The sequence below is a fragment of the Azospirillum sp. TSO5 genome (assembly GCF_003116065.1).
GTDB lineage: Bacteria > Pseudomonadota > Alphaproteobacteria > Azospirillales > Azospirillaceae > Azospirillum.
The window spans coordinates 1-53,638 of sequence record NZ_LGQY01000001.1 but is presented as its reverse complement, the minus strand read 5'-3'; the positions used below and the strand labels follow the sequence as shown (position 1 = coordinate 53,638).

General features: G+C 68.9%; 49 protein-coding genes and 1 tRNA gene. 13 read left to right on the top strand and 37 right to left on the bottom strand.

The features are described from left to right. Positions 1-62 precede the first annotated feature (62 nt). The 6 genes from TSO5_RS00245 to TSO5_RS00220 all read right to left on the bottom strand — a co-directional run bounded on the left by TSO5_RS00245 (position 63) and on the right by TSO5_RS00220 (position 7,005). Positions 63-2,348: a xanthine dehydrogenase family protein molybdopterin-binding subunit gene (locus TSO5_RS00245; RefSeq protein WP_109149734.1), complete on the bottom strand. Its 2,286-nt coding sequence runs from the start codon at positions 2,346-2,348 to the stop codon at positions 63-65. Then, positions 2,345-3,334 (bottom strand): xanthine dehydrogenase family protein subunit M, encoded by a 990-nt coding sequence (locus TSO5_RS00240; RefSeq protein ID WP_109149733.1) that lies wholly within the window; start codon positions 3,332-3,334, stop codon positions 2,345-2,347. Before TSO5_RS00240 ends, TSO5_RS00245 begins: the two co-directional genes overlap by 4 nt. Continuing rightward, on the bottom strand, positions 3,331-3,861 hold the full coding sequence (locus tag TSO5_RS00235) for a 2Fe-2S iron-sulfur cluster-binding protein (protein ID WP_109149732.1): 531 nt from the start codon (positions 3,859-3,861) through the stop codon (positions 3,331-3,333). Before TSO5_RS00235 ends, TSO5_RS00240 begins: the two co-directional genes overlap by 4 nt. A 166-nt stretch (positions 3,862-4,027) precedes the next feature. Next, positions 4,028-5,137, bottom strand: a complete 1,110-nt coding sequence (gene ugpC, locus TSO5_RS00230; protein ID WP_109149731.1) for a sn-glycerol-3-phosphate ABC transporter ATP-binding protein UgpC — start codon at positions 5,135-5,137, stop codon at positions 4,028-4,030. A gap of 7 nt (positions 5,138-5,144) precedes the next feature. Further along, positions 5,145-6,026, bottom strand: a complete 882-nt coding sequence (locus tag TSO5_RS00225) for a carbohydrate ABC transporter permease (RefSeq protein WP_247870506.1) — start codon at positions 6,024-6,026, stop codon at positions 5,145-5,147. Position 6,027: 1 nt separating this feature from the next. Continuing rightward, positions 6,028-7,005 (bottom strand): sugar ABC transporter permease, encoded by a 978-nt coding sequence (locus TSO5_RS00220; protein WP_247870505.1) that lies wholly within the window; start codon positions 7,003-7,005, stop codon positions 6,028-6,030. 294 nt (positions 7,006-7,299) lie between these two features. On the opposite strand from TSO5_RS00220, the gene pgl reads away from it, so the two are divergent. After that, positions 7,300-7,989: a 6-phosphogluconolactonase gene (pgl, locus tag TSO5_RS00215; RefSeq protein ID WP_109149728.1), complete on the top strand. Its 690-nt coding sequence runs from the start codon at positions 7,300-7,302 to the stop codon at positions 7,987-7,989. Between the two features lie 46 nt (positions 7,990-8,035). After that, positions 8,036-9,052, top strand: a complete 1,017-nt coding sequence (locus tag TSO5_RS00210; protein ID WP_109149727.1) for an oxidoreductase — start codon at positions 8,036-8,038, stop codon at positions 9,050-9,052. 7 nt (positions 9,053-9,059) lie between these two features. Here the strand turns inward: TSO5_RS00210 and TSO5_RS00205 are convergent, their stop codons facing one another. From TSO5_RS00205 to TSO5_RS00170, 8 genes are all read right to left on the bottom strand, one after another. Continuing rightward, entirely contained in the window at positions 9,060-10,610 is a 1,551-nt protein-coding gene (locus TSO5_RS00205) for an iron ABC transporter permease (RefSeq protein ID WP_247870504.1), read from the bottom strand. A gap of 260 nt (positions 10,611-10,870) precedes the next feature. After that, positions 10,871-11,872, bottom strand: a complete 1,002-nt coding sequence (locus TSO5_RS00200; protein WP_109149726.1) for an ABC transporter substrate-binding protein — start codon at positions 11,870-11,872, stop codon at positions 10,871-10,873. Positions 11,873-11,957: 85 nt separating this feature from the next. Beyond that, complete coding sequence (locus TSO5_RS00195; protein WP_109149725.1) at positions 11,958-12,776, bottom strand: phosphodiesterase; 819 nt, start codon at positions 12,774-12,776, stop codon at positions 11,958-11,960. Positions 12,777-12,962: 186 nt separating this feature from the next. After that, complete coding sequence (locus tag TSO5_RS00190; protein ID WP_109149724.1) at positions 12,963-14,012, bottom strand: ABC transporter ATP-binding protein; 1,050 nt, start codon at positions 14,010-14,012, stop codon at positions 12,963-12,965. A gap of 12 nt (positions 14,013-14,024) precedes the next feature. Further along, complete coding sequence (locus tag TSO5_RS00185) at positions 14,025-14,828, bottom strand: ABC transporter permease subunit (RefSeq protein ID WP_109149723.1); 804 nt, start codon at positions 14,826-14,828, stop codon at positions 14,025-14,027. A 5-nt stretch (positions 14,829-14,833) separates the two neighbouring features. Continuing rightward, the gene (locus tag TSO5_RS00180) at positions 14,834-15,721 is read right to left on the bottom strand and encodes an ABC transporter permease (protein WP_247870503.1); all 888 of its coding nucleotides are present in this window, start codon (positions 15,719-15,721) and stop codon (positions 14,834-14,836) included. Then, positions 15,718-16,746, bottom strand: coding sequence for an ABC transporter substrate-binding protein (locus tag TSO5_RS00175; protein WP_109149722.1), 1,029 nt, complete (start codon positions 16,744-16,746; stop codon positions 15,718-15,720). The genes TSO5_RS00180 and TSO5_RS00175 overlap by 4 nt, the downstream gene beginning before the upstream one ends. Positions 16,747-16,775: 29 nt before the next feature. Next, positions 16,776-17,810: a LacI family DNA-binding transcriptional regulator gene (locus tag TSO5_RS00170; RefSeq protein WP_247870502.1), complete on the bottom strand. Its 1,035-nt coding sequence runs from the start codon at positions 17,808-17,810 to the stop codon at positions 16,776-16,778. A 295-nt stretch (positions 17,811-18,105) separates the two neighbouring features. Between TSO5_RS00170 and TSO5_RS00165 the strand changes: the two genes are divergently transcribed. Then, positions 18,106-18,182, top strand: a tRNA-Arg gene (locus TSO5_RS00165). A 137-nt stretch (positions 18,183-18,319) separates the two neighbouring features. Here TSO5_RS00165 and TSO5_RS00160 read toward each other — a convergent pair. Next, a complete protein-coding gene (locus TSO5_RS00160; protein WP_109149720.1) occupies positions 18,320-18,682 on the bottom strand; it encodes a ribbon-helix-helix domain-containing protein in 363 nt (120 codons plus the stop codon). A gap of 146 nt (positions 18,683-18,828) precedes the next feature. Between TSO5_RS00160 and TSO5_RS00155 the strand changes: the two genes are divergently transcribed. Next, positions 18,829-19,734: a LysR family transcriptional regulator gene (locus TSO5_RS00155; RefSeq protein WP_109149719.1), complete on the top strand. Its 906-nt coding sequence runs from the start codon at positions 18,829-18,831 to the stop codon at positions 19,732-19,734. Positions 19,735-19,747: 13 nt separating this feature from the next. Here the strand turns inward: TSO5_RS00155 and TSO5_RS00150 are convergent, their stop codons facing one another. The 10 genes from TSO5_RS00150 to TSO5_RS00105 form a co-directional block, all read right to left on the bottom strand. Beyond that, positions 19,748-20,566 carry a formate/nitrite transporter family protein gene (locus TSO5_RS00150; RefSeq protein WP_247870501.1) on the bottom strand — a complete coding sequence of 273 codons (819 nt, stop codon included), beginning with the start codon at positions 20,564-20,566 and terminating at the stop codon, positions 19,748-19,750. Between the two features lie 136 nt (positions 20,567-20,702). Continuing rightward, complete coding sequence (locus TSO5_RS00145; RefSeq protein ID WP_109149717.1) at positions 20,703-21,038, bottom strand: hypothetical protein; 336 nt, start codon at positions 21,036-21,038, stop codon at positions 20,703-20,705. Positions 21,039-21,149: 111 nt separating this feature from the next. Next, complete coding sequence (locus TSO5_RS00140; RefSeq protein ID WP_109149716.1) at positions 21,150-24,359, bottom strand: EAL domain-containing protein; 3,210 nt, start codon at positions 24,357-24,359, stop codon at positions 21,150-21,152. 199 nt (positions 24,360-24,558) lie between these two features. Further along, positions 24,559-26,034 carry an MHYT domain-containing protein gene (locus TSO5_RS00135; RefSeq protein WP_109149715.1) on the bottom strand — a complete coding sequence of 492 codons (1,476 nt, stop codon included), beginning with the start codon at positions 26,032-26,034 and terminating at the stop codon, positions 24,559-24,561. Positions 26,035-26,365: 331 nt separating this feature from the next. Next, positions 26,366-27,865: a pyruvate kinase gene (gene pyk, locus TSO5_RS00130; protein WP_109149714.1), complete on the bottom strand. Its 1,500-nt coding sequence runs from the start codon at positions 27,863-27,865 to the stop codon at positions 26,366-26,368. Positions 27,866-27,915: 50 nt separating this feature from the next. Further along, positions 27,916-29,001: an aldose epimerase family protein gene (locus TSO5_RS00125; protein WP_109149713.1), complete on the bottom strand. Its 1,086-nt coding sequence runs from the start codon at positions 28,999-29,001 to the stop codon at positions 27,916-27,918. 332 nt (positions 29,002-29,333) lie between these two features. Beyond that, the gene (locus TSO5_RS00120) at positions 29,334-29,735 is read right to left on the bottom strand and encodes an EF-hand domain-containing protein (RefSeq protein WP_109149712.1); all 402 of its coding nucleotides are present in this window, start codon (positions 29,733-29,735) and stop codon (positions 29,334-29,336) included. A 219-nt stretch (positions 29,736-29,954) separates the two neighbouring features. Beyond that, on the bottom strand, positions 29,955-31,310 hold the full coding sequence (locus tag TSO5_RS00115; RefSeq protein WP_109149711.1) for a sensor histidine kinase: 1,356 nt from the start codon (positions 31,308-31,310) through the stop codon (positions 29,955-29,957). A gap of 22 nt (positions 31,311-31,332) precedes the next feature. Further along, a complete protein-coding gene (locus tag TSO5_RS00110) occupies positions 31,333-31,992 on the bottom strand; it encodes a response regulator transcription factor (protein ID WP_109149710.1) in 660 nt (219 codons plus the stop codon). Positions 31,993-31,996: 4 nt separating this feature from the next. Next, complete coding sequence (locus tag TSO5_RS00105; protein WP_247870500.1) at positions 31,997-32,323, bottom strand: PepSY domain-containing protein; 327 nt, start codon at positions 32,321-32,323, stop codon at positions 31,997-31,999. A gap of 250 nt (positions 32,324-32,573) precedes the next feature. Between TSO5_RS00105 and TSO5_RS00100 the strand changes: the two genes are divergently transcribed. The 5 genes from TSO5_RS00100 (at position 32,574) to TSO5_RS00085 (ending at position 34,711) form a co-directional block, all read left to right on the top strand. After that, positions 32,574-33,011 (top strand): cytochrome c maturation protein CcmE, encoded by a 438-nt coding sequence (locus tag TSO5_RS00100; protein WP_146203654.1) that lies wholly within the window; start codon positions 32,574-32,576, stop codon positions 33,009-33,011. 79 nt (positions 33,012-33,090) lie between these two features. Beyond that, the gene (locus TSO5_RS32510) at positions 33,091-33,240 is read left to right on the top strand and encodes a hypothetical protein (RefSeq protein ID WP_158282322.1); all 150 of its coding nucleotides are present in this window, start codon (positions 33,091-33,093) and stop codon (positions 33,238-33,240) included. Between the two features lie 25 nt (positions 33,241-33,265). Further along, the gene (locus TSO5_RS00095) at positions 33,266-33,817 is read left to right on the top strand and encodes a hypothetical protein (RefSeq protein WP_109149708.1); all 552 of its coding nucleotides are present in this window, start codon (positions 33,266-33,268) and stop codon (positions 33,815-33,817) included. Beyond that, positions 33,814-34,251, top strand: coding sequence for a DUF1924 domain-containing protein (locus tag TSO5_RS00090; protein ID WP_109149707.1), 438 nt, complete (start codon positions 33,814-33,816; stop codon positions 34,249-34,251). The genes TSO5_RS00095 and TSO5_RS00090 overlap by 4 nt, the downstream gene beginning before the upstream one ends. A 10-nt stretch (positions 34,252-34,261) precedes the next feature. Further along, positions 34,262-34,711 (top strand): diheme cytochrome c, encoded by a 450-nt coding sequence (locus tag TSO5_RS00085; RefSeq protein WP_109149706.1) that lies wholly within the window; start codon positions 34,262-34,264, stop codon positions 34,709-34,711. 6 nt (positions 34,712-34,717) lie between these two features. Here TSO5_RS00085 and TSO5_RS00080 read toward each other — a convergent pair whose 3' ends face one another. From TSO5_RS00080 to fliF, 10 genes are read right to left on the bottom strand one after another with little or no spacing between them, the layout of a single operon-like run. Continuing rightward, positions 34,718-35,071 carry a hypothetical protein gene (locus tag TSO5_RS00080; protein ID WP_109149705.1) on the bottom strand — a complete coding sequence of 118 codons (354 nt, stop codon included), beginning with the start codon at positions 35,069-35,071 and terminating at the stop codon, positions 34,718-34,720. Further along, entirely contained in the window at positions 35,068-36,951 is a 1,884-nt protein-coding gene (locus tag TSO5_RS00075) for a hypothetical protein (protein ID WP_109149704.1), read from the bottom strand. The genes TSO5_RS00080 and TSO5_RS00075 overlap by 4 nt, the downstream gene beginning before the upstream one ends. 8 nt (positions 36,952-36,959) lie before the next feature. Next, a complete protein-coding gene (locus TSO5_RS00070) occupies positions 36,960-37,757 on the bottom strand; it encodes a MinD/ParA family protein (RefSeq protein ID WP_109149703.1) in 798 nt (265 codons plus the stop codon). Further along, positions 37,754-39,031, bottom strand: coding sequence for a GTPase (locus TSO5_RS00065; RefSeq protein ID WP_109149702.1), 1,278 nt, complete (start codon positions 39,029-39,031; stop codon positions 37,754-37,756). Before TSO5_RS00065 ends, TSO5_RS00070 begins: the two co-directional genes overlap by 4 nt. 46 nt (positions 39,032-39,077) lie before the next feature. Continuing rightward, the gene (gene flhA, locus TSO5_RS00060; protein WP_109149701.1) at positions 39,078-41,255 is read right to left on the bottom strand and encodes a flagellar biosynthesis protein FlhA; all 2,178 of its coding nucleotides are present in this window, start codon (positions 41,253-41,255) and stop codon (positions 39,078-39,080) included. Between the two features lie 40 nt (positions 41,256-41,295). Beyond that, positions 41,296-42,855, bottom strand: coding sequence for a sigma-54 dependent transcriptional regulator (locus tag TSO5_RS00055; protein WP_109149700.1), 1,560 nt, complete (start codon positions 42,853-42,855; stop codon positions 41,296-41,298). 4 nt (positions 42,856-42,859) lie between these two features. Next, complete coding sequence (locus TSO5_RS00050) at positions 42,860-43,816, bottom strand: MotA/TolQ/ExbB proton channel family protein (protein WP_109149699.1); 957 nt, start codon at positions 43,814-43,816, stop codon at positions 42,860-42,862. Further along, complete coding sequence (gene fliN, locus TSO5_RS00045; RefSeq protein ID WP_085083374.1) at positions 43,816-44,133, bottom strand: flagellar motor switch protein FliN; 318 nt, start codon at positions 44,131-44,133, stop codon at positions 43,816-43,818. The genes TSO5_RS00050 and fliN overlap by 1 nt, the downstream gene beginning before the upstream one ends. A 34-nt stretch (positions 44,134-44,167) precedes the next feature. Beyond that, complete coding sequence (locus tag TSO5_RS00040) at positions 44,168-44,944, bottom strand: FliH/SctL family protein (RefSeq protein WP_109149698.1); 777 nt, start codon at positions 44,942-44,944, stop codon at positions 44,168-44,170. Positions 44,945-44,991: 47 nt separating this feature from the next. Then, positions 44,992-46,653 carry a flagellar basal-body MS-ring/collar protein FliF gene (gene fliF, locus TSO5_RS00035; RefSeq protein WP_109149697.1) on the bottom strand — a complete coding sequence of 554 codons (1,662 nt, stop codon included), beginning with the start codon at positions 46,651-46,653 and terminating at the stop codon, positions 44,992-44,994. Positions 46,654-47,238: 585 nt separating this feature from the next. On the opposite strand from fliF, the gene TSO5_RS00030 reads away from it, so the two are divergent. Next, positions 47,239-47,742 (top strand): helix-turn-helix transcriptional regulator, encoded by a 504-nt coding sequence (locus TSO5_RS00030; protein WP_109149696.1) that lies wholly within the window; start codon positions 47,239-47,241, stop codon positions 47,740-47,742. Between the two features lie 29 nt (positions 47,743-47,771). Here the strand turns inward: TSO5_RS00030 and TSO5_RS00025 are convergent, their stop codons facing one another. Continuing rightward, a complete protein-coding gene (locus tag TSO5_RS00025) occupies positions 47,772-48,380 on the bottom strand; it encodes a transcriptional regulator (protein ID WP_109149695.1) in 609 nt (202 codons plus the stop codon). Between the two features lie 34 nt (positions 48,381-48,414). After that, positions 48,415-50,613, bottom strand: a complete 2,199-nt coding sequence (locus TSO5_RS00020; protein WP_109149694.1) for an ATP-binding protein — start codon at positions 50,611-50,613, stop codon at positions 48,415-48,417. Positions 50,614-50,780: 167 nt separating this feature from the next. Here TSO5_RS00020 and TSO5_RS00015 point away from each other — a divergent pair, with 167 nt between their 5' ends. The 3 genes from TSO5_RS00015 (at position 50,781) to TSO5_RS00005 (ending at position 53,541) form a co-directional block, all read left to right on the top strand. Then, positions 50,781-51,269: a response regulator gene (locus TSO5_RS00015; protein WP_247870499.1), complete on the top strand. Its 489-nt coding sequence runs from the start codon at positions 50,781-50,783 to the stop codon at positions 51,267-51,269. A gap of 180 nt (positions 51,270-51,449) precedes the next feature. After that, the gene (locus TSO5_RS00010) at positions 51,450-52,211 is read left to right on the top strand and encodes an exopolysaccharide biosynthesis protein (protein WP_109149692.1); all 762 of its coding nucleotides are present in this window, start codon (positions 51,450-51,452) and stop codon (positions 52,209-52,211) included. A gap of 25 nt (positions 52,212-52,236) precedes the next feature. Beyond that, positions 52,237-53,541: a hemolysin family protein gene (locus TSO5_RS00005; RefSeq protein WP_109149691.1), complete on the top strand. Its 1,305-nt coding sequence runs from the start codon at positions 52,237-52,239 to the stop codon at positions 53,539-53,541. The last annotated feature ends 97 nt before the right edge of the window (positions 53,542-53,638 follow it).

Genomic DNA, 53,638 nt, shown 5'->3' with positions numbered 1-53,638 from the left:
AAACCCCCCTCCCCCGCCATATCACCTGTGACTTCAATTCCCAGATCGAACCCGGCGAAGCGTCACATCAGCTTGTCGAGCGTGATCGGCAGATCGCGGACGCGCTTGCCGGTGGCGTTGTAGACGGCATTGGCGACCGCTGCGCCGACGCCGGTGATGCCGATCTCGCCGATGCCGCGGGCACCCATCGGCGCCTGCGGGTCGGGGATGTCGGTGTAGAGGATCTCGATGTTGGGAACGTCCATCTGCACCGGCACATGATACTCGGCGAGCGAGGCGTTGACGACGCGGCCGGTGCGCGGGTCGAAGTTGGTTTCCTCGGTCAGCGCCAGCCCGATCCCCATGATGATGCCGCCCTTGAACTGGCTCGTCGCCGTCTTGGCGTTGAGGATGCGGCCGGCGTCGAAGGAGCCGAGGAAGCGCGACACGCGGACCTCCCCGGTGATCTCGCTCACCCGGACCTCGCAGAACTGCGCGCCGTAGGAATGCATCGAGAAGGCCTCCATCTCCGCCGGCGGCGGAGCGGCGGCCTCGCAGACCAGCTCGTCGCGTCCCGACCGGCGCAGGATCGACTCGTAGCTTTCGAAGCGCGCGGCATCCTCGCGGTGGCCGATGCCGCCGTCCCGCGTCTCGACCTCGGCGAGCGACAGGCCGGCCAGCGGCGAATCGTTGCCGGCGAGCTTCAGCAGCTCCTCGACGAAGACCTCCGTCGCGGCGATGACGGCGCCGCCGATCGAGGCCGTCTGCGTCGAGCCGCCGGCGATCACCCCGCGCGGCAGGGTCGTGTCGCCATACTCGAAACTGACCTGGGCGAGCGGCACGCCAAGACGGGCGGCGATGTGCTGGGCCTGCGCCGTCGCCGTGCCCATGCCCATGTCGTGCACCGCCGTCGAGACGGTGACCCGCCCGCCGGCCGTCAGCCTGATCCGCGCCGCACCGCCGGGAAAGCGGTGATAGGGATAGGTGGCCGTCGCGCAGCCCATGCCGATCAGCCACTCGCCGTCCCGCCGCCCGCGCGGCGTCGGGCTGCGGCGGTCCCAGCCAAACCTCGCCGCGCCCTTCTCATAGGCGTCGATCAGGTGGCGGGAGGAGAAGGGCTTGCCGCTGGTCGGGTCCTTTTCCGGCTCGATGCGCCGGCGCAGCTCGATGGGATCGAGCCCGAGCGTTGAAGCAAGCTCATCAATCGCGCATTCCAGCGCGAAGGTGCCGACGGACTCGCCGGGCGCCCGCATGAAGGTGTTCGCCAGCATGTCCATGTCGGCGACTGCCTGGGCCAGCCGGATGGTCTTGGCGGCATAGAGGTGGCGAGCCGGGAAGGTGAACTGCTCGGGGCAAGAGTTGTGGGTGGTCATCGCCGCGATGCCGGTGTGGATCAGCGCATCCAGCCGGCCGTCGGCGCCGGCGCCGAGCGCCACCCGCTGCTCCGTCAGCGTTCGGCCGCCGATGATGCGGAACACCCCCTCGCGCGACAGCATGATGCGCACCGGCCTGCCGGCGAGCCTTGCGGTGGCGCAGGCGAGGATCTGGTGGTCCCACAGGCCTTTGCCGCCGAAGCCGCCGCCGACATAGGGGGAGGAGACGCGGACCTTGTCGGGCACCAGGCCGAAGATGTCGGCCAATTGCCCCGCCGTCAGGTCGAGAAGCTGGCTGGCGTCATGCACCCTCAGCTCGTCGCCGCTCCAGGCCACGGTCGCGGCGTGCAGTTCGATGGCGTTGTGGTTGTGCCGCGGCGTCCGGTAGATCTGGTCCACCTGCACCGCGGCGGCTTTCAGGGCGGCCTCGGCATCGCCGATCTCGACCACTGGGGGCTGGCCCAGGATGTTGTCCAGCTGGCGCGGCGTCTTCTTCGCCTCGTCGAAGGACGTTACCGCCGGCAGCGGCGCATAGTCGGCTTTGACCAGTGAGGCGGCATGGTCGGCCTGCTCCTGCGTCTCGGCGAGGACGACGGCGATGGGCTGGCCGTTCCAGTGGATCTCGTCATTCTGCATGACCGGCAGGTCGCTCGCCCCGGCGGCAGTCGGCGACGACATCATCAGCGACGGCGCCTTCATCCGCGGCGCATTGCGGTAGGTCATGACCAGCACGACACCGGGGGCCGCCTCCGCCGCCGCGGTGTCGAGCGCCGTGATCCGCCCACGCGCGATGCTGCTGAAGGCCAGCGCCGCGTAGCAAAGGCCCTCATAAGGAAACTCGGCGGCGAATTGGGCCTTGCCCTGAACCTTCAGCGGCCCGTCGATGCGCGAGACCGGCTGTCCCAGCGCGCCATGCTTTTGAATCAGGGGATCCTGCGTGACCGCCGGCTGCCAGCGGCCGGGCCGGGTGTTTGCGGACTCGGATTGCATGCTCATGCGTCGTCTCCCGTCAGCTCGCCGAGGACGGCGACGATCGTCCGTTTCGCCAGCTCGATCTTGAAGGCATTGTCGCGAAGGCCGGTCGCGGCGGCCAGTTCCGCCTCGGCGGCGGCGCGGAAGCTCTCCGGGGTGGCTGGCCGGCCCTTCAGCGCGGCTTCGGCCGTCGAGGCCCGCCAGGGCTTGTGGGCGACGCCGCCGAGCGCCAGCCGCAAGTCGCGCACCGTCCCGTCCTTGTCGAGATCGATGGCGGCGGCGACCGACACCAGGGCAAAGGCATAGCTCGCCCGGTCGCGCACCTTGCGGTAGGTGGAGCGGCGGGCGAAGGGCAGGGGCGGGATTTCCACCGCGGTGATCAGCTCGCCCGGCTTCAGCTCCGTCTCGATGTCCGGCCGGTCGCCGGGCAGGCGGTGCAGGTCGATCAGTGGGATGCTGCGCGGCCCGGCCGGACCGTCCAGATGCACCGTGGCGTCGAGCGCGGCGAGCGCCACGCACATGTCGGACGGATGGGTGGCGACGCAGGCCGGCGACGCGCCGAGGATCGCGTGATAGCGGTTGAAGCCGTCACGCGCGTCGCAGCCGGACCCCGGCTGCCGTTTGTTGCAGGCCGCAGCATTGTCATAGAAGTAGCGGCAGCGCGTGCGTTGCAGGATGTTGCCGCCGACCGTCGCCATGTTGCGGATCTGGGCGCTGGCGCCGGCGAGGATCGCGCGGGCGAGGAGCGGGTAATGCCTGCGCACATGGCCATCGGCAGCCAGCGCCGTGTTGGTCGCCGCCGCCCCGATCAGCAGGCCGCCGTCGTCGCGCGGCTCGATCCCGCGCAGCAGGCCGGTGACGTCGACCAGCACTTCCGGCCGCTCGACCGTCTCGCGCATCAGATCGACCAGATTGGTGCCGCCGCCGAGATAGCGCGCCGCGGCGCTGCCCTTGGCCAGTTCGATGGCGGCGGAGGCGTCGGACGCCCGTTCATAGGTGAAGGGGTTCATGCCGGCGCCCTCTCCTGCGATGCGGCCGGCGTCTTGACCAGCGTTTCGGAGATGGCCTCGATGATGCCGTTGTAGGCGCCGCAGCGGCAGAGATTGCCGCTCATGCGTTCGCGCAGTTCCCGCTCGTCGACGGTGACGCTGGCCGCCGTAAGGTCGACGGTGACGACGCTCGGTATGTTGCGTTCGATCTCGCGCGCCATGCCGATGGCGGAACAGAGCTGGCCGGGCGTGCAATACCCGCACTGGAAGCCGTCATGCTCGATAAAGGCTTCTTGCAACGGATGCAGGGCGCCATCGCTGCCCAGCCCTTCGACGACGGTGATGCTGCGGCCCTGATACTGGACCGCCAGCGCCAGACAGGAATTGATGCGTTCGCCGTCGACCAGCACGGTGCAGGCGCCGCAGGCGCCCTGATCGCAGCCCTTCTTGGTCCCGGTGAATCCCAGACTGTTGCGGAGGAGGTCGAGCAGCGAACTGCGGATATCCGCCTCGACCTCGACGCTTTGGCCATTGATGGTAAAGTTCATCAGCGCATTCCCCAAGTCGGAACGGGTCCTGCCCGACGGCAGACCACGGCCGGCCCCCGCCTTGCGGACGGATTGAGCCGGCCTGATAACCGTCAACGGCGCTGGAAATCACGCTGGTCGGGCAAAAAAGCCCTCTCCCGCCCCGGGAGAGGGCGATTATCGCCGGTCAGATCCGCTGTTCGGTCTTCGGGTCGAACAGGTTGGCGCGGGCCATGTCGATCATGAAGTCGGCGGTCTCGCCCTCCGCCACCCTGTCGCTCGGCTTGATGCGGGCGACCACCTCATGCCCGTTCAGCTCGACATAGGTGATGGTGTCGGCGCCGGTCGGCTCCAGCACATTGACGCCGCAGGCGACCTTCACCAGCGCCGGGTTGCCGGCGGCGATCGCCGGGTCGTAGCAGGTGATGGCCTCCGGACGGATGCCCAGGATCACCTCCTGCCCCAGCCAGTGGCCGGCCTGCTCCGGCGCCTGGAACAGCGGCAGGAAGCCGCTGCGCTCGCGCCCGACGCTGACGCCCAGCCGGTCGCCCTCGGCCGACAGGGTGCCGCGGACGAAGTTCATGGTTGGGGACCCGATGAAGCTCGCCACATACATGTTGGCCGGCCGCTCGTAGACCTCCTGCGGCGGGGCGAACTGCTGGACGACGCCCTCCTTCATGATGGCGATGCGGCTGGCCAGCGTCATCGCCTCGATCTGATCGTGGGTGACGTAGACCACGGTGGTGCCGAGCCGCTGGTGCAGCTTCTTGATCTCGGTGCGCATGTCGACGCGCAACTTGGCGTCCAGGTTGGACAGCGGCTCGTCGAACAGGAACACCTTGGGGTCGCGGACCAGAGCGCGGCCCATGGCGACACGCTGGCGCTGGCCGCCCGACAGCTGCGCCGGCTTGCGGTCCAGCAGGTGCTCGATCTGCAACAGCCGGGCGACGCGGCGGATGGCACCCTCGCGCTCGGTCTTGGCTTGCCCGCGCATCTCCAGCGAGAAGCCGATGTTCCGCGCAACCGTCATGTTGGGATAGAGCGCGTAGGACTGGAACACCATGGCGATGTCGCGGTCCTTGGGATGGACTTCGTTGACCACGCGCTGGTCGATGCGGATCTCGCCGGCGCTGATCGTCTCCAGACCGGCGATCATGTTGAGCAGGGTGGATTTCCCGCAGCCCGACGGACCGAGCAGGACGAGGAATTCGCCGTCCGTCAGGTCCAGGTCGATGCCCTTCAGGACCTCGACGCTGCCATACTGCTTGCGGACATTGTTGATGCTGAGAGTCGCCATCGGAAGATCACCCCTTGACGGAGCCGGCGGTCAGACCGCGGATGAAGTATTTCCCGGCGAGCACATAGACGACGAGGGTGGGCAGGCCGGCGATCATCGCCGCCGCCATGTCGACGTTGTACTGCTTCACGCCGGTGGTGGTGTTGACGAGGTTGTTCAGCGCGACCGTCACCGGCTGCGCGCCGCCCGCCGCGAAGGACGCCCCGTACAGGAAGTCGTTCCAGATCTGGGTGAACTGCCAGATGATCGTCACCACCAGGATCGGCAACGACAGCGGCAGCATGATCTTGGTGAAGATCTGGAAGAAGCCGGCGCCGTCGATGGTCGCGGCCTTCACCAGATCGTCGGGGATGCTGACATAGTAGTTGCGGAAGAACAGCGTGGTGAAGGCGAGGCCATACACCACATGCACCAGGATCAGCCCGCCGGCACTGCCGGCCAGCCCGAGGAAGCCCAGCGTCTGCGCCATCGGCAGCAGGATCACCTGCGACGGCAGGAAGCTGCCGAACAGGATCATGCCGAACACGATGTTGGCGCCGCGGAACCGCCACTTGGTCAGGGCATAGCCGTTCAGCGCCCCGAAGATGGTGGAGATGATCACCGCCGGCACGACGATGACGATGGAGTTGAGGAAATAGGGCGCCATGCCGCGGCAATCGGCGCCGATGCAGGCGCGGTTCCAGGCATAGCTCCAGGCGTCCAGGCTGAAGTCGCGCGGCAGCGACAGCAGCGACCCGGTGCGGATTTCCTCCGGGCTCTTGAACGAGGTGGTGATCATCAGCAGCAGCGGCAGCAGGTAGTAGGCCGCGAACAGCAAGAGGATCAGGTACAGGCCCCAGCGGGCGATGCGGGTGCCGGTGCCCTGCGCCGGCGGCAGGGCGGAGGTCAGGCTAGACACGCTTGCCTCCCTTCAGTTCGGAATAGAGGTAGGGCACGATGATCGCCACCACGGTCGCCAGCATCATCAGCGCGCTGGCCGATCCGATGGCGATCTGGTTGCGGCGGAAGGTCATCTCGTACATGAAGGTCGCCGGCAGGTCCGACGCATAGCCGGGACCGCCGCCGGTCAGCGCCACCACGAGGTCGTAGCTCTTGACTGCGAGGTGGGCGAGGATGACGAAGGCGCTCATGAACACCGGCCTGACCGACGGCAGGACGATGCCCCAATAGATGCGCGGCAGGCTGGCACCGTCGAGATAGGCCGCCTTGATGATCTCCTGATCGACGCCACGCAATGCCGCCAGGAACAGCGCCATCACGAAGCCGGAGCTTTGCCAGACCGCGGCGATCACCAGCGTGTAGACGGCGGTGTCCTGCTGGACGATCCAGTCGAAGGTGAAGGCGGGGAAACCCAGGTCACGCACGAATTGCTGGATGCCGATGCCTGGATTCAGGATCCATTTCCAGGCGGTGCCGGTGACGATGAAGCTGAGCGCCATCGGGTAGAGATATATGGTGCGCAACGCTCCTTCGCCGCGGATGCGCTGGTCGAGCAGCACCGCCAGCAGGATGCCGACGATCAGGCTGATGCCGATGAACAGCCCGCCGAAGATCAGCAGATTCTCGATGGCGACGTACCAGCGCTCGATCCGCCACAGCTTCGAAAAGGCGTCGGCGCCGACCAGCTCATAGGACGGCAGCATCTTGGAGTTGGTGAAGCTGATATAGACCGTCCAGGCGATGAAGCCGTAGACGAACAGCAGGATCGCCGCGAAGGACGGGGCGACCACCAGCTTCGAAAGATGCCGCTGCGCCACCGCGCGCAGCCCGGTCGTCCGCGGCGGAGCGGCGCTGCCGGGGGTGGTCCCGGCGTCCTCCCCGGCGTTCTCTCCGGGGGCCGGCCGATAGGATGGGGTCTGCATGGTCATGGTACGATGCTCGGCAGCATTTGGGCCGGCGTCGCACACGGATGCAGGTCGCGCATGTCGGTTCCCTCCCGTGACGGGTTGCTGTTGGACCGCCCCGGTGAGGTCTCGCCCGGCGGTCGTTCGCTTGGCGGTCACTGTACGCTGCCGATGATGCGCGGGGCGGACAATTTGGTAACGCGGCGCTTTCCCGGAGCCCACGTTGTTACGTGGCTGTTACATAGATGCGCGCGCACATGCGGGGCGGGCGGATTATGGTCTGCGGCAACGAACAAGACCTGTTGGGGAGCTTCCATCATGACCGCGCGCCTTCGTGTGTTCCGCGATGCCCAGGACCTTGCCGAAACCCTGGCCGACGAGACGGCCGCCCTGCTGAGCGCCGCCATCGCGGCGCGCGGGCGGGCCACCATGGCGCTGCCGGGCGGGCGGACGCCGACACCCTTCCTGACGGCGCTCGGCCGTCGCGATGTCGATTGGGGCCGGGTGACGGCGACGCTGGTGGACGACCGCTGGCTGCCTCCTGAAAGCCCGGACAGCAACGCCGCCACCTTGCACGCCACGCTGCTCGCCGCCGCTCCCGCCATCCGCTTCATCCCGCTTTACACCGGCGCCGCGACGCCGGAGGAGGGGGAGGACGTCTGCACTGAAGCGTTGCGCGTCCTCGACGGACCGTTCGACCTGATGGTGACGGGCATGGGCGAGGATGGGCATGTCGCCTCGCTGTTCCCCGATGTGCCGGGGCTTGCCGCCGCCTGGGAAGGAACCGCAACCTGCCGGGCGATGCGCTCCCCCACCGCGCCGCATCCGCGCATGACCCTGACCCTGCCGCGCCTGCTCGACAGCCGGCGCATCGTCGTGCTGATCACCGGCGGCGCCAAACGCGCGGTGCTGGAACAGGCCCGTGCGGCAGGCCCGGAGGACGCGATGCCGGTGCGCGGCCTGTTGCGCCGGGGCGGAACCGACACCATGGTCTGCTGGGCGCCCTGACGCACAGCTTATGCCGGGCAACACATCACGAGGGGGTTTGGAGACGATGAAGAGCCTGTCGGTCGGCCTGCTGGGCTTCGGCCTTGCCGGGTCGGTGTTCCACGCGCCGCTGATCCAGTGCGAACCGCGCCTGCGCCTGACAGCCATCGCCAGCTCGCGCACCGACGACATCCGCCGTGCCGCACCGGAGGCCGTTGCGACCACGGCCGAGGCGGTGATCGCCGACCCAGGCATCGACCTCGTGGTGATCGCCACCCCCAACACCAGCCACGCCCCCTTGGCCCGTGAGGCTCTGCTGGCCGGCAAGCATGTGGTGATCGACAAGCCGATGGCGACCACCGCCGCTGAAGCCGATGAGTTGATCGACCTCGCCAAGCGGCAGGGCCGGCTGCTGACCGTCTTTCACAACCGGCGCTGGGACAACGACTTCCTGACCCTGCGCGCCTGCCTGGACCGTGGCGATATCGGCCGTCCCTTTCATTACGAGGCGCATTTCGACCGCTTCCGGCCGCAGATCAAGCAGGGCTGGCGCGAGCAGACGCTGGCAGGCTCCGGCGTGCTGTTCGACCTCGGCGCCCATCTGATCGATCAGGCGCTGACCCTGTTCGGCATGCCCGACCGCATCCTCGCCGATGTCGGCACCCAGCGGCCGGACGCGCAGGTCGATGACTGGTTCCACATCGTGCTGCGCTATGGGCCGATGCGGGCGATCCTGCATTGCGGGACCGTGGTCTGCCGGCCGGGGCCGCGCTTCCAGCTGCATGGCGACCGCGGCAGCTTCCTCAAGCACGGCATGGACGGGCAGGAGGCGGCCCTGCGCGCCGGCCGCCTGCCGACCGAAGCCGACTGGGGCGCCGACGATCCGGAAAACTTCGCCCTGCTGGTCCAGGCCGACGGCAGCGAGCGGCGGGTGGAGACCATTCCCGGCGACTATCCCGCCTTCTATCGTGGCGTGGCGTCATCCATCCTCGACGGCGCCCCGCCGCCGGTGACGGCCGAGCAGGCACGCGACGTGCTGACGGTACTGGAAGCGGTGCGCAAGGCGGCGGGACTGCCGGCCTGAAATCCCGCTATCCCCGCCAGGGCACGATGCCCGGCGGCAGGCGGCGACCGAGCGCCCCGGCGGCGATCATCGCCGCCAGCACCACCAGGATGGCGATGACACCCAGTGCGGCACCGAGCGTCGGGCTGCCGCCTTCCTCCAGCGCATAGACGACGACGCCCAGCGTCTCCCGACCCTGCGACCACAGCAGGATGGAGACGGTCAGTTCGTTGAATGCGGTCAGGAAGACCAGCAGCCCGCCGGCGGCAGCCGCCGGCGCCACCAGCGGCGCCACCACCGTCACCAGCCGCCGCAGCGGCCCGGCTCCCAGCGCGCGGGCGGCCTCCTCCACCGTCGGGTCGAGCGCGGCGCAGGCCGCCTGCACCGGACGCAGCGCCAGCGGCAGGAAGCGGACCAGATAGGCCGCCAGGATGATCCACAGCGTGCCGTAGAGAATGACCCCCAGCCCCGGCAGCGGCTTCAGGAACAGCAGGATGCAGCCAATGCCCAGCACCACCCCCGGCACGGCATGCGGCAGCTCCACCAGCACGCCGACCGCCCGCGCGATCCGTCCGGTTCCTCCGCCCAGCGCCATCGCATGGGCCAGCGGCACCGCCAGCAGCGCGAGCAGCCCCGCCGCCGATCCCGACAGCAGCACCGAATTGGCGAAGGCCCGCCCGACCTGATCGAGCGCCAGCACCTCGCGGTAATGGGCCAGCGTCAGCGTGCCGAAGCCGACCGGCAGGCCATAGACGCTGACGAGGCTGGTCGCCAGCAGTGCCGTCAGCGGCGCCGCAACGATCAGCGCCAGCACGCCCCAGGCAAGCCCCTCCACCGCCACGCGGGCGGAGCCGAGCGCCACCGGCGCCAGCGGCCGGGCGCCGCCGGGCAGGCGGCTGGCGATGCGGGCCTGCAGGATGGTCTGGGTGGCGATGCCCAGGCAGGCGACGATGCCGATCAGGGCGGCCAGCACCGCCACCTCGGGCAGGGCAGACGGCCCGAAGCCGGCCAGCCGCCGGTAGATCAGCGTCGGCAGCATCGGGATGCCCGCCGGCACGCCCAGCAGCGCCGGCACCCCGAAATTCCCCAGCGCCGCGACGAAGGCCATCGCCAAACCCGCGACCAGCCCCGGCAGGCAAAGCGGCAGCACCACGCCGCGCACCGCCCGCCACGGCCCGGCCCCCGAGGCCCGGGCCGCCTCCAGCACATCGCCGGGAATGGCGCGCAACGCGGCGCGCAGGGCGAGGAAGACCAGCGGCGCATGCTCGATCCCCATCACCAGGATCATGCCCGCCGCCGACTGCACCGGGTTCGCCGTGCCGACTGGCGGGGCGAGCCCCAGCGGCTTCAGGATCGGGCTGCCGGACCCGGCGAGATGGGTCCAGGCCATCGCCACGATCTGCGGCGGGATCATCAGCGGCAGGATCAGGGCGAAGGTCATCGCCGTGCGGGCGCGCAGGTCCGTCAACCCGATCAGCAGAGCGAACGGCCCGCCGATCAGCGCCGCGGCCAATGTGGCGCCAGCGGCAATGGCGATGCTGTTGGTGGTGGCCCGCCACGTCGCGGGGGAGTCGAGCACGCGGGCCAGCACCGTGGTGTCGCCGGCCTCCCACAGCAGGCGCAGGACGGGCAGAAGGACGAGCAGGCCGAGGAGCAGGAAAAGGCCCTCTCCCGCCCCGGGAGAGGGAGGGGACCCGCGCCAAAGGCGTGGGGAGGGTGAGGGGTGTTCCAAGGAGCCAGAAGTGGATGGCTTCTTGCGCCACCCCTCACCCTTCCCATGCTGCGCATGGGCCCCTTCCCTCTCCCGGGACGGGAGAGGGATATCTCGTGTCAGCACCCTCACCCGCCGAACAGGTCGGCGAAGGCGCGCTTGTTGGCGTCGTCCTCGGCCAGCGCCTTGGCGGGGTCGTAGGGCAGCAGGGTGATCGTCGCCGGATCGGGGAAGCCCGCCGGCGGCTTCACCCCCGGCAGCGCCGGCAGGAAGCCCTGGGCCGAGGCCAGCTCCTGTCCCTCGCGGCTCAGCAGGAAGTCGATGAAGGCCTTGGCCGCCGTCGGGTTTTTCGCGGTGCTGAGGATCGCCACCGGCTCGCTGACCGCGCTGACGCCCTCCTTGGGGAAGACGAAGGCGACGGGGGCGCCCTTCAGATGCTCGCGGATCGGCAGGTAATCGACGACCATGCCGTAGAGCTTCGCCCCGCCGGCCACGTCCTTCAGGATGCCGCCGTTGCCCTTGGCCGCCGTGACGCCGTTGCGCTGCAACGCCTCGTAATAGGCCATGCCCAGCGTCGGCTGCGCCTTGATCGACGCCATGTGGATGGCGGCGGCGCCGGAATAGAGCGGGCTCGGCATCACCGTCGTGCCCTTGGCCTCCGGCTTCAGCAGATCCTGCCAGGACGCCGGCTTCATCGGGGCGGCGGTGTTGTAGACGATGCCGGTGGTGATCAGCTTGGTGCCGAACCAGTAGCCCTGCTGGTCGTGGGTGCCGGGACGGTAGCCGGAAACCGGAGCGTCGGCGTAGGGCTGCAGCCGCTTCTCCGCCTTCAGCGATTCCATCGTCACCGCGTCGGCGATCAGCAGCAGGTCGGGCTGCGGCGCCCCGGCGGTGAACTCGGCGCGCAGCTTGTTCATCAGCTCGGTCGTGCCGTTGCGGATCCACTCCACCTCGACACCGGGGTTCTTCGCCTTGAAGGCCTCCACCGTCTGGCGGGCGTCCGGCTCCAGCTGCGAGGTGTAGAGCACCAGCTTGCCGGTGGCGCCGTCGGCCTGGGCGGCCTGGGAAACGGCGGCTGGGCCGAGCGCCAGCGTCAGCACCGTGGCGAGGGTGGCGAGGAACGCCTTCATCTCTGTCGTCTCCGTTGGATCGGCGGTGAGCTGTGTCTTACGCCAAGCCCGTGACAGGCGCGTGACAGCCGGCGGAATGGCCGGACTAGTCGATCAGCTTCCCGTCCTTGAAGAAGGGATAGGGGCCGTCATAGTCGCCGATCACCGCGGTGTGGCTGACCACGCCGGTGTCGGCGCGCCACATGTGGATCTGATAGCCCGGCGGCTCCATCACGAAGGCTGACGGCGCATCATCGCGCAGGTCGAGCGCCACCTGATGCGCGGTCGACGGCGCCGTCGAGGCGATGGTCCCGGCCCAACGCACCTGGATCGGTCGATGCAGATGCCCGCACAGCACCCGCTCCACTTGGCGATGGCGGCGGACCACGTCGGCCATCGCGTCGGCGCCGTTCAAGCCCAGCCGGTCCATATGGCCGATGCCGGTGGCGAAGGGCGGGTGGTGCTGGAAGACGATGGTCGGCCGCTCCGGCTGCTCCGCCAGCCGCGCGTCGAGCCAGGAGAGCCGCTCGGCACAGACCTCTCCCGCGCCGGAGCCGGGCAGGACGGTGTCCATGGCGACCAGCCGCACCGGCCAATCCTCCACCGTGTAGTGGAAGAAGCGGCTGTCGCCGACGCGGGCCTTGAGGTCGGGAAAGGCTTCGGCAAGACCGGCGCGTTCGTCATGGTTGCCGGGTACGGCGAACAGCGGGATGTCGAGCGGGCGCAGCAGGACGAGCAGCCGCTCATACTCCTCCGCATGGCCGGCATCGACGAGGTCGCCGGTGGCGAGGATCACGTCGGGACGCGGGGTGAGCGCCAGGATTGCGGCGACCGCGCGCTCCAGGAAGGGCGCGGTGTCGACACGGCGGTAGGCGAGGCGGCCGGGGGGCTTGATGTGGGTGTCGGTGATCTGGGCGATGATCATGGTGGGTGGGCCTTGGGCTTAAGTGTTTGATTTGGAGGCGTATGCCCCCTCCCTAACCCTCCCCCGCTAACGCGGGAGAGGGGACTGCCGCCGCTCCTTTGCATCACTCCTGCAAGCATCCTGCCCCCTCTCCCGCCGAAGGCGGGGGAGGGATGGGGAGGGGGCACAGCGTCGCGACGACCAGACTCACGGCACCGCCAGCACCCTTGCCGGATCGACGCGCAGCCAAACCCGGTCGCCGCGCCCCAACTCGCTGCGCCCAAGGGTGTCCACCGTCAGCGCCGGCCCGTCTGCCGGCTCCACCACCAGCCGGGTGCGGTCGCCCAGGAACACGGCGGCGGCGACGGTGCCGCCGAGATGCCCGTCGGCCTCGCCGGCCAGCGCCAGATCCTCCGGCCGCACCAGCAGCTCAACCGCGCCGTCCGCCCCGGACCAGGGCAGCGACGCCGCGCCGATGCTCAGCATCCCACCGCGCGCCAAACCGCCCAGCCGGTTCATCGTGCCGATGAAGTCCGCGACGAAGCCGTCGGCCGGCTGGTAATAGATCTCCCGCGGCGTGCCGACCTGCGCCACCCGCCCCTTGGCCATCACCACGATGCGGTCGCCCAGCGCCATCGCCTCGCCCTGGTCGTGGGTGACATAGACGGCGGTGATGCCCAGCCCGCGCAGCAGCCGGTCGATCTCCAGCCGCAAACTGTCGCGCAGCTTGGCGTCGAGCGCCGTCAGCGGTTCGTCCAGCAGCAGAACGCGCGGCCGCACCACCAGCGCACGGGCCAGCGCCACCCGCTGCCGCTGTCCGCCGGACAGCTGGTCGATCCGCCGCCCGGCGAACTCGCCGAGATGCATCAGGTCCAGCATCTCCTCCACCCGTTGGGCGCGCTCGGGCCGGGCAACTTTGCGCACCTTCAAACCGTAGGCGACGTTCTCCGCCACCGTCATGTTGGGGAACAGGGCGTAGCTCTGGAACACCATGCCGACATTGCGCCGCTCGATCGGCAGGGCGGTGACGTCCTCCTCGCCGAACAGCACGCGGCCGCCGGGATCGGGGCTTTCCAGCCCGGCGATGATGCGCAACGTCGTGGTCTTGCCGCAGCCGCTGGGGCCGAGGAAGACGATGGTCTCGCCGCCGCGGATGGTCAGGTCCAGCGGCTCCAGCGCGCGAGCGCTGCCGGCGAAGGTCTTGCCGCAGCGCTCCAGGCGGATCGGCACGGCGTCGAGGTGGAAGCTGTCGGGCATCTGGAAGTGGCCTCAAACGGACGGACGGCCGCGCTTCGCCAGACCCTGCAACAGGATCAGGCTCGGCACGATCATCACGAAGAAGACGAGGGTGTAGGCGCTGCCGATTTCGATCCGCAGCGAGGCATAGCTGTCGGCCAGCCCGACCGGCAGAGTCTTGGTCAGCGGCGTGTGCAGCAGCCAGGTCAGGTTGAACTCGCCAACCGACAGGGTCAGCACCATCAGCGACCCGGCCAGGATGCCGGAGCGGCAGTTGGGCAGCACCACGGTGGCGAAGCGGCGCAGGAATCCGGCGCCGAGGCTGGCCGCCCCTTCCTCCAGCGTCGTCAGGTCGATGGCGCCCATCACGGCCAGCACGGCGCGGACCATGAAGGGCAGGGTGAACAGCACATGGCCGATCAGGATGAACAGCCAGCTGCTGCGCAGATCCCCCACGCCGCCATAGGTGACGATCAGCGCCAGCGCCGTGGCTAGGCCGGGAATGGCCACCGGCATCATCAGCATCTCCTCCACCAGCCGCGCGATCCGGCCGGGGCGGCGCGCCAGCGCATAGGCAGCCGGAACGCCCAGCACCAGCGTGCAGGCGAGACAGGCGAAGGCGATCTGCAGGGAAAGAAAGATGGTGCCGGAATAGACCCGCAGCACCTCATCGACCCAGCGCAGCGTCAGGCCGCTTTTCAAGCCCACGAAATAATTGGCGGTCAGCCCGGCCAGCATCGACATCACCATCGGCACGGTCAGCAGGGCGCAGACCAGCAGGGTGAAGCCCAATTGCAGCCAGAACCCCCAGCCCCGGCGATTGGAAAGACTGTGCATCGCCCTCATCCCGCCGCCGCGACGGAGGTGCCGGCGACGCTGCGCGCTACCGCCAGGGCCGCCCAGGTGATGAGGCCGAGCAGGACGCTGAGCGCCGCCGCCGCGGCGATGTTCGCCTGGAGCGTGAATTCGGTATAGATGGTCATCGGCAGCACATTGATCCGGGTGGCGAGCGTGAAGGCGGTGCCGAACGCGCCCATCGAGGTCGCGAAGCACAGCGCGCCGGCCGAGATCAGCGCCGGTTTCAGCGCCGGCAGGATCACGTCGGCCACCACGCGCCAGGGGGCTGCGCCCAACGAGCGCGCCGCTTCCTCCAGCCGGGGATCGAGCTTCTCCGCCGCCGCCATCACCGTCAGGATCACGCGCGGGATCGAGAAATAGACGTAGCCGAGGAACAGCCCGGCCATCGAATAGGCGAAGACCAGCTTGCCCCCGGTCAGCGCCTGGGTGATCGTGCCGATCAGCCCCTGGCGCCCGGCCAGCATGATGACCATGAAGCCGATCACCACGCCGGGAAAGGCCAGCGGGAAGGTCAGCAGCGCCACCAGCAGGGCATGGCCTGGAAAATGGTGCCGCACCAGGAACAGCCCGGCGACGGTGGACACCGCCAGCGTCACCAACGTCACCCCCGCCGACAGCGCCAGCGTGGAGATCAGGCTGTCGAGATGGCCGGGATCGACCAGCGTGGTCACATAGGCGCTCCACCCCTCCGCCCCGCCGGCGCCGATCAGGATCAGGCGGACCAGCGGCAGCAGGAAGAAGGCCGCGAACACCGCCGCCGCCGGCGCCAGCAGGGCCGCCAGCCGCAGCGGTTCGCGCGCCCACCCCGGCCCGGCCGACGGACGCGCCGCCGGCCGGTGGGGGAGGGGAGCATCCTGCACGCAGGCGCTCACTTCACCTCCGCCTGATAGCGGTCCATGAAGCCCTTCTGCGCGTCCGCCATGCGCACCATGTCCACCGGCTTGGCGCGGGCGTAATCGGCGGCCGGCAGGAACTTGGCGGCGGTCTCCGGCGACATCGCCTCGGCGCGGACCGGGCGCATGAAGGCGTTGGCCCACAGGGTCTGGCCCTTGTCGGACAGGACGTAGTCCAGAACCTTCTTGCCGTTCTCAGGGTTCGGGCCGTTCTTGACCAGCGCCATCACATAGGGGACCGACACGGTGCCTTCCTTCGGGATGACGAAGGCGACCGGCGCCTTGTCGGTGTATTTGGCGCGGTAGGCGTTGAAGTCATAGTCGATCAGGATCGGAATCTCGCCCGACAGCACGCGGGCGTAGGAGGTCTGCTTCGGAACGATGGGCTGGTTCTTCTGCAGATCCTTGAACCAGCCGATGGCCTTGTCGAAGCTGCCGTAATCGCCACCCAGCGCCTGATTGACCGCCACCGCGCCGACATAGCCGACGGCGGCGCTGGTCGGGTCGAGATAGCCGACCATGCCCGAATAGTCGGGCTTCAGCAGGTCGGCCCAGCTCTGCGGCACCGGCTTGCCGCCCAGCGCCTCGGTGTTGACGAAGAAGCCCAGCGTGCCGCTGTGGATGGCGAACCAGTTGCCGTCGGCGTCCTTCATCCCGTCGGGGATTTCGGCCCAGCCCGCCGGCTTGTAGGGGGTGACGACGCCGGCCGCCTTGGCCTGGATGCCGACCGGCCCGCCGAGATAGACGACGTCGGCCACCGGCTTGTCCTTTTCCGCCAGCATGGCGGCGAGCGACTGGCCGGAGTTCTTGTTGTCGAACGGCACGGCGATGCCGAGATCGGCCTTGATCGCCTTCAACTGCGATGCCCAGTCGGCCCACTCCGGCGGGCAGTTGTAGCAGATGGCGGTCTGCTCCGCCGCCATGGCGGGAGCGACCGTTGCGGAAATGGCGGCAACCAGCGAGACGGCACCGAGGGCGGCGCCGAGCAGGAACGGCTTGAACATGATGGCGTGTGTCTCCGTTCGGGAAGCGCTTAAGAGGATTTTGACGGCGCGGGTCCGAGCGATTCGCCCGGACGCAGGGTGAAGGGCAGCATCACGGCGCGGCCTTGCCGCTCGCCGGAAAAGCCGGTGCGCAAACATTCGAAGGCGGTGGCGCCCATAGCGCGGGCCGGCTGCACCAGCGTGGCGAGGCTGGGCGCCATCAGCCGTCCGACCTCGATGCCGTCGAATCCGCAGACCGACACATCGTCCGGCACCGACAGACCGAGGTCGCGCAGCGCCCGGATGGTGGCGAGCGCCAGCATGTCGTTGGAGGCGAACAGCGCCGTCGGCCGCTCCGGCCCTTCCAGATGCGGGGCCAGCCGGTGGGCCAGCCGCGATTCGTTGAAATCGACCTCCACCACCGGCCCCGGCGGCAACCCGGCATCGGCCAGCGCCGCCAGCCAGCCGGCATGGCGCCGGCGCGAGCGGTCGGACTGGCGGAAGCGCCCGACGATCATGCCGATGCGCCGGTGTCCCAACTCCGCCATCCGCTCCACCACCGCGCGGGAGGCGGCGACATTGTCGACCGACACATGGGCACGCGGCGCCCGTTCCGGCTGGTTGTAGGCCAGCACATAGGGCAGCCGCACCTCGTCCAGCGTGTCGAGCGAACCGCTGCGGTCGGCATCGGCGACGGTCAGCACCAGCCCTTCGACCCGGTTCGACAGCAGCCCTTCGATGGCGCGCGATTCGCGGGCCGGATCATAGTCGGTGGAGGCGATCAGCACGCTGTACCCGACCTCCGCCGCCGCGTCCTGGATGCCGGCGACGCTTTCGGCGAAGACGGGATTGGTCAGCGACGGCACCAGCACGCCGACGGTGCGGGTGCGCGCCGCCTTCAGGCTGCGCCCGATGGTGCTGGGCCGGAAGGACAGGTTGGAGGCGGCGGCGCGCACCTTCTCCATGGTTTCCGGCGTGGCGTTGCCGCTGCCGTTGAGGACGCGCGACACGGTGGCGATGGACACCCCGGCGAGCGCCGCCACGTCGCGGATCGTCGCCACCCGGTCCATGGTCCGGCGGTCCATCGCCCTCCCGTCCGTAATCCTCATGCCGCCCCGCACCATCCGCAGCCCTTGTTCCCGGCGCCGGCCGATCCGGCGTGGGCGCAGAGTGGCGACGGCGTGTTGCAATCGCGTGACGCCGTGAAAACGGTTTCGTGAAGAATGGAAACGTTTCCATTCGGGCTTATCGCAGGAGCGCGGCTCTCCGAAGGCAGCGGTCATGGGGATCGGAACGGTGTCCGCAAGCCGTCGAAAAAACAGCGATTTTAGTGTTTGCGTCCCCGCAGACCTTAGGCTATGTTGCGCCTCCACCAGCGATGGACCCGTAGCTCAGCTGGATAGAGCGCTGCCCTCCGAAGGCAGAGGTCATGAGTTCGAATCTCGTCGGGTCCGCCACGAATTCAAGGGCTTAGCCGTTTCATCGGCTAAGCCCTTTTCGTTTTGTCCTGCGCCATGCCCGGGTGCAGATGCGATCCTGGTCCCGGTCGGTTGCGTGTGGCAAAAGGCTTCGTGCAGGGGGCTGAAGCGTCAGTTCAGGGTGAAACAAGTAATTCTGGGTATTTGTGCTTCGATAAGATGACGTGATCTTCGGATAGCTCCAGAGGGGTGCCGAGCATCGGCGTGCCATTCCCATGCCTCGCCAAAAGATGCCCGCATTCGGTGGCCGCAGCCCTCTGATAAGACAGGATGAACACTCGCACGGCAGATGTAAGCGTTGCTTCCGAATTTGATGGATCGGAGTTGCGCTTGTAGATCATCGTCAGCATCCTGTCGCGGGTCAAGCATTCCCGCAAGCAGATTTCATCGAGTATTTCCCAATACACACGCTCCATATTCATGGACGTACGATGACCATTGATCACAATGTTCTTCAGGATTGGGTCATACAAGCCCATATTTCCGACACCTCCGATCACAAATGCGGCTCTGCTGCTTGATGCTGTAGTATGACGTCTGGATATGCCATGGTACCCTCGCCAGTGGCGGTACCGTGCTGCACGGATGCAGCACCAAGGCCTGTCTGGGAAATGGGGAGGAACCGATGACGACGGACCTGACCACGCTGCGCATGCTGCTGGCCTTGTCCGAAGGCGGCTCGACCTACAACGCCGCCGCGGCTCTCGGCGTGGATGCCGCGACCATCAGCAGGCGGATGGCGGTATTGGAGCGCAAGGCCGGAGTGCCGCTCTTTGTGAAACGGCCGACGGGCACGGTCTTCACCGACGCAGGCCTGAAACTCCTCGGCACGGCCGAAGCTGCAGTCGTTGCCGTCACCAATTTCGACCTGCTGCTGGAGACCATCGCGAACAGGCATGCGAAGCCGGTCACGATTTCGGCGCCGGAGGGGATCGGGTCGTATTTGCTGACGCCGCAACTCGCCGGCTTCGCCGATACGCCGACGCCGATCCGTTTTCCGCAGGACGCTCTGCCGCAGGTCAGCATCCTGCCCATGGAGTCACGCGCGGACATAGAGATCATCCTCGTCCACCCCGGCTGCGACATCCACCGGCAGGGCGAGTACAAAGCGCGGAAGCTGGGCGTGATGCGGTTCCTGCCCGTGGTGGCGAAAAGCTACCTCGCCAAGAACGATGCCCCGACCAACTTCAGGGAATTGGGAAAGGCCCCGCTCCTCAACCACTTGATCTACTCGAACCACCCATCCTTCGCGCGGTGGGCGGACATCGCGCACGGCAGCGCGAACGGACCGCTGGTCAATGTCAGCACCAGTTCCGCCCTCCATCGCGCGGTTCTCACCGGCCGCGGGATCGCGCTGCTGCCCGACTTCTCTGAGGAGATCGACGATCTGGTCGCGGTTCTGCCGATCGGCGAGCGCATCGGCATAGAGCTGTGGGCCGTTGCCACACCCGAATCCCTGAAACTCCCGACCATCAAGCGCGCCTGGGACGTGATCGGGACGGCCTTCGTCAACTCGCCCTGGTTCAACTGAAAATTCACCCCCCTCACTGGTCCTGCCGCACCTGTGCGTGGTTGATCAGTGCCACCATCCCGACGCCGCCCAGCACGTTGCCGATCAGCGACGGCAGCAGGAAGCCGAAGGCGTAACGGTCCCAGCCGATCTCGCCGGACATGGCGGCGAAGGACACCTCGACCGATCCGGCGATGACGTGGGCGAACTTGCCCAGCGCGATCAGCCAAGTCAGGGCGACGATGACGAAGAAGCGCGCCTGCCCGACCGACGGCGTGATCCAGACCAGCAGCGCGATCAGCCAGCCCGCCAGCACCCCGTGCAGCAGCGTCGTCGTGAATCCGGACCGCACCGCCGTCGTGCCCAACTCGACGAAGGCGGCGCGCAGTTGCGGGGAGAAGGCCTCCGTCCCGGCGGCGAAGGCGGAGAACAGCAGCGTGCCGACGATGTTCGCGGCGAAGACCAGCGCCCACAGCCGCACCACCTTCATCAGGGTATGGGTCGACCAGCGATGCAGCAGCGGCAGGATCACCGTCAGCGTGTTTTCGGTGAACAGCTGCTGGCGCCCCAGGATGACGATCAGGAAGCCGAAGCAATAGCCGAAGCTGGCGATCAGCGGCCGCCACGGCTCGTCCGGCAGATGGGTCGTCATCAGCGCCTCGCCCACCATCGAGAAGCCCATCGACAGCCCGGCCGCCAGACCCGACCACAGCAGAGAGGAGGTCGGGCGCTTCAGCTCCTCCTGCCCCTCCAGGCGGATGGCCTCGTGCAGGATCAGCGCCGGCGGGTTGGAGCGTTCCTTGACCTCGTCCCGCTCGTCCTGGTTCAGACGGGTATCGCTGGCGTCGGGCACGGGCGGAACCTCCGATAAAGGGCTGACCAAAGAGAAAAGGGAACGTCCCGCGGGGGCGTTCCCTTCGATATCCATTACGCGTTTGGGCGGGAGACGGGCGGGGCGGGCAATCGCATGCCGGTCAATCGCATGCCGGTCAATGGCGCGCCGCCTTATGGTCGCCATGCTCGCGCTTTTCCGCGGTGTCGCGGCCGATCAGCTTGTTGAAATTCGAATCCTCCTCGTAGAGCAGCGCGAGCTTGGAGTCCTCGAACTGCTGGAAGAATTCGTTCCAGTCGATTTCCTCCAACTCGCCATGGTCGGACTGGCGGGCCTTGGGGAACATCAGGCGCAGCAGGCCGACGCCGGTCTTGCGGCTTTTCTTGCCGGCGCCATGCGCCTCGTCATGGGTGCTGCGGACGACGGCCGGCTTGCCGCCGTGGCTTTCGGCCCAGCGGCGGATCTCGTCGTGGTCGGTGGTGGTCTTGGCCATGTGGTCCTCCGAATCGGTATCCTGGCGGGTCGGTGTCCTGGCAGGATGCGTTCCCGTACCAGAACAGCCGTCACCGGAAGGCGTTGCGTTTCGGACGGAATCCGGAAGGTCTCAGCCCTCGTCCTGCAGCCGCGCGATCAGCGCCGGCACTTCCGCCGCCGGGACCGGGCGCGAGAACAGATAGCCCTGGGCCTCGTGGCAGCCCAGCCGGCGGACGGCGTCGAGCTGGGTTTGCTCCTCCACCCCCTCGGCGGTGATGACGATGCCCAAACTGCGGCCCATCCCGGCCACCGCCTGCACCACGGCGGTGGAGCCGTCGCAGCGCGGCAGGTTGGCGACGAAGCTGCGGTCGATCTTCACCTTGTCGAAACGGAAGCGGCAGAGATAGCCCAGCGCCGAATAGCCGGTGCCGAAATCATCCATGACGATCCGCGCGCCCAGCGCCCGCAGCTCGCGCAGGGTGCCGAGATTGGCGTCGTCGTCCTGCAGCAGGACGGATTCGGTGATCTCCAGCTCCAGCCGCTCCGGCGCCAGCCCGGTGTCGGCCAGCGCCTGGCGCACCGACTCCACCAGCCCCTTGTCGCGGAACTGGACGGAGGACACGTTGACGCTGATCCCGATGCCGTCGGGCCAGCGCGTCGCCTCGCGGCAGGCCTCGCGCAGGGCCCACTCGCCGATCGGGCCGATCAGTCCGGTTTCCTCCGCGACGGGGATGAAGTCAGCGGGGCGGATCAGGCCGCGGCCGGGACGGCGCCAGCGGATCAGCGCCTCAAACCCGCGGATGCGGGACTCGCCGGTGCAGACCAGCGGCTGGTAATGCAGCTCGAACTCGCCCTGCCGCAGCGCCTCGTGCAGGCCCAGCTTCAGGTCGTGGAAGGATTTCAGCCGCTCCGCCATTTCGGGCGCGAAGAAGCGGTGGGTGTTGCGGCCGTCGGCCTTGGCGCGGTAGAGCGCGATGTCGGCCGCCTTCAGCAGCGCATCGGCCTCGACGCCGTCGCGCCGGGAAAGGGCGATGCCGATGCTGGTGCCGGTCCGGACCTGGGCGCCGTCGATCTCGATCGGCTCGGCCAGCGCCGAGATGATGCAGCGGGCGAGATCCTCCGCCTCCGCCGGTCCCCACAGGTTGGGCTGCAGGACGGCGAACTCGTCGCCGCCGAAGCGGGAAACGAGGTCGGCGGCGCCGATGCAGCCGCGCAGCCGCTCGGCGACCTGCCGCAGCAGCGCGTCGCCGGCATGGTGGCCCAGCGTGTCGTTGACGGCCTTGAACTGGTCGAGGTCGATGTAATGGACCGCCATCACGCCGTCTGCGGGCGCCTCGCGCAGGGCCTGCTCCAGCCGCTCCTGGAAGTAGAGCCGGTTGGACAGGCCGGTCAGCGAATCCAGCCGGGCGAGTTGGGCGATCTTCTCCTGGGCGGCGCGCCGCTCCTCCTCCACCCGCCGGCGTTCGGTGACGTTGCGGAAGAAGACGGACAGTCCCTGAGCGGTCGGGAAGGCGTGGATTTCCGTCCATTGGCCGAGAGCGGTGACGAATTCCTCGAAGACGACGGGCGTCTGGTCGGCCATCGCCTTGCGGAACAGGCTGCGGCTCTCGGTCTGCTGTGGGAAGGCGCCAAAGAAATCATCGCCCAGCCGGATGCCCTGGCCCGCATGGACGGCGGCGGCGGTCGGGTTGCGGTAGGTGATGTGCCAGTCGCGGTCGACGAACACCACGGCGTCGGTGGTGCTTTCCAGCACGCCGGACAACAGCGCGGTGGTCTCCTCCAGCGCCTGCCGGGCGAGCTGGATGTCGGTGACGTCGCGGGAGATGGCGAGCAGCCGCTGCGGCCGGCCGTCGGCGCCGGGCAGGGGGCAGACCAGATTGTCCCACCATTTCGGCGTGCCCTTGGCCGTCGGACAGAAGCCGAGGAAACGGCCGGTGCCGCCCCGCTTCGCGATGTCGATCGACGCGCGCAGCTGCGGCCTGCGCTCTTCCGGCCAGTTGGCCTCCCAGGGCTGGTTCTTCAGGCACTCGAAGCTGTCCAGCTCCATCAGTCGGACGCCGGGGATGTTCATGAAGGTCAGCCGCCCCTCCATGTCCAGCACCTTCACGCATTCCGGGATATTGTCCAGGATCTGGCGGGCGTAGCTTTCGCTCTCCCGCAGGGCCGCCTCGGTCAACTTGCGTTCGTGGATATCCTCGGTCGAGCCGTACCAGCGGACGACCCGGCCGGTCGCATCGCGGCGTGCGGTGGCGCGCGCGCGGAACCAGCGGTAACTGCCGTCCGCCATGCGGATGCGCTTTTCGTTGTCGATGCGGATTCCGGTGGCGATCGCGTCGGCCCAGTTCTGCCGGGTGCTGTTCAGGTCGTCGGGATGGACGGCGCGCATCCAGCCATGCCCCAGCGTCTCCTCATGGCTCAGCCCGACCAGGGCGCGCCAGCGCGATGAAACCTCCAGAAGGCTCCCGTCGGCATCGAGGGTGAAGGGGAATTGCGGGTTCAGCTCGACCGAATGGCGGTAATGGTCCTCGCTCTCGCGCAGGGCGTCTTCGGCAAGGCGGCGTTCGTGGATGTCCTCGTCGGTTCCATGCCACTGGACGATGCGTTCCGCCGCGTCGCGCTGGGCGGCGGCGCGGCGGCGGAACCAGCGATACGCGCTGCCCGGCTCTCCGTCCCCGGCGACACGCAGGCGCAGGTCGATCTCCAGCGCGGCACCGCCGGTCAGGCTGCAGGTCCAGGCGGCCTCGAAGGGCGCGCGGTCGTCGGGGTGGAGCGCCGCGATCCAGCCCTGCGGCGTCGCGACGTCGGCCGCGCTGAGACCGGTGCGCTCGCGCCAGCGACGGGTGGTGCGCGGCATGCCGTCCGGGGCGCCGTACCATGGATACAGGTCGCTCAGTTCCAGCGTCTGGCGGCGCAGCTCCTTGAAGTGGCGCAGCTCGGCCTCGCACCGCCGCAAGGCGGTCCGGTCCTCCACGATGCAGAGCAGGGCGGCGCCGTCCCCATTTCCATCGCTGTGAGGATGCAGGCTGGCGACCAGCGCCCGCTCCGCACCGGTGAGGGGACCGGTCAGGACGATGTCCTCCACCACCGTGCCGGCCAGGGCGAGCGATGCGGCGGCGAGCAGCGCGTCCTCAGCCTCCGGCCAGACATCGGTGAAGGGAAGTCCCGTCGCGGCGGTCGCGGGAAGTCCCGCCAGCGCGCCCATGCGCCGGTTCATCCGCAGGCAGCGGAGCTGGCGGTCGAGGAACGCAATCCCCACCGGGATCGCGTCGTAGATCGCGTTGATCCGCGCTGGCTTGCGGTCCGGGAGCCAGTCGAACTCGGCGCTCAGGGTTTGGTGCATTGTCCCGGATCGATAAGGATGGCGACGTCCGGCGTGAAGACGGCCGGATCACACGATTATTCCTGTATCGCCGAAGAAAAAGTTAATGGCGGATGGCGGTTCTTGCCAATCCAGTCGCGGTAATTGTGAAGCATTTCCAGAACATCGGTGGCCGGTATCGGCTGTTTTCAAGGGACTCCATAGGGGAAAACCCCAATACTCACTCGGCGGCGTCTGACTGTGACAAAAGCTGCGGTGTGGTCCCGGCGTCGACGAAGCGGCTGCGGATTTCCAGCATGGCGTCGAGCCGGTCGAGGAAGACCGTCACCAGATCCGGGTCGAAATGGCGGCCGGCCTGCTCGCGCATGTGGGCGACGACGGCCTCCAGCGGCCAGGGCTCCTTATAGGGGCGCGCGGACAGCAGGGCGTCGAACACGTCGGCGATGGCGACGATGCGGCCGGACAGCGGGATGTCGGTGCCGCTCAGCCCTGCGGGATAGCCGGTGCCGTCCCATTTCTCGTGGTGGGTCCCGGCGATCTCGGCGGCAAGGTCGAGCAGGGGCAATCCGCTGCCGCCCAACAGCCGCTGGCCGATGACCGCATGCTGGCGCATGGTCACCCATTCCTGGGCGTCGAGCCGCCCGGCCTTCAACAGCACATGATCGGGAATGCCGATCTTGCCGATGTCGTGCAGCGGTGCCGCCTCCAGCAGCTGTGCGGCGAACCCCGGCGCGCAGCCGGCCGACAGGGCCAGATGATGGGCGATCTGCGCCATGCGCGCCACATGCTGGCCGGTCTCGTTGTCGCGGAACTCCCCGGCGCTGCACAGGCGGCGGATGATCTCGCGCTGGGTCGCCTCCAGCTGCAGGCGGGCGGCCTGCAACTCCATGTTGGCGATGCGCAGGGCGGCGGCCTCGCGCGCGGCGGCGGCGGAGATCCGGCGGTCGGCGGCGGTGGAGACCAGCGCCAGCAGCAACAGGCCGAAGGTGCCGATCGCCACTGCGGCGGCCAGCGGTCCGCTGGACACCCCATCCGCCAACGGGCCATCCGCCGGCATCAGCATCGGGTCGACCTGCACCACCAGGGCGGCCATGCCGGTGTAATGCATGCCGCAGACGGCGACCGCCATCACCAGGGCAGCCAGCACGCGGTCGCGCAGACGGTGGTGGATGCGGGTGGACAGCCACAGCCCCGCGGTCGCCGCCGCCATGGCGATGGCGACCGACAGGCTCCACAGTCCGGGCTGGTAGGCGATCCGGGCCGGCAGCACCATCGCCGCCATGCCGAGATAATGCATCGCCGCCACCCCCAGCCCGACGATGCTGCCGGCCGCCGCGATCGCGGCCGGCGACCGGCGGCCCTGGATGATGCGGAAGCCGATGGCGACGAAGGAGACCGACGTCACCAGCGACAGCAGGGTCTTCACCGGGTCGTAGGCGACGGGCGTGTCGATGGTCAGCGCCAGCATGGCGATGAAGTGCATCGCCCAGATGCCGCCGCCCAGCGCCGCCGCGGCGCAGCCCTGCCACATGATGCGGGCGATCCCGGCGGTCCGGTGCATCCGCTCCGCCATGTCGAGCGCGGAGTAGGAGGCGAAGGCGGCGACGGCATAGGACAGCGCCACCAGCCAATGGTCATGGGAGAACGGTAGGCCGGACGCCGACGTGAAACAAAGCCCGGCCAGTTCGATCGACATCCAACAGCTCTCCTGCAACACCCGACCGCCGGTCTTCCTGATTGCCCGCTCCACCGGACGGCTTCAAGAAGGGGGAAACCCCGACTGCGGTGGTCGGGCACCGGCTGGCACCCGGCAACGTTCGGTAGTTAGCTAAAAAGCTATCTTTATTTGATCGATGTCAAGGCCACAGAAGTCGATAGGCCGCAAGGCCGAGCAATCATATGTTTGGTGCTTTGCCAAGCCGCCCTTTGTTCGGATCGGAAGCTTGGCGGCCTGCGAAAGGTGCAATTCGAACCGGGGGCAGGGTGGCCGGAAAGCCGCACTGCCCCGGTTGGATTTAGCTCCCGACTCAGGCGTCGGCGAAGGCCATCGGCTGGCGCTCGCGGTCATCGCGCTCGCGGTTCGGACGGCTCGGCGGCTCGACCCAGGCGATGCGCAGGACGTTGGTCGATCCCGGCATGCCGAACGGCACGCCGGCGGTGATGACCAGCCGCTGCCCCTCTTCGGCCAGCCCGTGGACATAGGCCAGCCGGGCCGCCTTGTGCACCATGTCGGAGAAGCTCTGCACATCCTCCGTCAGCACCGCGTGGACGCCATAGGCCAGCACCATCCGCCGTGCAATGGCGGGGTTTTCCGTCAGGCAGAGGATCGGCACCTCCGGCCGCTCGCGCGCCGCCCGCAGCGTGGTGGAGCCGCTGGTGGTGTAGGTGGCGATGGCCGCCGCCTTCACCGTATGGGCGACCTGCCGGGCGGCGGCGGTGATGGCGTCCGATTCCGTCTGTTCCGGATCGGCATGCTGGGCGTCCATCAGCCCGCGATACAGCGGATCGCCTTCCACCCGCCGCGCGATGCGGTCCATGATAGACACCGCTTCCACCGGATAGTCACCCGACGCGGTCTCCGCCGACAGCATGACGGCATCGGCGCCGTCGAACACCGCGGTGGCGACGTCCGACGCCTCGGCCCGCGTCGGGGCGGGGGCGGAGATCATCGATTCCAGCATCTGGGTGGCGACGATCACCGGCTTGCCGGCCATGCGGGCGGCGCGGATGATGCGCTTCTGGATCGACGGCACATCCTCCGGCGGCATCTCGACGCCCAGGTCGCCGCGCGCCACCATCACGCCGTCCGACATCTCGACGATGCGGTCCAGATGCTGGATCGCCTGCGGCTTCTCCAGCTTCGACAGCAGGGCGGCGCGGCCGGCGATCAGCTTGCGCGCCTCCGCCACATCCTCCGGCCGCTGGACGAAGCTCAGCGCCACCCAGTCGACTCCCTGGTCGAGCGCGAAATCCAGGTCGGCGCGGTCCTTGGGCGTGAGCGGCGACAGCGGCAGCACCACGCCGGGGACGTTGACGCCCTTGCGGTCCGACAGCTTCGTCCCCGACACCACCACGGTCTCGGCGAAATCGGCGCCGCAGGCGGTCACCCGCAGCCGGACCTTGCCGTCGTCCAGCAGCAGTTCGGCGTCCGGAACCAGGGCGGCGAAGATCTCCGGATGGGGCATACCGACGCGGCGGGCGTCACCCGGCTCCGCCAGCAGGTCGAGGCAGAAGGATTGGCCGGCGGTCAGCGTCACCGGCCCGTCGGCGAAGCGGCCCAGCCGCAGCTTCGGCCCCTGCAGGTCGGCCATGATGGCGATGGGGCGGCCGGTCTCCTCCTCCCGCGCGCGGATGGCGCGGACGCGCTCGCCATGGTCCTGGTGGCTGCCGTGGCTGAAATTCAGGCGGAAGACGTCGACGCCGGCCTCGAACAGGCGGCGGATCATCTCCGGCGAGGAGGAGGACGGACCCAGCGTGGCGACGACTTTCGTCTGCCGGTACCGGCGGATCGGTTTGGCGGTGTTCATGGCGATAGTGACTCCGAGGGGAGGATGGGGGCGGGCGGCGTGGCGCCGCCTCAGGCGACCCCGAACCGATAAACGATGGACCCGGCGGACCATTGGCCGGGACGCAGCACCGTCGACGGGAAGGACGGGATGTTGACGGCGTTGGGAAATTTCGACGGCTCGGCGCAGAAGGCGCTGTGCTTGGTGTAGAGGATGCCGCCCTTGCCGACGTCCCGCGGAGCTTTGCCCTCCAGGAAATTGCCGGTGTAGAGCTGCAGACCGGGTTCGGTCGACAGCACCTCCAGCGTCCGGCCGCTGGCCGGGTGCAGGAAGCGGGCATGAAGGACCGGCGCCGGCCCGGCTTCCGCCTCCCCTGGCGGCTTGTCGATCACATAATGCAGGTCATAGCCCTTGCCGAGCGCCAGCATGGGGTCGTCGGCGTCGATGCGGGCGCCCAGCGCCGCCGGAGTGCGGAAGTCGTGCGGGGTGCCGGTGACGTCCACGATCTCCCCCGTCGGCACCGCGGTCTCGCCGAGCGCCAGATAGCGGCCGGCATGGACGGTGGCGACATGGTCGAGGATCGACGATCCCAGATCGCCCGACAGGTTGAAGAAGGTGTGGTCGGTGAAGTTGGCGATGGTGGTCTTGTCGGTCGCCACTGCGGTCCAGGCGATGGTCAGGGCGTTGTCGTCGCCGACCGTATAGACCAGCCGCAGCGGCAGGGTGCCGGGAAAGCCCTCCTCGCCATCCTGGAAGACATAGGTCAGTTCCAGGCTGGCCTCGTCCAGCTGCCGGGCGTCGAAGACGCGGAAGCGCGAGCCGCGCTGGCCGCCATGCAGGGTGTTGGGCGGGCTGTTCACCGTGGCCTGATGGGCGACGCCGTCCAGCGTGAAGCGCCCGCCGTCGATGCGCCCGCAATAGCGCCCGATGAAGGACCCCATCGACGCCTGCCCGCCCATCACGCCCTCGATCCCGTCATAGCCCTGGACGACATCGCCCAGCGTGCCGTCGCGGTCGGGGACCAGGACCTGCTCGATCTTGGCGCCGTAGTTGGTGATGCGCACCACCATGCCGCGGCGGTTGCGCAGGGTGAACAGATCCACCGGCTTGCCGTCGATGGTGGCGGAGAAATTCTCACGCTTGAGGTCGGTCGCCATGGTCCAGGCATCCCTGTGGAAGTGGTCAGTAAAAACCGAGAAGCAGCAGCCCCAGGATCATCACCACGCGCAGGAGCAGCGCCGTCTCCAATGGATCCGCGGTCATGATGGAGCCTCACCGGATGGATCGTGAGATTATTATACTAATATATCAGCGTGAAAGGCAAATCGCATTAGCAGCCCGAACTCCCGCCGGACAGTTTGCCGCAGGCCGGGAAAGCCGTGCATGATGCCGAGACGCCAATGCCCCTCGGCCGTCATTCCCAACAGGATGGAAATGGCGGAGGAGGGGTGTTGGCCGGGATCCTGCCGGTGTGCTTGTCTGGCAGGGCTTACTTGGTCTTGGCCGGCGTCCAGGCGCCCCATTCCTCGGGCGTCAGCTTGCCGTCCTTGTTCTTGTCGAACTGATCGAACCGGGCGCCGCGGCGCGCCTTGGCGACGTCGGTCATCGAACCGGGACCGCCGCGCGGCGCATCGACGAACTCCTTCCGGCTGATGGCGCCGTCCTTGTCGGTGTCGAGCTGGTCGAACATCTGCTGGTGCATCGCACCGGTGCCGCCCACGCCCTTACCCGGCCCCATGCCCTGGCCCATTCCTTGGCCGCCCATACCCTGACCACCCATTCCCTGGCCACCCATTCCCTGACCCATGCCGGGACCCGGCCCGGTCTGGGCAAGAGCGGAGCCGCCAACCAGCAACCCGGTGCAAAGCGCAGCAATGAGGAAGCGTTTCATCGGAACCTCCCGTCGGAAATCAGCACCCCCACTGCGATATTAGCCCCCTCTGATAAAAGGGCGAGCGCGCCAGCTTGTCGCAGATCCGGGGCCAGCGGAGCCTTGGATTTGGAATGCGCCCAACACGCAGCGCAACGCCCTGAACCGGCCCGATTCCGTGACGCAACGGTGTCGGTCGACGCATGGCCGCGATGCCCCCGGCGCAAGGCCGCGCGCCCGTCACGCCGCCGGCAGCCGCAGCGTCGCGCGCAGCCCGCCCAGCGGCGATGCGCCGAGCTGGATGTCGCCGCCATAGAGCCGCGCCACATCCCGCACCACCGCAAGGCCGAGCCCGGTCCCCGGCGTGCTCTCGTCCAGCCGCACCCCCGGCTCCAGCGCCGCCTCGCGGCAGTCGTCGGGCAAGCCGGGGCCGTCGTCGTCCAGCGTGACGGACAGCATGCCGCCAACCTCCACTCGGCCCGTCACATCGACCCGGCCGCGCGCCCATTTGCAGGCATTGTCCAGCAGGTTGCCCAGCATCTCGTCCAGATCCTCGCGCTCGCCGGCGAACAGCAGGCCGTCGGCGGCATCGACGCGGATGTCCAGCCCCTTGTCCGAATGCAGCTTGCGCATCACCCGTGCCAGCGCCGCGACGCAGTCCGGCACCGGCGTGCTGATGCCCGGCACACCGCGGGCGGCGGCGGCGCGGGCGCGGGCCATGTGATGATCGACATGCCGACGCATCAGCTCCACCTGCCGGACCATCGCCGCCCCCACCTCGCGCGCGTTGCGCTCGTCCAGCGTGGCGGCCTCGTTCGCCAGCACCGCGAGGTTGGTTTTCAGCGCATGGGCCAGATTGCCGGCCTGCAGCCGTCCGCGCCCGACGGTTTCCTCCGCATGGGCCAGCAGCGCGTTCAGATCCTCCACCAGCGGCCGGATCTCCGTCGGCATCGCCACGTCGAAGCGCTTCTTCCGCCCGGCCCGCACCTCGACCAGCGCGCCGCGCAGGCGTGACAGCGGCCTCAATCCGATCTGCACCTGGATCAGTGCCGCAACAATCAGCGCCGCCGCCAGCACCGCCAGCGACAGCGCCAGCGTGGCGTTGAAGGCGCGGGTGACGCCGGCCAGCTCGGCCCGGTCGGCGGCCACGGCGATGCGGATCGGCTCCGCCCGCTCAGGCAGCAGGACGAAGCGCTCCAGCACGAACAGCGACTGGTTCGCCGGCCCGGTCACGTCGTGCCGGTGCAGCACCCCATCCTCCACCCGGTCGTCGGGCAGGGTCAGCACGCTGTCCCACAGCGAGCGCGAGCGCAACTGCGCGTCCCCGCTTTCTCCCACCTGCCAATACAGGCCCGACAGCGGCCGGCGGAAGCGCGGGTCGCTCAAGGGCTGGCGCAGCGCCGGCCTGCCGTCCGGGCCGATCTCCAGCACTGCCGCCAGCTGTTCCAGATGGTTGCTGAGTTCCGCCTCGAAGCGCTGGCGGACATGGGTCTGGAACAGGTCGGCGATAATCCATCCCGCCAGCATCAGCGCCAGCGCCACCCATACGGCTGCGCCGGCCAGCAGCCGGAAGCGCAGCGACTCCGTCCATCTCATCGCCCGCTCCTATGCCCTGTCCTTACGGCTCGTCCGCCCGGTATCCCAGCCCGCGCACCGTCTTGATGATATCGGTCCCCAGCTTGCGGCGCAGGCGTCCGACGAAGACCTCGATGGTGTTGGAATCGCGGTCGAAATCCTGGGCATAGACATGCTCGATCAACTCGGTGCGCGACACCACCTGCCCCTTGCGGTGCATCAGGTAGGACAGCACCCGGTATTCGAAGGCGGTCAGCTCGATCGGCTCGCCATCCACCGTGACCCGTCCGGTTCGGGTGTCGAGCACGACGCCGCCGCAGGCGATCTCGGCGGTGGCATGGCCCTTGGCGCGGCGGATCAGCGCGCGGACGCGAGCCAGCAGCTCCTCCATGCTGAAGGGCTTCGCCAAATAATCGTCGGCGCCGGCGTCGATGCCCTGCACCTTCTCGTTCCAAGCGTCGCGCGCGGTCAGGATCAGCACCGGCACGGCCATGCCCGCCCGCCGCCACGACCGCAGCACCGTCAACCCGTCGACCTTCGGCAGCCCCAGATCCAGGATCACCGCGTCATAGGGCTCCGTCTCGCCCAGGAAGCGGCCCTCCTCGCCGTCGGCGGCGGTATCGACGGCATAGCCTTCGCCCTCCAGCCGCTGTTTCAGCTGCCGGGCCAGTTCCGGCGTGTCCTCCACCACCAGCACGCGCATGGCCTTATCTCCCTTCGCCGTGGAACCGGTGGCGGCCCCTGGTCCGCAGCAGTTCCCCCGTGGCGGCGTCATAGTCCAGCTTCAGGATCCGGCCGTCCGGCGCGATCAGCTTCAGTTCATAGTGGAAGCCGTCCTCCTCATCCTCCAGATCGACGTCGAGCACGTCGCCGCCGAACTGCTGCTTGGCGCTCTCGACGATCCGCTCCAGCGGCAGGATGCGCCCCTCCCGCAGCGCGTCGCGGGCGCGCTCGTGGTCGTCGCCGGCATGGGCGCCGGTCCCCGCCGCGAACAGCAGGATGGGGAGAAGGAGCAATGCGGGACCGGTCCTCATGATCGACCTCTCTGTCTGAACAGCATCGCGCACCGGGGCCGCGCGATCGAACCAGCATATCGTCGCATCCCTGAACCGCCGCTGAATGGTCCCCGAATGGCAGCTGAATGGCCCTTGAGTGCTGGGGGCATCGCTTTTTTTCATCCTGAACGGCGGATGAACGGCCCGTTCAGGCTCGGCTCAGCCACGGTGAGGCAGAGTGCGGTTCATCGGGCGCTTCGACGCTCTCCTCCGCACCACGGGTGATGCCATGTTGAAAGCCGTTTCCCTCGCCGCCCTCCTGACCGCCACCCTCGCGACCGCCGGTACTGCCGCTTTCGCCGGCGACCACCACCGCGGCGCGGCCATCCAGCCGACCAGCCCGCAGCCGATCGCCGATGTGGTGAAGGCCGGCGGCGGCACCGTGACCGGCACCGTGGAGAAGGTCGCGGCGAACTGGTTCGTCATGACCGACGGCAGTGACCGCATCGACGTCGCCAGCCGCGGCTTCCTGCCCGACGGCATCCAGAGCGGCGACCAGATCACCGTCGTCGGCGGTGTCCGCCAGGGCGCGATCCAGGCCGGCCAGATCATCCGCCAGGACGGCACCGCCTTCGGCCGCGACGCCATGGGCAAGCATGAGGGTGGTCGTCACGGCCGTGATGGCGGCCGTGATGGCGGTCGCGACAGCGACCGCGACGACGACTGACCGGAGCCGCGGAGCCGGCCGGTGATCCGCTCCCGGTCCGCTCCGCCACCCCCGTCCACCCCCGAACCGGGTCCGCGCCATGCTGAAGAAGATGATCCTCCACACCCTGCTGACGGCCGTGGTCGTCGGTGCCCTCGCCACCGCCTATCAGGCCAGGGCGGACGGCGCCTCCGGCGTCGCCGCCCTGCTGACCGGCGGCCTTACCCACGACGCCAGCCACGACGACTGAGTCGCCTATGGAAAGGGAGACCGCCATGTCCGCCTGCAAGCCGATAGCCCGCAAACCTTCCCGCGCCGAGATGACCGCCCTTCTGGCCTTCCACGCCATCGTCTCGGGCGCGTTCATCGTCTCCTATCTCACCGGCGACGAGGACACCTACGGCATGCATGTCTTCTCCGGCTATGCCGTCCTTGGCGTCATCGGCCTGCGCGTGGCGGCCGGCGTGCTGGCCCCGGCGGGAAGCCCGTTGCGCCTCCCCCGACCCTCGTTGACGGCGGTTGCCGGATGGCTCCGCCGCCTGTTCACCGGCGATGCGAAGGCGAGGGCGGAGCGCAGCCCGCTGACCGCCTGGATGTCCGCCGCCCTTCTGATCGGCGTCGGGATCGCAGCGGCTACCGGTGCTCTCGCCGACTTCTTCGTCAAGGTTGAGCATCTGCACAAGGAGATCGGCGAGGCCTCCCTCTTCCTCATCCTGGCGCACATTGCCCTGGTCTTCGCGCTGCACGGCCTGAAGCGGATTCCGTCCGATATCGCGTCCCGCTGCACCGCGTGGCTGTCCACCATTTCCAACCGGGTGATCCCATGAGACTTGCCAAACCGATCCTCCTCCTCGCCGCCGCTGTGTCCTTGGGCGCCGGGGTCGCCCTGGCGGCGTCCGGCGATCCGGAGCGTGCCCGCATCCTCGACGGCTATGCCGCCCAGGCGAAAGCGCAAACCCCCGGCTTCGCCGGCTTCTCGGCGGAGCGTGGGCGCGCGCTCTATCTCGGGCCGCATGCCGGCGGCAAGGTGGCCGACACCCCCGGCTGTGCCAGCTGTCACACCCGCGATCCGGCCGGAACCGGCCGCCATTACAAGACCGGGCGCGACATCCTGCCGATGGCGGTGTCGGCCAATCCCAAGCGCTTCACCGATCCTGCCGAGGTCGAAAAGCGCTTCGAGCGCGACTGCGTCAACGTCCTCGGCCGCGCCTGCACGGCGCAGGAAAAGGGCGACTTCATCACCTTCCTGTCGAACCAATAGCGAGCCGCCGATGTCCCCCAACCGCAGCCTCCGCCCGCTTACGGGCATCGCCGTGCTCGCCATGTTCGCCGTGACCGCCGGTGCCGCTTTGGCCAGCGAGTTCGAACGGGTGCGGCCGGTCACCCACGCCGCCACCCAGAAGGAATGCGGCGAATGCCACATGGCCTATCAGCCGGGCCTGCTCCCGGCGGCGTCCTGGAACCGCATCATGGACGGCCTGCAGGACCATTTCGGCGAGAATGCCAGCCTGCCGGCCGACACCGCCGCGGCCATCCGCAACTATCTGACGCAGAATGCCGGCAGCGGCGACGGCCGGCTGATCCGCATCACCGAACAGCGCTGGTGGCTGCACAAGCACGATTTCTCGCCGTCGATCTGGACGCGCAAGTCGGTCGGCGCCAAGAGCAACTGCGAAGCCTGCCACCGCACCGCCGCGCAGGGCCTCTACGAGGACGATTGAGCCGGCTTACAGCGGACGCAGGCGCCCGATCAGCCGCGGACTGTCCCAAGTCGGCTGCCGGTCCTCGATCACCACGCGGTGGGGCAGGGGCGTGTCGCTCTCCACCGCCACCTCGACCCAGCGGGGGACCAGTTCGTTGTTGACGTCGTCCAGAATGGCGACGGCCAGCGCCTCCAGCCCATCGGCGTAGCCGGCGAACTCCACCAGATAGGCGACGACCGACGCCGGGTCGGGCACCAGCAGGTCCGGCACCAGCCGCAAGGTCAACCGCACCCCCGGCAGCGGCTCGCCACGCAGTTCCACCAGGAAGTCGTGGCGGGCGTCGGGGGAGGGGCGGGTGGTCAGACGCTCGCGCCTCATGCCGACACCCCCAATCCTGCCTGCCCGGCGCGGGTCAGCTTCACCCAGCTGCGCGCCCCCGACTGGAAGGACAGGCCGCCGGTATAGCCGACGGCCCGCACGCTGTCGGCGAAGACCTGGATCAACTCCACCCGCAAGTCCGGCGGCAGGGCGGCATGGCTGCGCAGGATCAGGTCGAAATGATTGGGCCGCACCAGCCCGTCCAACTGCATCGGCCCGAAGCGGCTGAGGTCCAGATCGATGACGAAGCGGCTGCCCGGCTTCGACCGTTCCTTGCCGCCGCCCTCCTCGTCCTCCTTCAGCGGGTGGACATGCAGCTTGATCGGCTTCGGCCCATTGGCGTCCATCAGCGGGATGGTGTAGCTGCGCCAGTCGCCCGGCAGCGGTTCCGCCGCCTCGCGCCGCAGACCGTCGAAATCCTTCTCCAGCCGTTCCAGCAGATCGCGGCGGCCCGCCTTGTCCAGGGCGATTGCCGCGTCGTCGCCCAGCCAGCCCTGCGCATCGCCGCCGCGCATCGCCGCCAGGAAGAAGCCGATCGCGGCGGTCAGCTTGCGGTTCGGCTGCGGCATCGTCGCCAGCATCGACTTGGCGAGCGCCGGATCGGCCGCCGCCAGCGTCTCCATCAGCTGCCGCATCGCCGGCCAGTTGCGCCCGTCCAGCGGACCCGGCGGGCCGGGCAGGGTGGGGGCCGCCGCCAGCGTCGCCTGGGCGAGGTCGGCCAGCGCCGCCGTCACCTTGGCCCCCGGCGGCAGGCTTGCCGGAACGTTCAGCGCCAGCATGCCCTGCTTGGTCGCCAGGATCGGCTGCCCCTGCGGCGTGCTGCCGGCCACCGTGCCGCGCAGGATGGGCGTGTCGGGCGGCAGCGCCGCCTCGTCCGGCTGGGGGAGGGGCAGTGGAGTTGATTGCCCGGCGGATTGCTGGCCCGGCTGGTTTCCGGCCTGCCCGTTGCGTCCGCCGGCCTCCGGATCGCCGGGCGGGCGCGGCTGTTGCGGCGGTGGGGTGACGGTCAGGATCTTCAGCGCCACTGTGGCGCCGCGCGGCAGGTCGGGCGGTTCGGGATTGCCGGCGGTCTCGCCGGGCTGGTTCGGCATCGTCGGCGTTTCGGCGCCGGGATGGGCCGCGTCGCCGCCCAGCTGGACCGGCGTGCCGAAGGTGGCGCTGCCGCCGCCCATCGTCGGGGCGGGTGTCGGTGAACCGGCCATCGAAGAACCAGCCATCGGCGCGGCAGGGGTTCCGGCAGCCGGAGCCTCGGGCTTCGTCGAACCGGCCGGGCCGGGCGTGCCCGCAGCCGGCGTGGCCGGCGTGCCCTGCGACGGCGTCGCTGCGGGAGCCAACGGCTTGGCGCCCGACCCGCCGGCCAGCACCAGCGCCGGTACGACGGTGCCCGGCAACAACGGCGGCAGGTTGGTCGGGACGGTCGCGCCTGTCGGGGTGGGCAGCAGGACGGTGGGCGCCGCGCTGCTTCCGGCTGTCGGGGTCGGTGCCGTCCCGCCGGTCTGCGGCGCGGCCGGGCCGCCCACGGCCGGATTTCCCAAGGATTGCAGCAGGATCAGCGCCGTTGGCTTGGCCGGCAGGGCTGTGGTGGGCGCCCCCGTCGAGGGCGTGCTTCCCGGTGTGATCTGCACCGTGACCTGCTTGTCGGGCGGCAGCTCCGCCGCGCTGTCGAGCAGCAGTTCGCCCGCCGCCGTGCGCACGCGGGTCAGGCCATCCGGCGTCTGGCCGGCGACGGTGCCGGTCAGCACCACCGGGCGGGTCACTTCCGGCAGCCGTTCGGGAAGCTGGACGACCGTTGCCTCGGCGGTGACGGGGGCGGGCGCGGCGGGGGCTGCCGCGGCGGTGGCGGCGGCAGGCGTGACCGATGGTGGGATCGCCCCGCCCATCCTTGTCCTTACTTGGCGCTGGCGAGCAGCCGCTGCACGATCGCCTCGACGTCGCGGGCCGCGTCGCTGGAGGGCGAGCGGGTCAGCAGCGGGGTCTGGTTGCGGATGGCGTCGCGCACCTTCAGGTCGCGGCGGATGATGCCCGCCAGCGCCGGCTTGTATTTCAGGAAGTTCTGGCAGGCCTTCAGGATGGTGCCGTAGGTCCGCTCGCCGTCCTTCACGCTCTGCGCCATGTTCACCACGATCCGCAGGTCGGCGGACGGGTTGGTGGCGTGGGTCAGCTTGATGAAGGCATAGGCGTCGGTCAGCGAGGTCGGCTCGTCCGTCGTCACCACCAGCGTGGTGCCGGCCGGGCCGGACAGGGTGCGCACCGTGCGGTCGACGCCGGCGCCCATGTCCATCACCACCCGGTCATAGCTCTTCGCCAGCTCCAGCAGGTCATTGCGCAGGCCGGACAGGCGCTGGCTCGGCAACTGCGCCAGCGTGCCGGATCCCGAGCGGCCGGCGATGATGTCGAATCCGGTGTCGGGGAAGCGCTGCGCCGCCTTGGCCAGCGTCACCTCGCCGTTGATGACGGCACCCAAATCGTTCTTGGGCGAGAAGCCCAGCTGGATGTCGACATTGGCGAGGCCCAGATCGCCGTCGAACAGCAGCGTGTTCATGCCCGCCTTGGTCAGGGCGTGGCTCAGCGTGATGGAGAACCACGTCTTGCCGACGCCGCCCTTTCCGCTGGCCACGGCGATGACGTTGGCGCCGCGCAGCGGGCGAACGTTCTTGAGGGCGGCCGGGAACACCGGATCGGTCATGGCAGGGTCCTCGACGAGGGGGAACTGGCGGCCTTAGCCTTGGTTGCGGGTTTTGCGGATGCTGGTTTCGTCGGCTTCGCGGCGGCGGCCCTGCGCGGTGGCGGCGGTGGTGGTGCCGGCTCGATCTCCGGCTCGTCGTCCTCCGGCTCATAGCCCCGTCCGAACTTCGGCTTGCGCTCGGGCGTATGGTCCGGCTCATGATCCGGCTGGCCGCCTTCGCCGATGTCGTCGTCCTCGTCCCACGCCGCAGTGCGGGCGGCGCGGCGCGGCGCCGGCTCCTTCACGGCGGGGGCCTTCTCCTCGGCCGGAATCATCATGCGGGCAAGCGCCAGCGGGTTCAACGCCGTCAGTCCCTCCGCCACCTTGGACGAGATGCTGGCGTCGCAGAAGGACAGCCGGGCGCGCGCGGCGATGGCAAGGACGCTGCCCAGCCGGCGGGCGATGTCCAGCCGGGTCACCAGCATGCGGCGCACGCCGACCGCCTTGAAGGCCAGCGCCATGTCGGCGGCCTCCAGCGCGTCCAGCCCGGCCGGCAGCACCAGCACCGGCTCCACCTCCCCGGCGGACAGCATGGCGCGCAGGTCCTGCATGTCCTCGGCGTCGAACGGGTTGCGCCCGGCGGTGTCGACCAGCACGAGGTCGGTGCGGCGATGCACCTCGAAGGCGCCGGCCAGCGCGTCGGGGTCCTCCACCGTCGCCAGCTTCAGCTTCATCAGCCGGGTGAAGGCGGCCAGCTGGTCGACGCCGCCGGCCCGCACCGTGTCGGTGGTGATGACGCCGACCGAGCATTTGCGGAAGACCGCCCGCGCCGCCAGCTTGGCCGCGACCAGGGTCTTGCCCGACCCCGGCGGCCCAACAAGCGCCAGCGGCTTCACCGGCGACCGGCCGTCGGGCAGCGGGTTGAAAGTGAAGAAGGAATCGAGCGCCGAGCCCAGCGCCAGCCGCGGATCCTCGGTGTCCAGCCCGGACGCCGCATCGATCAGCTGTTCGGCCAGCGCCGCCGGCACGCCATGGCGTTGCAGGGCGTCGGCCACCACCTCGCCCACGTCGATCTCGGGTTCCACCGGCTTCGGCGGCGCCTTGCCCCGGCCGCCGCGCGCGGTGCCGGAGGATTGGGCCGGCGGCAGGTCGTCCTCTTCCACCGCCGCCGTGACGCGCACGCCGCCGCCTTCCTCCTCGCGCGTGGCGACGATGATGGCGTCGTCGCCCAGCGACTGGCGCACCATCCGCATGGCGTCGGACATGGTCTTGGCGTGGAAGGACTTCAGCCGCATCGGCAGCGCCTTCCGTCAGCTAAGGAGGGGGGAACGGCACGCACCATCAGATCTGCCCCAGGGTCTTGATGCGGGCCTTCGGGTGGATCTCGTTCTGCGACATGACCACGGTCGCCGGCCGGAACCGCTCGACGATGGAGCGGACGAAGGGCCGGATCAGCGGGCTGGTCAGCAGTACGGGGCTCTCGCCCATCATGGCATGTCGCTCGAAGGTTTGACGGACGGAGGTGATGAACTGCTGCAGGCGGGACGGGGCCATCGTCAGCTGCCTGTCGTCGCCGTCGCCCACCAGCGATTCGGCGAACCCCTGCTCCCATTCGGGCGACAGGGTGACGAGCGGGATGAAGCCCATCTCGTTCGTGTTCGCGTCGCAAATCTGCCGGGCAAGGCGGGACCGCACATGCTCGGTGATCTGGGTGATGCTGCGGGTCTGGCTGGTCGCTTCGGATACCCCTTCCAATATGGTGGGAAGATCCCGGATCGAGACCCGTTCGGCAAGGAGATTCTGCAACACCCGTTGCAATCCGCCCACAGTGATCTGGCTGGGCACCACATCGGCGATCAGCTTCTGGTGTTCCTTGTCGGTCTCGTCCAGCAGCTTCTGCGTCTCGGTGAAGGACAGCAGCTCCGGCATGTTGTCCTTGATCAGCTCGGTCAGGTGGGTGGTCACCACGGTCGACGGATCGACCACGGTGTAGCCCTTGAACAGCGCCTCTTCGCGGTAACCCGGCTCGATCCAGATGGCGGGCAGGCCGAAGGTCGGCTCCACCGTCTGCTCTCCGGGAAGGCTCATGGCGTCGCCGCGCGGGTCCATCACCAACAGCATGTTGGGCCGGATGTCGCCGCGCCCGGCCTCGATCTCCTTCACGCGGATGATGTAGGTGTTGGGCGGAAGCTGCAGATTGTCCTGGATGCGCACCGCCGGCATGACGAAGCCGACCTCTCCGGCGATCTGCCGGCGCAGGCCCTTGATCTGGTCGGTCAGCCGATGGCTTCCTGCCTGCGGCTGGTTGATGAGGGAGAGCAGGCCATAGCCCAGCTCCAGCCGGATCAGGTCGATGGCGAGAGCGGTGGCGATCGGCTCGTCCGGCGCCGGCCCGCCACCCGGCATGCCGCCCGGCGCTCCGCCGGCCGCCGCCGCTTCCTCCGCCGCCGCGGCCTCTTCCGCTTCCTTCTTCGCGCGCAGGCGCGGCATGTACCAGGCGGCGGCGCCGACGATGCCGATGACCGGGGCCAGAGTCAGGATCGGCATGCCCGGCAGCAGGGCCAGCACGCCGATGGCGCCGGCCGACAGGGCCAGCGCCTGGCTGTGACCGGTCAGCTGCCCGACCACCGCCTTGTCGGTCGAGCCGCCCATGCCGGCCTTCGACACCAGGAAGCCGGCGGAGATCGAGATCACCAGCGCCGGGATCTGCGACACCAGACCGTCGCCGATGGTCAGCTTGGTGAAGGTGTCCAGCGCCGTCATCACCGGCATGTCGTGGCGCAGCACCGCGATGGTCACGCCGCCGATGATGTTGATGAACATGATCATCAAGCCGGCGACGGCGTCGCCCTTCACGAACTTCGACGCACCGTCCATCGAGCCGAAGAAGGCGCTTTCGTCCTCCAGCTCCTTGCGCCGCGCCCGCGCCGTGCCTTCGTCGATCATGCCGGCCGACAGGTCGGCGTCGATGGCCATCTGCTTGCCGGGCATGGCGTCCAGGGTGAAGCGCGCCGCCACTTCGGCGATGCGGCCTGAACCGGCGGTGATGACCTTGAAGTTCACGATGGTCAGGATGGCGTAGATGATGACGCCGATGACGAAATCGCCGCCCATGACCAGGCTGGCGAAGGCCTCGATCACATGGCCGGCGGCCGACGTGCCCTCATGTCCATGCGTCAGGATCAGGCGGGTGGACGCCATGTTGAGCGAGAGGCGCAACAGCGTGGTGATCAGCAGAATCGTCGGGTAGGACGACAGCTCCAGCGGCTTGGAGATGAACAGCACCACCATCAGGATCAGGATGGAGATGGTGACGTTCAGCCCCAGCATCATGTCGAGCATGACGCTGGGCAGCGGCATGATCAGCCCGACCACGACGATCAGGATGCCGATGGCCATCGCCACGTCGCCGCGCTTCAGCGACGACTTGGCGACCGACCACATCTCGCCGAAGGCGGCCATGTTGCCGGGGCCACCCCCGCCGCCGCCCCCGCCGCTATTCTGCTCCGTCAGCGCCATGGATGCTCCCGCCGCTCAAGTCCCGGACCGCAAGGCGGCGTCAGGCCGTCGCCCGCTCGTCGTTGCCCGGGGTGGGCACGTTGCGGCCCTCGTCGCCATACTGCTTCAGCTTGTTGCGAAGCGTGCGGATCGAGATGCCCAGGATGTTGGCGGCATGGGTGCGGTTGCCCAGGCAGTGGGTCAGCGTCTCCAGGATCAGGTCGCGCTCGACATCCGCCACCGTGCGGCCGATCAGCGCCGCCAAGCCGGCGCCGCTGGTCCCGGCGCTGGCGGCGGCCGCCGCGCTGCTGTTGGCCGCCATGCCGTAGGGGCCGGGCTTGCCACCCTTCGGCGGGCCGTAGCTGTTCGGCAAGGCGCCTTGCGGCGGAACCACCAGCGGGGTGGACGGCTGCTGCGGCTGGGAGGGCGCGGCCGGCACGGTGCCGCCGGGACCGGCGAACGGGTTGGCGACCGGCGAATCGCTGGGGATGGAGGCCTGGGCGCTGCCTTCCGGGGCCAGCAGCTTGCTGGTCAGCATGATCGCTTCCGGCCCGACCTCTTCCCCGCGCGACAGCAGGACGGCGCGGTGCATGGTGTTTTCCAGCTCGCGCACGTTGCCGCGCCAGTGATGGGTCTGGAGCATCAGCATCGCGTCCTCGGTCAGGCGCTTCTCGCCCAGCCCGTTGGCCTCCGCGTATTTCTTCAGGAAATGCTCGGCGATCATCGGGATGTCGGCCGGGCGTTCGCGCAGGGACGGGATCGCCACGCTGAACACGTTCAGGCGGAAATACAGATCCTCGCGGAAATTGCCGGAGCGGACCTCCGCCTCCAGATTGCGGTTGGAGGTGGCGATCAGGCGGACATTGACCTTCACCGGCTGGCTGGAGCCGATGCGGTCGATCTCCTTCTCCTGGATGGCGCGCAGCAGCTTGGCCTGCAGGCGCGGATGCATCTCCGACAGCTCGTCCAGCAGCAGGGTGCCGTTGTTGGCCTCCTCGAACTTGCCGAGACGCCGGGCGACGGCGCCGGTGAAGGCGCCCTTCTCATGCCCGAACAGCTCCGATTCCAGCAGGTTTTCCGGAATGGCGGCGCAGTTGACCGCGACGAAGGGCTCGCCGGACCGCCGGCTCTTGCGGTGGATGAAGCGGGCCATCAGCTCCTTGCCGGTGCCGCTCTCGCCGGTGATCATCACCGAGGCGTCGCTGGGCGCCACCTGCTCGGCCAGCCGCAGGGTCGCCAGCATGGCGGGGTCGCTGCAGACGATGGAATGGCTTTCCTCGGCAACCGCCTCCAGCACCGCGGCGATCAGCTCGGCATTGGGCGGCAGCGGCAGATACTCCTTGGCACCGGCGCGGATGGCGCGCACGGCGGCGGCCGCATCGGTGCCGATGCCGCAGGCGACCACCGGGATGGTGATCCGCTCCGACTTCAGGCTGTCGATGAAGGTGGCGATGTCCAGCTTGACGTCGATCATCACCAGATCGGCGCCGGCGGCGGCACGCAAGGCGTTCAGCGCCCCTTCGATGCTGTCGGTGTGCGACACCTTGGCCCCCCGCTTCATGGCGATCTTGCCGGCGGCGGTGATGTAGCCTTCCAACGTTCCAACGATCAGCAGACGCATAGCCTTACGCTCCCACTCTCGGGGCTTCCCGGTCGAAATACTGGATCCGCTTTCCAGGCGGCAGGACGGCGTTCAGGAGCATCTCCAGACGCCGCGGATTCTCCTGGCGCGCGATGGACACGGCGCCGATGGTGTAAAGGGTCTTGACCAGCGCGTCCTCCTCCGCCGCCCGCTCCACCTTGGCGGCGAGCGGGGAGAGGACGACGTTGCCGAGCACGGCCCCGTAGAAGGTCGTCAGCAGCGCCAGCGCCATCGCCGGCCCGATGGCCGACGGGTCGCTCAGGCTGCCCAGCATCTGCACCAGACCGACCAGCGTGCCGATCAGCCCCATGGCCGGCGCCACTTCCGAGGCGCGGCGCAGCACGCCGGCGCTCTTGCCGTGGCCGCCGGCGGTGGCCTCGACCTCGCCGGTCAGCATCCGCTCGATGGCGTCGGGCGGCAGCCCTTCGGTGATCAGGGTGACGCTGCGATGCAGGAAGGGTTCGCCGCGCAGTTCCGGCAGGACGTTGCGCAGGGTCTCCGGCCCGGCCCGGCGCGCGGCCTCGGCCAGCAGGATCACCTGCCGCGCCACGCCCTTGGGGTCCAGCGTCTGGTGGACCAGCACCGCCGCCGCGTTCCTCCAGGCCACCGCCACGTCGCCCAGCGAGAAGGAGGCGGTGGTGACCGCCAGCGTTCCGCCCAGCACGATCAGCAGCGAGGGCGGATCGAGGAAGGCGCGGGCCGACCCGCCGGTGGTGATGGCGATCAGGATCACCCCGGCGGCGGCGGCCAGCCCGACCAGCGTCGCCACGTCCAGCCCGCCGCGCAGCCGCACGCTCCGCCCCGGCGCGGTGGCGCCGGTTTGGGCGCCGGTGTGGGCAGCAGCCGGCTCGGCCTGGGCCGCGGCACGGGGGCCGCCGCCTGCGCCATTGCCGGCGGCGCCCTTCGCGCGGGACGCGGTGCTGTCGGACGAAATCGCCATCAGCCCCGGTCCGACTTGATGATTTCCGTCATGGTCACGCCCAGCCGGTCTTCCACCACCACCACCTCGCCGCGGGCGACCAGGCGGTTGTTGACGTAGATGTCGATGGCCTCGCCGACCTTGCGGTCCAGCTCCACCACCGCGCCGCGGCCCAGCTTCAGCAGCTGCGCCACCTGCATGGTCGATTTGCCCAGCACCGCGGAGATCTGGACGGGGATGTCGTACACCGCCTCCAGATCCTTGGTGATTCCGGGGCTGGCGTAGTCGTCGCCATCGCCACCCTGCAGATCGTTCAGCGAGAAATTGTCGCTCGGCATGTCGGTCTCGGACCTCCTTCATTCCGGACACCCCTTAGACGGGGGCCGGAGCCTCCAGCATGTGCGCGGCGCGGCGTTCGATCTCGGCCAGCAGCTGGGCGGTGTCCCGCTCCATGCCGCCCTCGGCCCATTCGATGCGGCAGCCGCCGGGGGCGATCGACGGGTCGCCGATCACCATCAGCTTGGCGCCGAAGCCGCGCGAGCCCACCGTTTCGTCCAGATGGTCGCGCACCAGACCCATCGTATCCTCGGCCACCCGGATGACCAGCCGCGGCTCGTCGATCAGGTCGGTCAGGCAGGCGCGGACCATGCTCTCGACCTCGACCATGCCGCCGCGCCGCGCCCATTCGGGCAGCAGCTTGCGGACGATGGCCAGCGCCAGATGGACCGGCTGTTCGCCGCGCGCGGCGTTGCCCGCCTCGCGCTCCGCCAGCAACCGCTGCACCCCGTCGGCGATCTGCGACAGGGCGTTGGCGATGCGGTTGTTCACCGTCGCCTCGATCTCCGTCTTGCCGCGCTCGTAGCCGGTGTTCTGGCCGGCGGCCATGCCGTCGGTGAAGCCCTTGCCGTAGCCCTCGGAGGTGCCCGCCGACTTGCCGGCGGCCATGCCCTCCTCGTAGCCCTGGGCGCGGGCGGCGGCCAGCTCCTCCTCGCCGAAGGTCGGGGCGGGCGGCAGTTCCGGCTCCGGCTCGGGTTCCGGATGGGCCGACAGCTCGTCCTCGGGCAGCAGGTCGTCGTCCTCCACATGGGTCATGCGGGGAACGGCGTCCACGTCGAAGGACTCGTCGAAGAGGAATTTGCGCACGCTCATCGCCGCGTCCCTTCCTCGAATTCAGTGGAAACGGAGGCCGGCATCGCTCAGCTCTCCTGATACAGCCAGTTGCGCAGGATGGAGACCGCCTCTTCCGGATGCTTGTCGACGATCTCGCCGACCTTGCGCAGGGAGGACGCGCGGACGCGGCCTTCCACCCGGTTGATGTCGATCATCTGCTCCAGTTCCTCGTCGGCCTGCGCCGCTTCCAGCGCCAGATCCTGGGCCAGCGCGCCGGTGGGGGCGGCGAGCGCGGCCGGCATGCCGGCCTGATCGGTCAGCAGGCGGTCCATCTCGTCCTCCTCCTGCATCTCCGCCTTCTCGAAGGCGCGGGAGATCAGCGGGCGGATGACCAGCAGGATGATGAGGACGGCGACGATGCCCAGCACGACCATCTCCGCGATGCGGAACAGGTCGTCCTTGGTCATGCCCATGAACAGCTCTTCCGGCTTCTGGATGTCGTCCTCGGGCGACCAGAAGCGCATGTTCACCACTTCCAGCGAGTCGCCGCGCACGGCGTCCAGCCCGACGGCGGACCGCACCAGCGCCTTGATGCTCTCGATCTCCTGCTCGCTGCGCGGCTGGTAGGTCGGCGCGCCGTCCTTGTTGTTCTGATAGGTGCCGTCGACCAGCACGGCGACCGACATGCGGCGCACCTGTCCCGCCTCGCGGACATGGGACTTGGTGGTCTTGGTGATCTCGTAATTGATCGTCTCTTCGGCGCGGGACGACTTGTTGGAGGACAGCGGGCTGGCGCTGCTGCTGGCCTGGGCCGTGGGCAGGTTCTGGTCCACCGTCACCGGGGCCAGCGGGTCGCGGTCGCTGCTCTCGTTCGATTCGTTGACGGTCTGGGTCGATCGGACGACCTGGCTTTCCGGATCGAAGATTTCCGACTGGGTGGTGATGCGGTCGAAGTCGAGGTCGGCCGACACCTCCGCCCGCACCTTGCCGTAGCCCAGAGTCCGGCCCAGCAGATCCTCGATGGTGCGGGCCATCCGCCCCTCATAGGCCTGCTTCTTCTCCTCCGCGCTCGCCATCATCGCTTCGGCGGTGTCGCTGCCGGTGCCGCGCGCCAGCAGGTTGCCCTTGTCGTCGACGATGGAGATGCGGTTGGGATCCAGGTTGGGGACGGAGGCGGCGATCAACTGCTGGATCGCCTGGATGTTCTCGCGGCTCAGCTTGGCGCCGGGGCGCAGCTTCAGGAAGACGCTGGCGGTCGCCGGGTTCTGCTGGCGGGCGAACAGCTCGCGCTTGGGCAGCACCAGATGCACGCGGGCCTGCATGACGCCGTTCAGCGTCTGCACCGTGCGCGCCATCTCGCCTTCCAGCGCGCGCAGGTGGTTGATGTTCTGCATGAAGCTGGTGGCGCCGAACCCCTCGCCCTTGTCGAACAGCTCGTAGCCCACCGATCCGCCCGACGGCAGGCCCTGGGCCGCCATTCGCATGCGCATCGGCCCGACCTGATCGGCGGGGACGGTGATCTTGGTGCCGGACTTGTCGACGCTGTAGGGGACCTTGGCCTCCTCCAGCTTCTTGGCGATGGCCGCCGCCTCCGACTGCTGGAGGTCGGAATAGAGCAGTTCCATTTCCGGCGTGGACAGCCGGGTGGTCAGATAGACGAAGAATCCGATCAGCAACAGCCCGACGCCGCCGATCGCCGCAAGGCGTGCGGGTCCGAGATTGCGCAAGGTCTGCAGCAGGTTGTTCACGCGCGGTCCCCGATCGGAAATCTTCCCGGCATACTCTCCACACGTCTCCGTTTCGCGATTGCGAGACGGTTTGTGCAAGTTCCGCGCCGGGCATGCCTATGTTGGGGCATGCTGCGGTGTCTTGATGAAGAGAGGGTTAATCGGCGGCAGTTTTTGCCGGGCGCCCGGCAAAATATGCCTAGTGCCCCGCAAATGTTGCAGCCCTGCGGCGGCTGTGCAACGGCTTCGCTCGCAACCTTGGGTCACAATGCCGCAGCCGGCTTCGGGCGTGAGCGGAGCCGCCCGCCAGACGCGACTGTGGGTAGGGCGATACCGCTCAATGCGCGAAAAGAGTGCGGCCCTATGACCAACCGGCTGATTCCCGCGAAAACCACCCTGCCCAAAAGAGGTAACTGGTCCAGCGGCGGTTGACATCGGTAGGTCGCGGTCATAGCTGAGTTGCATTCCGTCCCCGTGACCGGCCGATTCGTCTTCCCGGCGACGTGTTCCTAAGCTTCGGCGCCAGTGTGGGCGTTCCGGATGGCGGCGGGAGGAGTCGGCTGCCGGGACCAGTGCGGACCAGTACAGGATCGAAGGGGAAAAGCCATGAAACGGCGTGGGCGCGAAAAGAAGGAAGGCCTGAACGAGGTCGATGTGTTCGTCGGCCAGCGCCTGCGGGAGCTGCGCATGCTCGCCGGCCTCAGCCAGAGCGACGTCGCCGCGGCGTTGGGGCTGACCTTCCAGCAATTGCAGAAGTACGAGCGCGGCTTCAACCGCGTGTCCTCCAGCCGCCTGTTCAAGCTGGGCCAGTTCTTCCGCGTGCCCGTCTCCGTCTTCTTCGAAGGGCTGGAGAACCGCCAGCAGGCGGGCGAGGGCGGCGAGATGCCGGCGGCGGCCGGTGGCGAGGAGCAGGAGAACACGCTGCAATCGCGCGAGGCGCTGATGCTGGCGCGCTATTTCCAGAGCATCCGCGACCCGCAGATCCGCGCGGCCATCCGCGAGCTTGCCGAGCGCTGTGCGGAGCAGCAGGCCGACGGGGCCTCCACCGGCGCGGCGCCGGCGCCCAAGCGCGGCCGTGGCCGTCGGGCGGAGCAGGGCGGCCACGCCTGACGCCGGCCAGCGGTCTCGGGCCAGGTGGCTCAGGCCGGCTTCAGCCGCCGGTAATGCTCCAGGAAATCGGCCAGCGCTTCCTCCGGGCCGAGCGGCACGATGGCGGTTTCGTCCGGGTCGGGCAGGTCGCGCCAGTTGACGCGGTGCGGCGCGCAGAGGTCGCGCAGCTCGGTCGCCAGCGCCCGCTGGTCGGCCAGCTTGACCGCCTTCGGCTCCGGATGGCGGAAGCCGAAGCGAAGGGCGAGCGCGCTCTTGATCGGCTCCACCGCCTGTCGGATGGCGTCGCGGCCGATCCGCACCTTCCACGGCGTCGGCCAGTCGCCGGTGAAGGCCTCCTCGCAGTCATGCATCAGCGCGTCGTAGGCATAGCCCTGCGGCGCCAGCCGGCTGGCCAGGACGCAGTGCTGGGCCACGCTGAAGAAGCGCTGGGTGTTGCCGACGAAGCGGCACTGGTAGGCCAGCGGCCGGGCGATGTCCTCGATGTCGAAGGGGCCGAAGTCCGGCCGCTCCAGATCCACCGTCCGGCCCGAATAGGTGATCATCACCGCCGTCGGCTCGGGCACGTCGAGCAGATCGAACTGGTCGGGATGGGTGACGCGCGGCGACCCGCCGCGCCGCTTCGGCGTTGCTTTCTTCATCCCTGGAGTCTCTAGCAGATCGGTCCCGCGCCGCTCAACCGCGCGTAATCTCCCTCTCCCCGGGGGGAGAGGGGATACTTTCTGCCGGGTCGCGCACCAGGCTGCTGGTGGCGGCGACGGTGGTCTCCAGCAGGGGCAGCAATGCCGCGACCTTTTCGGTGTCGGCCGGGCTGTCGTTGATGGCGCGGGCGATGGCGGCCATGCGCGGGGCGCCGAAATTGGCGGCCAGCCCGGTCAGCGTGTGGGCCGCCTGCTTCAGCTCCTTCGGCCGGCCGGCCTGCAGGGCGGAGCGGATCGCCGTCAGCTCGCGCAACGCCGTCTCCGGCAGCAGTTGCAGCATGCCGTCCAGCGCCTCGCCGCCCAGCGCCAGCCGCAGCTCCGCCAGCTTCACCCGGTCGACCAGCGGCAGGGACGAGAACTGGCCGCCCTCCGCCGCCGGGCGGCAGGGCATCGGCACCACCCGCCCGTCCTGCGGCCGGGTCGCCAGATCGATCAGCACGGCGTTCAACTGCTCCCAGTCGATCGGCTTGGTCAGATAGGCGTCCAGCCCGGCCGCCATATGGCCGTCGCGATGCTCCGGCAGGGCGTCGGCCGACAGCCCGACGATGGGGATGCGCGCCACCGGCCCGTCCATCCGGCGGATCGCCCGCGCCGTCGACCGGCCGTCCAGCACCGGCATCTCCATGTCCAGGATCAGCGCGTCGTAATCGGCCGCCGTGACCGCGGCCAGCGCCGCCCGCCCATCGGTCACCGCGTCGATCTGGTGGCCGATGCGGGTCATCATGGCGACGATCAGCATGCGGTTGATGTCGTTGTCCTCGGCCAGCAGAAGCCGCAGCGGCACCCGCGTCGGCTCCGGTATCTCCGCCGCCGACAGGGCCGGCCGGGAACCGAGGTCGGCGGCCGGCTGCGCCTCCGCCAGTCGGCTGCGGATCGAGAAGCGGAAGGTGGACCCGCGGCCGGGCGCGCTGGAGACGGTGATCTCGCCGCCCATCGCCTCCACCAGCCGCTTGCAGATCGCCAGCCCCAGCCCGGTGCCGCCATATTTGCGGCTGGTCGACACGTCGGCCTGGACGAAGGCGTCGAACAGGCGGGCGCGCTGCTCCGCCGTCATGCCGATGCCGTTGTCCTGCACCTCGAACCGCAGGATCACGGAGCCATCCGGCGCGCCCAAGTCCCCTGGCGCGCCCAAGTCCCCTGGCGCGCCCAAGTCGCCCGGCGGGCCGACAGGAGGGTCCGGCGACCACACGGCGATCTCGATGGCGCCGCGGTCGGTGAACTTGATGGCGTTGGACACCAGATTGAACAGCACCTGCCGCAGCCGGGTGGGATCGCCGCGGATGTGGCGCGGCGTGTCCTCGGCGATGGAGGCCGACAGGCTCAGCCCCTTGGCCGCCGCCCGCACCAGGAACAGCTGGACCACGTCCTCCACCAGCCGGGGCAGCGAGAAGTCGATCTCCTCCAGCGTCAGTTGTCCCGCCTCGATCTTGGAGAAGTCGAGCACGTCGTTCAGGATCGTCATCAGCGTGTCGGCCGAAGAGCGCAGCGTCTTGACGAAGGCCTTCTGCTGGTCGTTCAGCCCGCTGCCCATCAGCAGGTCGCCCATGCCGATCACCGCGGTCATCGGCGTGCGCAGCTCGTGGCTCATCATCGCCAGGAAGCGCGACTTGGCGCGGCTGGCGTTCTCCGCCGCGATGCGGGCGGCCTCCGCCTCCTCCCGCGCGCCGTCCAGCTTTTCGGCCAGGGCGAAGGTCTCGGCCGCCAGCTTGGTCAGCTGCTCCTCGGCGGCGCGCAGTTCCTCCTGCGACCGGCGGCTGTGGGTGACGTCGGCGCAGGAGGCGGCGATCCAACGCGCCCGCCCATCGGACTCTCCCCCTGGCCCCGGCACCGGCTGCAGGTTCAACGCATTCCAGAAGGCGGTGCCGTCCTTTCGGTAATTCAGCACCTCCACCGACAGGGGCCTCGCCTCGGCCAGCGCGGCGCGGATGGCTGCCGCGGTCTCCGGATCGGTACCCGGCCCCTGCAGGAAGCTGCCGTCCTGGCCGATCACCTCGTCGGCGGCATAGCCGACCATCTCCAGGAAGGCGCGGTTGCAATAGATGATGGGGTGGTTGGGAAGGGTGGCGTCGGACACGGCGATGCCGCCGCCGCTGGCCTCCACCACGGCGGCGAGCATCGCCGCCTCGGGCGAACTGCCGAAGGGGGACAGGGGGGCGGCGGGCGGCGGGGTCAAGGGAGGAGCGGTCCTGATCGGTTCGGAGGGGCTGGCCTTACGGCGGGTGGCAAGGATAGGACGTTGCGTGCCCGATTGCCATTCCCCGTCGGCGGGATCCGGGTGTCCGCCGTCCGGCAATGGCGATTCCGTTAACGACTGCGCAACAATACATCCAGAAAACTGTGTTGTCCGGCCGCGCGGCCAGCGTCCGGGTGAACACAGGCGGAGCGGAGAGCGTCATGGTGGTGGAGGCAGGTGGGCGGACCCGCCAGGTCCGGACGATACATGATCTCGGTGTGCTTCTGGTCGAGGACGACGACTTCACCCGCAAGCTGATCTACCGGCTGCTGCACGACATCGGGCTGCGGACGGTGTTCGAGGCGGCGGACGGCGTCCAGGCGCTCGACATCCTGCGCAAGAACGGCGAGGACGTCGACGTGGCGATCTGCGACCTGGAAATGCCGCGGATGACCGGGCTGGATCTCCTGCACGCCCTGCGCACCGCCACCGGCAACCCGCTTGCCGACCTGCCGGTGCTGGTGCTGACCGGCCACCGCGAGGCGGATGTGGTGAAGCGCGCCATCGCCTACGGCATCTCCGGCTATCTGGTGAAACCGGTCTCGAAGGCCGACCTTACGAAGCGCCTGACCTTCGTCATGCAGAAGCGCCAATAGCCTGGACGGGCAGGGGGCGCCCTGCTGTCCGTTCCCCGGTCCGACCTCAACCGGCGCTGGCGCTTTCGCTGCCCTTCCTGTAGAAGGGAGATCGCTACCGCCGCGACGCGAAAGGTCCATGGGTTCCTGCCATCCTTCGCCCGGCCCGCTCCGATCCCGTTTCCGGCATCGGGGAGAGCCGTGAGCAAAGATCGACCTCCCGGGTCGTCCCCCAGGTCGTACGACGCACCCCATCCCAGTGCGGAAGGGAGTTGTGCGCGCGTTTCGGACCTGCTGGACGACTTCCTGACGCGCGGCGCCGCCACCGGCGATCCCCTTTCCAACGATCCGGCCGCCCTCTCCCGCATCCCGCTTGGCGAGACATCGTCGCGAATCTCGCTCGGCGAGACGTCTTCTCGAATCTCGCTAGGCGAGATTATGGACGCGCTGGGCGACCGTGCCTTCGGCGCGCTGCTGCTGATCCTTTCCATTCCCAACGTGCTGCCGGTTCCCGGCCTGTCGACTGCCACCGGTGTGCCGATGATCCTGCTCGGCGCCCAGATGGCGCTGGGCCGGCATGGCCCCTGGCTGCCGCGCCGCATGCTGGCGGCCAGTTTCGACCGCAAGGCCTTCCTGGGCGTGATCCGCCGGGCCAAACCCTGGGTGGAGCGGGTGGAGCGCCATCTGCGGCCACGCATGCCGGCGCTGGCCGGGCCCACCGCCGAACGGCTGCTGGGGCTGGCGGTGATGATTCTGGCCGGCATCCTGTCCCTTCCCATCGTTTTCGGAAACCAGCCCCCCGCCCTCGCCATCGCGCTGATCGCGCTGGGGCTGATGGAATCCGACGGTGCCTTCGTCTCGGCCGGCCTGATCGCCGGCCTTCTGTCCATCGCCATCATCGCCGCCGTCCTGCTCGGTCTCGGGCAGGCGGCGGTCGCCGTGGCGCAACAATTGATCGGTTGAGGGAGCGCCCTAAGGGCACAACGCCATGATCTGGGAACTGTTGGTCATCGTCCTGCTGATCCTGCTCAACGCCTTCTTCGCGATGTCGGAGATGGCGCTGGTGTCGGCGCGCCGCGCCCGGCTTCAGCAGATGGCCGAGGAGAAAGGCGGCGCGGGCGCCCGCGCCGCGCTGGAGCTGTCGGAGGATCCGAGCCGCTTCCTGTCCACCGTGCAGGTCGGCATCAGCCTGACCGGCATCATCGCCGGCGCCTATGGCGGCTCCACCCTGGCCGAACGGCTCGGCGGCGTGCTGGACGAGCAGGTCGCCTGGATCGCCCCCTACGGCCACACCGTCGCGTTCGCCCTGGTGGTCGCCGCCATCACCTATTTCTCCCTCATCATCGGCGAACTGGTGCCCAAGCGCGTCGCCCTGATCTCGTCGGAACGGATCGCCGCCATGGTCGCCGCCCCGATGCGGACGGTGTCGCGCCTGTCGGCCCCGGTGGTCTGGCTTCTCGGCGTGTCGAGCGACGCGGTGCTGAAGCTTCTGCGCCTGCCGACCTCGCGCGAGCAGACGGTGACGGAGGAGGAGGTCAAGACCCTGATCGCCGAAGGCACCCAGAGCGGCGTCTTCGAGCCGGCCGAGCGCCAGATGATCGAGGGAGTGATGCATCTGTCCGACCGCACGGTGCGGTCGATCATGACGCCGCGCCCCGACCTGATCTGGCTCGACATCGACGACAGTCCCGACGCCATTGGCCGCGAGATCTGCGACAGCGGCTATTCCCGCTTCCCGGTCTGCCGCGGCGACGTTGACGAGCTGCAGGGCATCGTCGCGGCCAAGGCGCTGCTCGACCAGTCGCTGAAGGGGGTTTCCTTCGACATCCGGGCGGCGATGGTCCAGCCGCTGGTCGTCCATGACGGCACGCCGGTCTTCCGCCTGCTCGACCTGTTCAAGCAGGCCAGCGTCCACATGGCGGTGGTGGTGGACGAGTACGGCAGCGTCGAGGGTCTGGTCACCATGACCGACATCCTGGAGGCGATCGCCGGCGAACTGCCCGACAGCAGCCACGAAGGCGACACTGCCGCCGTCCAGCGCGAGGACGGCAGCTGGCTGGTCGACGGCATGACCCCGGTCGAAGAGGTCGAAGCGCTGGTCGGCGTGAAGAACATGAAGGGGGAGGGCGATTTCCACACCATCGCCGGCTTCCTTCTCGATCATTTCGGTCACGTTCCGACCGCGGCGGAGCATTTCCACTGGAACGGCATCCGTTTCGAGGTCGTCGACATGGACGGCCGCCGCATCGACAAGGTGCTGATCCAGCTGAACCCGGAAGTTTCGGAGGGGTGAGTTTGGCGTTTACTCTTGATGCCCCCTCCCCATCCCTTGTATGTTGAGTTTGGCTTATAGTGTCTCCGACGGATCGAGCTGCTGGGGGTGGCCACCC

Bases quoted from the DNA above. Each gene is read 5' to 3' on its own strand.
- TSO5_RS00200 (WP_109149726.1), bottom strand. From the start codon at position 11,872: ATGAAGGCGTTCCTCGCCACCCTCGCCACGGTGCTGACGCTGGCGCTC.
- TSO5_RS00070 (WP_109149703.1), bottom strand. From the start codon at position 37,757: ATGACCGATCCGGTGTTCCCGGCCGCCCTCAAGAACGTTCGCCCGCTG.
- TSO5_RS00160 (WP_109149720.1), bottom strand. From the start codon at position 18,682: ATGGGCTTGTATGACCCAATCCTGAAGAACATTGTGATCAATGGTCAT.
- TSO5_RS00195 (WP_109149725.1), bottom strand. From the start codon at position 12,776: ATGATCATCGCCCAGATCACCGACACCCACATCAAGCCCCCCGGCCGC.
- TSO5_RS00175 (WP_109149722.1), bottom strand. From the start codon at position 16,746: ATGTTCAAGCCGTTCCTGCTCGGCGCCGCCCTCGGTGCCGTCTCGCTG.
- TSO5_RS00155 (WP_109149719.1), top strand. From the start codon at position 18,829: ATGACGACGGACCTGACCACGCTGCGCATGCTGCTGGCCTTGTCCGAA.
- fliN (WP_085083374.1), bottom strand. From the start codon at position 44,133: ATGCCGAGCGACAATTTCTCGCTGAACGATCTGCAGGGTGGCGATGGC.
- TSO5_RS00210 (WP_109149727.1), top strand. From the start codon at position 8,036: ATGAAGAGCCTGTCGGTCGGCCTGCTGGGCTTCGGCCTTGCCGGGTCG.
- TSO5_RS00245 (WP_109149734.1), bottom strand. From the start codon at position 2,348: ATGAGCATGCAATCCGAGTCCGCAAACACCCGGCCCGGCCGCTGGCAG.
- TSO5_RS00190 (WP_109149724.1), bottom strand. From the start codon at position 14,012: ATGCCCGACAGCTTCCACCTCGACGCCGTGCCGATCCGCCTGGAGCGC.
- TSO5_RS00095 (WP_109149708.1), top strand. From the start codon at position 33,266: ATGTCCGCCTGCAAGCCGATAGCCCGCAAACCTTCCCGCGCCGAGATG.
- TSO5_RS00135 (WP_109149715.1), bottom strand. From the start codon at position 26,034: ATGTCGATCGAACTGGCCGGGCTTTGTTTCACGTCGGCGTCCGGCCTA.
- TSO5_RS00110 (WP_109149710.1), bottom strand. From the start codon at position 31,992: ATGCGCGTGCTGGTGGTGGAGGACACGCCGGAACTGGCCCGGCAGCTG.
- TSO5_RS00240 (WP_109149733.1), bottom strand. From the start codon at position 3,334: ATGAACCCCTTCACCTATGAACGGGCGTCCGACGCCTCCGCCGCCATC.
- pgl (WP_109149728.1), top strand. From the start codon at position 7,300: ATGACCGCGCGCCTTCGTGTGTTCCGCGATGCCCAGGACCTTGCCGAA.
- TSO5_RS00220 (WP_247870505.1), bottom strand. From the start codon at position 7,005: ATGACCATGCAGACCCCATCCTATCGGCCGGCCCCCGGAGAGAACGCC.
- TSO5_RS00105 (WP_247870500.1), bottom strand. From the start codon at position 32,323: ATGAGGACCGGTCCCGCATTGCTCCTTCTCCCCATCCTGCTGTTCGCG.
- pyk (WP_109149714.1), bottom strand. From the start codon at position 27,865: ATGAACACCGCCAAACCGATCCGCCGGTACCGGCAGACGAAAGTCGTC.
- TSO5_RS00065 (WP_109149702.1), bottom strand. From the start codon at position 39,031: ATGCGGCTGAAGTCCTTCCACGCCAAGACCATGTCCGACGCCATGCGG.
- TSO5_RS00050 (WP_109149699.1), bottom strand. From the start codon at position 43,816: ATGGCGATTTCGTCCGACAGCACCGCGTCCCGCGCGAAGGGCGCCGCC.
- TSO5_RS00235 (WP_109149732.1), bottom strand. From the start codon at position 3,861: ATGAACTTTACCATCAATGGCCAAAGCGTCGAGGTCGAGGCGGATATC.
- TSO5_RS32510 (WP_158282322.1), top strand. From the start codon at position 33,091: ATGCTGAAGAAGATGATCCTCCACACCCTGCTGACGGCCGTGGTCGTC.
- TSO5_RS00055 (WP_109149700.1), bottom strand. From the start codon at position 42,855: ATGCGTCTGCTGATCGTTGGAACGTTGGAAGGCTACATCACCGCCGCC.
- TSO5_RS00080 (WP_109149705.1), bottom strand. From the start codon at position 35,071: ATGAGGCGCGAGCGTCTGACCACCCGCCCCTCCCCCGACGCCCGCCAC.
- TSO5_RS00075 (WP_109149704.1), bottom strand. From the start codon at position 36,951: ATGGGCGGGGCGATCCCACCATCGGTCACGCCTGCCGCCGCCACCGCC.
- TSO5_RS00090 (WP_109149707.1), top strand. From the start codon at position 33,814: ATGAGACTTGCCAAACCGATCCTCCTCCTCGCCGCCGCTGTGTCCTTG.
- TSO5_RS00040 (WP_109149698.1), bottom strand. From the start codon at position 44,944: ATGAGCGTGCGCAAATTCCTCTTCGACGAGTCCTTCGACGTGGACGCC.
- TSO5_RS00145 (WP_109149717.1), bottom strand. From the start codon at position 21,038: ATGGCCAAGACCACCACCGACCACGACGAGATCCGCCGCTGGGCCGAA.
- TSO5_RS00030 (WP_109149696.1), top strand. From the start codon at position 47,239: ATGAAACGGCGTGGGCGCGAAAAGAAGGAAGGCCTGAACGAGGTCGAT.
- TSO5_RS00120 (WP_109149712.1), bottom strand. From the start codon at position 29,735: ATGAAACGCTTCCTCATTGCTGCGCTTTGCACCGGGTTGCTGGTTGGC.
- TSO5_RS00005 (WP_109149691.1), top strand. From the start codon at position 52,237: ATGATCTGGGAACTGTTGGTCATCGTCCTGCTGATCCTGCTCAACGCC.
- TSO5_RS00170 (WP_247870502.1), bottom strand. From the start codon at position 17,810: ATGGACCGCCGGACCATGGACCGGGTGGCGACGATCCGCGACGTGGCG.
- TSO5_RS00140 (WP_109149716.1), bottom strand. From the start codon at position 24,359: ATGCACCAAACCCTGAGCGCCGAGTTCGACTGGCTCCCGGACCGCAAG.
- flhA (WP_109149701.1), bottom strand. From the start codon at position 41,255: ATGGCGCTGACGGAGCAGAATAGCGGCGGGGGCGGCGGCGGGGGTGGC.
- TSO5_RS00025 (WP_109149695.1), bottom strand. From the start codon at position 48,380: ATGAAGAAAGCAACGCCGAAGCGGCGCGGCGGGTCGCCGCGCGTCACC.
- TSO5_RS00085 (WP_109149706.1), top strand. From the start codon at position 34,262: ATGTCCCCCAACCGCAGCCTCCGCCCGCTTACGGGCATCGCCGTGCTC.
- ugpC (WP_109149731.1), bottom strand. From the start codon at position 5,137: ATGGCGACTCTCAGCATCAACAATGTCCGCAAGCAGTATGGCAGCGTC.
- TSO5_RS00125 (WP_109149713.1), bottom strand. From the start codon at position 29,001: ATGGCGACCGACCTCAAGCGTGAGAATTTCTCCGCCACCATCGACGGC.
- TSO5_RS00185 (WP_109149723.1), bottom strand. From the start codon at position 14,828: ATGCACAGTCTTTCCAATCGCCGGGGCTGGGGGTTCTGGCTGCAATTG.
- TSO5_RS00100 (WP_146203654.1), top strand. From the start codon at position 32,574: ATGTTGAAAGCCGTTTCCCTCGCCGCCCTCCTGACCGCCACCCTCGCG.
- TSO5_RS00115 (WP_109149711.1), bottom strand. From the start codon at position 31,310: ATGAGATGGACGGAGTCGCTGCGCTTCCGGCTGCTGGCCGGCGCAGCC.